Here is a 45,408-nt window from a genome sequence, read left to right as displayed (position 1 = left end):
GGCAGGCATTGGTACATGTTTTTAATTTTTTCACCTGTCTACTTGACAGGGGCGGTTCATGATGCATTCTTTTTTTCTATATAGCCATCTTATAAGAGTTAGCGCCAAAGCGTCTGATATACTCTTCATGAGAGCCTGTTCTATTTAATTTTATTATAAGTGAACTTACTAGGTTCATGACTGATTGATCGTCTGCATAAACACTATCACCCCAGATACCTTCAAAAATCTTGGTTGAAGTATAAGGTTGATAGGGATGAGACATCAACATTTTTAATAGTTTAAATTCATTTTTAGTTAGAGTGACTGAATGATCATTTAATGAAACGGTCTTAGCAGTATCATCTAATATAATATCTTTAAAACGGTAGATCTTTCTAGGTCTTAAAACACCCATCTTATAGACATCTTGAATTTTTCTTAATAAAGAAGTTAATGAGAAGGGTACTACAATGTAATCATCAGCACCGGCATCTAATAAATCTTCTAAGTAAGCTTCATTTAACATATCACTTACAACTATAGTTATAGCTTGTGAGTTACGTCTATTTTTTACTAGGAACTTATTAGTATTAATACCAGGAAATACATCTTCTAGAATAATACAATCATAATTATTGTTTGTATAAAGAGAATTAAATTCATCCAATGTCTTTGCTTGATAACAAATGAAATGATCCTGGTCGAGATAATTCTTAATGCGATTATTACGTTCACTGTTGTGATCTATGATCAATGTTTTCTGTTTTCCAAACATGTTTTTCACCTCGCTACAATTATAATCTTTTCGGTATTAAATAACAAGTTGGCTAATATTTTTTAAAAAGTGAAAATTATTGAATTAGAGTAGTTAAAAGCCTACATTTTGTGATACTATGTGGGTGCAATAAGGAGTGAATGATAAAAATTATTGCACAGTGATAAAAAAGTATTGACGCAAATATTTTTTATTGCTACAATCATACCCATAAAAAGGAGATGTAATCGTATGGAAATGAACAAACTTTTAGATGAATACGGTCGTTATACATTTAACGACGAAACTATGAAGGAACGCATTCCTAAATCTACTTATAAAGCTTTCCATGAAGCTCTAGATAAGGGAGAACCTCTTTCAAAAGAAGTTGCAACAGTAATCGCAAATGCAATGAAAATTTGGGCTGTTGAAAATGGTGCTACACATTTCACTCACTGGTTTATGCCAATGACTGGTTTAACTGCAGAAAAGCATGATGCTTTCTTAGAACCAGATGGAAATGGTGGAGCAGTTCTTGAATTTAGTGGTAAGACATTAAGAAAAGGTGAACCTGACGCCTCTTCTTTCCCATCTGGTGGTATTCGTGCTACTTTCGAAGCACGTGGTTATACTGCATGGGATTGTACTTCTCCAGCCTTTGTAAAAGACGGAAGCTTATATATTCCTACATTATTCTGTTCTTATACTGGTGAAGCACTTGATAAAAAGACTCCATTATTACGTGCTTGTGATGCTTTAAGTGCATCAGCTTCTAACTTATTAACTAAGATTGGTTTAGAAGGTGTTGATAAAGTGACTGCTTCAGTTGGTGCTGAACAGGAATATTTCTTAGTATTAGATGAATACTGGCAGAAGAGAGTTGACTTAAAGTTAACTGGTCGTACTCTTTATGGCGCTCCTGCTCCTAAGGGTCAGGAATTAGAAGATCACTACTTTGGTTCTATTAAACGTAAAGTAGGTGCCTTCATGAAGGATCTTGATAACGAATTATGGAAATATGGTATTCCTTCAAAGACTAAGCATAACGAAGTAGCTCCTGCACAGCATGAAGTTGCTTGTGTATATACAGTAGCTAATGTAACTGCTGATAACAATGCATTAGTAATGCAGTTATCTCAGGATATTGCGAAGAAACATGGTTTAAGATGTTTATTACATGAAAAACCATTTGAAGGTGTTAACGGCTCTGGTAAACATAACAACTGGTCATTAATGACTAATACAGGTATTAACTTATTTAATCCTGGACCTGACCCAATCAACAATAAGCCTTTCTTAGCTACTCTTGCATGTGCTCTCAAGGGTGTTGATGAATATGCTGAATTATTAAGATTATCTGCTGCATGTGCTGGTAATGACCATAGACTTGGTGCTAATGAAGCTCCACCTGCAATTGTTTCAGCATTCGTTGGTGATGACTTAAATAAAGTTATTAAAGCAATCATTGATGGTGAAGAATTAAATAAAACTACTGGTGAAAGATTCACTACTGGTGTATCAGTTATCCCAGATTTCTCTAAAGACTCAACAGACAGAAACAGAACATCTCCTTTTGCCTTCACAGGTAATAAATTTGAATTCCGTATGGTTGGTTCATCTCAGTCAGTTGCAGCAGTTAACACTATGTTAAATGCTATTATGGCTGAAGAATATGATCAGATGGCTGCTAAATTAGATGCAGGTGAATCATTAGATGATATCATTAGAGAATTCTTCAAGAATCATGAAAGAATCATCTTTAATGGTGATGGATATTCAGAAGAATGGAAAGAAGAAGCTGCAAGACGTGGATTACCTAACCACGCAAACTCTGTAGATGCATGCGCTTGCTTAAAGAAACCTGAAATTCGTGAAATGTTTGTAAAACATGGTGTATTCACTGAAGCTGAAATTGATTCACGTTATGACATCCAGTTAGATAACTATGCTAAGACAATCCGTGTTGAAGCTTTAACAGCATTATCAATGGCTAAGACTGAATTATATCCAGCATATGTAAAGGCATGTGGTACTTTAGCTAATGATGCAAAAGAAGTAGCTAAGGCTGGTGTAGACAATACATTCATGGTTGAAGACTTAAAGGTATTAACTTCTTTACTTTCAACTATGCGTGAACAGATGATTACATTAGAAACTGCCATCAATAAAGCTGAATCAACTGATTCTTCTACATTAGATACTGCAACTGCATGGAGGGATTTAGTTATCCCAGCTATGGATGCATTACGTGCAACTGCTGATAGCTTAGAAACTAAAGTAAGTGCTCAGCAGTATCCAATTCCAAACTATATCGATTTATTATTCGGTATTTAATAGAAACGGTCTATAATGACCGTTTTTTTTATGGGCAAATAATGGTATAATGTGATGTATGAAATAGAGGTGATATAAATGGAATTTAGAGAATACAAGGACACAGATCTTCATGCAGTTATGGATTTATTTTATGTCACTGTCCATGAAGTCAATAAGAATGATTATAGTGAAGAACAATTAGATGCTATTGCACCTAAGGCTGCTAATGAATATCATTGGGAAAAGTCTTTAGAGAAAAATCATACTATCGTGGTTGAGGAAGATGATAAGTTGATTGCATTCGGTAATATTGGCAAAACTGGATATTTGGATCGTTTATATGTTCATCCTGATTATTTAAGAAAAGGGATTGCATCTAAACTTGTAGAAGAGTTAGAAGAATATGCAAAAAAACATGGAAGTCATGTAATTAATGTGACTTCATCTATTACATCTAAACCATTCTTTGAATCTAAAGGTTATGCAGTCATTGAAGAACAAATCAATGAAAGACGTGGAGAAAGACTTCTAAGATACTTAATGGAAAAGAAAATTTAAGATACTTTTTAAAAAAGTGTAAGATAAGTAAGAAAATGTGAAAATATTTTCTCTTTTTTCTATTCTTGAAAAGAATCATGATTTTTAAAATCTTCCGTTATAATGGTGTCAGAAAAAAAGAAAAGGAGACTCATAAATGTTAGACAACAAATTAAAAGCTTTTCCAAAAGATTTCTTATGGGGTGCATCTACTTCAGCTTATCAGGTAGAAGGTGCTAATTTATCAGATGGTAAAGGACCATCATGTCAGGATGTTAAAGAATTACCAGCAGGAACTGCATCTTTAGATGTATGTGCAGATCACTATCATCGTTATAAAGAAGATATCAAGTTAATGGCTGAAATGGGATTCAAGACATACCGTTTTTCAATCGCTTGGACTAGACTTATTCCTAATGGAACTGGTGAAGTAAATCAGGCAGGTATCGATCATTACAATGATGTGATTAATACATGTTTAGAATATAATATCGAACCATTAGTGACTATGTTCCACTTTGATATGCCTGATGCATTAGATAAGAGAGGTTCTTGGTCTAATCCTGAATCAGTAGACTGGTTCGTTAACTTCGCAAAGGTTATGTTTGAAAACTTCGGTGATAGAGTTAAATATTGGTTAACTATCAACGAACAGAACATGCTTACTTTAGTTGGTCCAATTATTGGTACATTAAGAATTCCTGAAGGTACTACAAATGTATTAAAAGAAGTATATCAGCAGAACCACCATATGTTAGTTGCTCAGGCTAAAGCTATGGTTTTATGTCATGAAATGCTTCCTAATGCTAAGATTGGTCCAGCTCCAAATATTTCTTATGTATATCCAGCAACTTGTAAGCCAGAAGATAATTTAGCAGCTCAGGAATACAATGCAATCAGAAACTGGTTATATTTAGATATGGCAGTTTATGGAAAATACAATAACTTAGTATGGACTTACTTAGAAGAAAATGATGCAACACCTACATTTGCTGAAGGAGATGAAGAAGCTATGAAGAATGCACATCCAGACTTCATTGGTTTCAACTACTATTCAACTGCAACTGTACAGAAAGCAGCAGCTGATGATGAATTAGATCCAGGTGCAGACCAGCAGTCAGCTCGTGGTGAAGCAGGTTACTATAAGGGATATGCAAATCCAAACCTTAAGAAGACTGAATTCGGTTGGGAAATTGATCCTGATGGTTTCTTAGCAACTATGAGAGAAATGTATTCTCGTTATCATTTACCAATGATCGTTACTGAAAATGGTTTAGGTGCATACGATACATTAGAAGATGGTCGTGTTCATGATAACTACAGAATTGCATACTTAAGAGCACATATCGAACAGTTACATAAGGCTGTTACTGAAAACATCGAAATGATGGGTTACTGCCCTTGGTCAGCAATCGACTTAGTATCAACTCATGAAGGTATCAGAAAGAGATATGGTTTCATCTATGTAGATACTACAGATGAAGAAGTAGGAACTCTTGACCGTTATAAGAAAGATTCATTCTACTGGTATAAGAAAGTCATCGCTACTAATGGTGAAGACTTATCAGACGACTTCGACGTTGAATAATAAATGAACATCCGGTCTTTTCCGGATGTTTTTTTTAGTGTATGATAGGTTAGAAAGGAGGGAAATATGAACGCTATTATTTTATCGCTAATAAGCTGGTTTATTTTCCTAATTAATCCTCCTATAGGTCTAGGAAGTCTTGCTGTATTAATAGAAACAGGTCTTTATGGCTTGATGGAATATCGTATTAAAAAGGCTGATGATTCAGAAAAAGACACACTCTATAATGCTTATTTTATACTATCTGTAATGTTAGTTGTTGTAACTTCAGTTATTATGCTTTTCCTCTATCAATTAGATGGAGACAGTACTGTGACTCTTATTAATAAAAGAGGGGAATTGCTGAATACAGTACTTTATATGATTGGTTTAATGGTTAATGTCTTATCTATTAAGACTGTTTATGATGAAAGAAATAAATGGTTACATCGTTATGGTGGAAGAGAACTTTATGATTACTTTGATCCTGAAGGGCTGACATTTACTATGCCGCGTTCCTTCTATATATGTATGGGTGCTTCTATTGTGAGTGGTTTATTGTGTCCTTACTTAGGGACTATTGGTTTCTGGACATTACTCTATATTCCAATCATCATGTTCTCACGTATGAATCTCAAGATATATAAGAATATGTATATTAAGTTATCTCATAATAGAGGAACAGAGAATGAATATGAAAGATTAAAGCATGTTGTGCCAGGAGGAATCTATACACATTATTGTTTATGGTTTACTTATATGATTGCTTTTATGGTGATAGGCATTAAGTTCTTATGTTATTCACAGAATATTTTTGTCTTATCTTTCTTACCAACATTAAAAGATCTTTATGCATTTTATCCATTTATTGTATCAATCATTGGTGATTTTATCTGTGCATTTATACTTATCTATAACTTAAAACAAAGAAATTAGGACTAGGGTTGCCCCTAGTCCTTTTAAGCGTTCATCTCTTCTGAAAGTTCTTCCCATTCTATCATGAGTTCTTCTAATTTGTTGTTTAAGTCTTCTAGTTCAGCAGTGATTTCATTATACTTCTGATAATCATTCATCACTTCATCACTATGGAGTTCTTCTTCCTTCACACTGATCTTCTCTTCAAAGTCAGAAATATCATTTTCTATCTTCTTTAATCTATTCTTCTTTTTCTTGTCAATGTTATTTTGAACTTTTACCGCTGTTTCTTTCACAACTTCTTCTACTTTACGATGTTCAAGATAATAAGCATAGTTACCACCAAATATTTCATCACCATGAGGATTCATCTCTACAATCTTAGTAGCCAATTTATTAATAAAATAACGGTCATGAGAAATAAAGAGAATAGTACCAGGGAAATCTAATAATGCATCTTCTAGCACTTCTTTAGATTGAATATCTAAATGGTTTGTTGGTTCATCTAGAATTAAGAAGTTTGCTTTGTTAAGTAATAACTTAATTAAGACGATACGTCCTTTTTCACCACCAGATAAAACATCAATTGTTTTAAATACATCTTCACCTTTAAATAAGAATGCAGCACAGATATTTCTGATTTCTGTATTATTCATATCAGGATAAGCATCATGTATTTCATCAAAGATTGTTTTTTCAGGAGATAAAGAAGTCTGTTCCTGATCATAATAACCAATCATCACCTTAGAACCTAAACGAATACGTCCATGTACAGGTAAATAATCTTTAAGAATCAAATGGAACATAGTTGTCTTACCTACACCATTAGGACCAAGTAAAGCAACTCTTTCACCTTTCTTGACTTCAAAAGACACAGAATCGAACAATGGCTTATCAAAAGCCATCGCTACATCATCTACTTTTAAAACATCATAACCACTCTCTATTTCAGGCTCAAATGCAAAACGGATACTAGAAGGAAGACTTTCAGGTCTTTCTACCTTCTCCATACGTTCAAGTGCTTTCTCTTTAGATTCAGCACGTTTTACCTGTTTTTCACGGTTATAAGATTTTAAACGATCAATAGACTCCTGCATACGTTTAATATCTTTTTGGTTATTTAAATAGTGTTTTAATTCTACATCACGATCATGCTTCTTGATTTCAGCATATTTAGAATAATTACATTTATAGATTTTACTCTTACCATTCTCTATTTCCATAATAGAAGTAGACACTTGATCAATAAAATAACGGTCATGAGATACTACAATTACAGCTTTATTATACTGTTTTAAATAGTTTTCTAACCATTCAATAGAATTTACATCAAGATGGTTGGTCGGTTCATCTAGTAATAATAAATCGGGAGAACGTAATAACAACTGACCTAACGCAATTCTTGTCTTCTGTCCACCAGATAAAATACCAATAGGTTTATACCACATATCCTCATCAAAACCTAAACCATTGAGAACACCTTTTACCTGTGACTCCATGGCATAACCGCCTTCATCCTGGAATTTAGATAATAAAGAATCATACTGATTCATGATTGTATCTAAATCATTTGTGACAGCCATTTCCTGTTCCAATTCACGTATACGTTTCTCTATTTTCTTTAAATCTTCAAAAGGTTCTTCCAATGTTTCATAAATACTCTTATTAAGATCAAACTTATGTTCCTGATTCAATGTACCAATACGAATATTCTTCGCAATAGTCATTATACCATCATCATAAGCTTCTTCATTTAAAAGAATTCTAAGCAATGTACTCTTACCAGCACCATTAACACCAATAATGGCAAGTTTATCATGCTCTTCTATATGGAATGTTATATTTTTTAGGACTTCTTTTCCTGAATAAGATTTAGATAGTCCTGAACAAGATAATATCATTTTTTCATCACCCAATGTATTGTACCAATTTAACGAAATAAATACAAATTATCTTTGTTTTTTATATTGCACAGATAATGGTATATGTGTATAATTGTATACAATAAGAAACAAGGGGGAGAAGATTATATGAATCTAGCGTATAAAATCTTGAATGCACATCTTAAAAAAGGAGAATTAGTCCCAGGAACATCCATTTGTATCGGAATTGATCAGACTTTAACACAGGATTCTACAGGTACAATGGCTTATCTTCAGTTAGAAGCAATGAATGTAGGTCATGTTGCAGTAGAAAAAGCAGTCGCTTATATTGACCATAACATGCTTCAGACTGGTTTTGAAAACATGGATGACCATGAATTTATTAAATCTGTTGCAAGAAAACATGGTATCACATTCTCTAAACCAGGTAATGGTGTCTGTCATCAGTTACAACTTGAAAATTTCTCACATCCAGGTAAGACGCTTATTGGTTCAGATTCTCATACACCAACATGTGGTGCAATGGGTATGATTGCGATTGGTGCAGGAGGACTTGATGTCGCTGTTGCCATGGCAACAGGTAAGTATTATGTTCAGTGTCCATCAGTATTACAGGTTAAACTAACAGGACGTAAAGCACCTTGGGTATCTGCAAAAGACGTTATCTTAAAAATCTTACAGGAATTATCTGTAAAAGGTGGGGTTAATAAGATTGTTGAATATACAGGTGAAGGTTTAAGTGATCTTTCATTAACTGACCGTGCGACTATCTGTAACATGGGTGCAGAACTAGGTGCCACTACTTCAGTATTCCCAACAGATGAAAATACTTTAGCTTACTTAAAACAGCAGGGTAGAGAAGATGAATATGTTGAGATGAAAGCAGATGATGACGCAACATATGATGAAACTATTGAAATCGATATGTCTACATTAGTTCCTATGGTTGCTCAGCCTCATTCACCAGATAATGTAGTAGATGTAAAAGATTTAGAAGGTATGAAGATCAATCAGGTAGTCATTGGTTCTTGTACAAACTCATCTTTACCAGATATGATGCGTGCTGCAAAGATCTTAAAAGGTCGTAATGTGGCTGAAGATGTTTCTTTAGTTATCGCTCCAGGTTCTTCTTCTATTCTTTCTATGCTTGCACAAAATGGTGCTCTTGCAGATATGATTCATGCAGGTGCAAGAATCCTTGAATGTGGTTGTGGCCCTTGTATCGGTATGGGACAGGCTCCATTATCAAAAGGTGTTTCTTTAAGAACAATCAACCGTAACTTTAAAGGACGTTCTGGTACAAATGATGCAAGTGTATATCTAGTATCTCCAGAAGTTGCTGCATTATCTGCAGTCAAAGGTTATTTATCACAGGAATTTGAAGATGATATGGTATTAGAAGAAGTGCCAGATACACCATTTGTGAAGAATCCTAACTTCTTTATTAGTGAATATATCCCTGATAATGAAATCTATATGGGACCTAATATCAAACCAGTTCCTAGAGGAGATAAGTTAACAGATACAGTAAGTGGTAAAGTTGTATTAAAAGTAGGAGACAATATTTCTACAGACCATATTGTACCTTCTGATTCTAAATTACTTCCATTCCGTTCTAATGTCCCTCATTTAGCTAAGTTCTCATTCTCTAAGGTAGATCCTGAATTTTATAATAGAGCCGTTAAAAACAATGGTGGTTTCATTGTAGGTGGAGATAACTATGGACAAGGTTCATCAAGAGAACATGCTGCATTAGTACCTAACTACTTAAAGATCAAAGCTATCTTCGCAATTTCATTTGCGAGAATTCATCGTTCTAACTTAATCAACAATGGTATTCTTCCACTTGTTATTGATGCGAAAGATTACGATTTCTTTAATGATCAGGATGATTATGAATTAAGTGATTTATTAGCATCTGTAGAAGAAGGTAAAGACATTGTAGTGACTAATAAGAATACAAATGAAACTATTACAGCACATCTATCATTATCAGCACGTGAAAAAGTCATGATTCAGTATGGTGGATTATTAAACGCAATTAAAGAACTAGGAGGAGATTTCTAATGAAAGCAGTACTTATTCCAGGTGATGGTATTGGACCAGAGATTTCAGCAAGTGTTGAATCTATCACAAAAGCAATGAACCTAGATATTGAATGGGTTAAATATAGAGCAGGTGCAGAATATGCAAAAGAAACAGGTGAAGTATGGGAACCTGATCTTGTAGATGCCATTGAAGAATACAAATGGGCATTAAAAGGTCCTACAGCAACTCCAATTGGAACAGGTTTTAGAAGTGTGAATGTCGCATTAAGACAGAAATTCTCTACTTATGCCAATGTACGTCCTTTACGTAACTTCAAGGGTATTGATTCTAAATATGAAAATATTGACTTAGTCATAATTAGAGAAAATACTGAAGATTTATATAAAGGTATTGAATATATGCTCACTGATGATATTGCGAATGGTGTTAAGTTGATTACTAGAGAAGCTTCTACACGTATTTGTCGTTATGCATTTGAATATGCACGCACAAATAACAGAAAAAAAGTGACAGCCATCCATAAAGCCAATATAATGAAGTATACAGATGGTCTTTTCCTTGATTGTTATAGAGAAGTGGCAAAAGACTATCCAGAAATAGAAACACAGGAAGTTATTATTGATAATATGTGTATGCAGCTTGTACAGCGTCCAGAAACATTTGATGTCCTTGTTGCACCAAACTTATATGGGGATATTGTTTCTGACTTATGTGCAGGTCTTGTAGGTGGTCTTGGTATTGCCCCATCAGGTAATATTGGTGATGATTACTGTATTTATGAAGCTGTTCATGGCAGTGCACCTGATATTGCAGGTAAAGGTATTGCGAACCCAAGTTCTTTAATTCTTGCATTCGCAATGATGCTTGAAGCATTAAATAAACAGAAAGAAGCACAATCTTTAAGAGAAGCCTTAGCAGCAGTCATAGAAGAAGGTAAGTTTACAACACCTGATATTGGTGGACAGGCAACTACAAAAGAGTTTACAGACGCAATTATCGATAAATTATAAGAGGAGGGACAAAGAAATGCCATCTCATAGCATTTTTGAATCAACTTCCCATGGATCATTGGGCTCTAAAATATTTATCTTATTACGTGATCGTATTCTTAATGAAAGTTATCAATGCGGTGATAAACTAAATGAATTAACACTTGCAAAAGAGTTAAAGATTTCTCGTACACCTATTAGAGAAGCATTAAAACAGCTAGAATTAGAAGGTTTAGTAGAAAGTATTCCTAACAAAGGTGTTTATGTGAAAGGTTTTTCACCTCGTGATATTGATGATATGTTTGAAATACGTCTTTCTTTAGAGGGATTAGCTGTTTCATTCGCAATTGATCGTATGGATGAAGTACATCTTGCTAAAATTAAAGAAGTATTTGAATTACTGGAATTCTATACTGCAAAGGGTGACTTTGATAAAGTGAATGATTTTAATATTCTATTCCATGAATCTATTTATCAGGCAACACAGTCTACCTATTTTGAACAGATTCTAAAGGATATTCATTACTATGTTTCTGTAACATCAAGACATTCTATTGCACGTCCTGAACGTTTAGAATCATCACTTGCAGAACATCATGCTATTCTAGAAGCCATCATTGATGGAGACAAAGATGAAGCAACAGAACGTATTCAAAGACATATCCGTAAAACACAGATGCTTGTAAGAAAATATTATGCAACAAGAAAGTAGGGTCAACCTACTTTTTTTGTTGTAGAATGATATCAGGAGGTATATATGCTAACACCTAAACATTTAATTAAAAAAGAAAAAAATGATTATCGCTTGATTGCGATATCAGATATACATGGTCATTTAGACCGCTTTAAAGAATTATTAAGAAAAGTGAATTATGATCCTGTAGAGGATTATTTAGTTATTATTGGAGACTTTGTAGAAAAAGGAGACCAGGTATTAGAAACAATACACTTTATTATGAATCTTTCACGCTTCCCAAAATGTTATGTTTTGATGGGAAATTGTGAATGGGCGATGAATGCATTACTTACTATTCCAGAAATTGCAGGAGAAATTCCTAAGTATTTAAAGAGAAATAGTAAGAACGGTATTATTAGAGATATTTATAATCATGAATATTTTAGTGATGGACATGAAACACCTTTAGGTATGCAGAAGATTATGGCTGAAAAGCTTAAACAAGAATTAAAGTTCATGTCCCATTTACCTACTACACTATTATTTAATGACTATTTATTTGTCCATGCAGGTGTAGAACCAAGAGATAATTATAAGGAGTGTGGTTTATCATCTTACCTTGAACTCCAACATTTTTATGAATTAGGACATTCATTAAAGTATACAGTTGTAGTAGGACATCTTCCTACATCTAACTATTTCCCTCGTTCTATTCATAATGACATTATTATAGATGAAGAAAAGAAGATCATCTGTATTGATGGAGGAACAGGAGTGAAGCCTATCTCACAATTAAATGCGCTTATTATTCATAGTTATAAGGGGGAAGTGACATATCAAACAGAATGTGTACAGCCATTTCCTATAGGTGTATTAAATAAAGACCTTTATGGCAATGGTGAAGTAGACCACAAGATAGCTTTTCCAGATTATGAAGTAAAGATGATGAAGAAAGGAAAAGAGTTTAGTCAATGTTATAGAGTGAGTGATCATGTAATGATCTCTATTAAGAATGAATTCTTATATGAAAGAAATCATCATCTCTATTGTTTAGATGATTATACAGATCATTGGTTTATAGGTGAAAAAGGCACTGAAGTGAAGATTGCAGGAGTATATGGACATTATGTCTATGTTATCTGTGGTGCACAGGTGGGGTGGGTCAATGAAGAAGACATCGATTATTAAGATAGTATGTGTACTAGTTTTACTTCTAGGTGTTCATCAATGTACTTCGTATAAGGAACTTGCACCTCATATTTTCTTAGTTAAAGAGAATACATCTTTTCTTAATCAAACACTCACAATGGGACAACCTTTAGTTGTAGAAGGACAAAGAGGTTCTCAATATTATGGTTATATATATGTGAATGGTGAGAAGAAAGAAGGCTATATATCAAGTCGTAATGTGATTGCATATGTATTTGATGAATCTTTTGAAAAAGAAATCACATCATTTCCTGATAGTTATAAACAATCTTTACGATTCTTACATGCACTTTATCCAGAATGGTGCTATATACCTCTTAATACTTCTTTAGATTTTAGTCAAACTGCATCCATCTTCCAAAGTAAATCATTAATAGATACAAATGATTTTTCAATGATTGCCTCTCCTGATATTATAGAAGGACAGACATGGTGTCGTGTCTCTATGAATGCAGCCCGTTATTTCTTAGATCCACGTAATGGTTTGGATGCTTATCATGCGCTGATGTTTGAGAAACTCACTTATAATCCTTCTGAAACATTGCAGGAAGGAAAAAGAATGCTGGCAGAAACTGAAATGTCAGGTATAGAACCACAGTCTAAAAAAGACTGGGCCGAACTCTACCGTTACAGTGCAGAAGTAAATAACGTCTCTATGTCATTACTCATTACCCGTGCGATTCAGGAACAGACAGGTGGAGGACTAGGACTTCGTGGAGGACATGCAAGAAACAATCCGCAAGGACCTCTCTTCTATAATATATATAATATTGGAGCAAACAGTAGTGATCAGGATGGGATAGACTTTGCGGCATCAAGAAACTGGGATACAAGAGAAAAAGCTATTCTCTATGGTTCTAAGTATTTAGCTGATAATTATATCACTAAAGGACAGGATTCTCTTTATCTGCAGAAATTTGATGTCCACAACAATAATCCTGGTCATCATTATTATATGTCTAACATCAGAGCACCTTATAGTGAAGCAAAGAATATGTTGAAAGGGTATATCTCTAATCATATGGATCATGTGAAACGTATACTAGAAATACCACTTTATACTAATATGCCTGTCTATAATGCTTATCCTATTTCTACTGATATAAATTATTCAGGAACTATTATGAAGAACCCTTATTGTGAATATCAAATAGAGAATACATATAAGAACCTTACAGAAAATGTAGATTATATCTCTATCAATCACAAAACCTATACACATATTGTAGGTTTGAATAATTACTATGGTTCATGTGATATTCCAAAATAATATTTTCATAATTTGTCGGTTTTTTATATATTTGTCTTAAAATTTATATAATATGATTCAGGAGGAATAAACAATGACATTTAGTAAAGATTTTTATTGGGGTGGCGCTGTTGCTGCCAATCAATGTGAAGGGGCATGGAATGTAGATGGAAGAGGTATGGCCCGTACTGATGTAACTACAGGAGGAACAGTCAATACTCCTAGAATGGTTACATTTATTGATAAGGATGGTCAGAAACAGAAATTACCTAACCATGGCTTTAAATTACCAGAAGGGGCTCATTTTGCAGTCTTTGATGATGAACTTTATCCTAACCATGATGGGATTGATTTCTATCATCACTATAAGGAAGATATCGCATTACTTAAAGAAATGGGATTTAAGATGTTCAGACTTTCTATTTCATGGTCTAGAATCTACCCTACAGGAGAAGAAACAGAACCAAATCAGGCTGGTTTAGACTTCTATAGAAATGTATTCACAGAACTAAGAAATGCTGGTATTGAACCACTCGTTTCTATCTGGCACTTTGATACACCACTTGCATTAGAAGAAAAGTATGGTGACTGGCAGGATAGAAAGTATATTGAATTATATGAAAAGTATGTAACTACAATCTTTAAAGAATATAAAGGCTTAGTTAAATACTGGCTTACATTTAATGAAATCAATAATACAATTAACTTCTTACCAGATGATGCAAGTGATGAAGCTTTCCAGGAAGCATATCAGCATCTTCATTATCAGTTTGTAGCGAGTGCAAGAGCTGTACAGATTGGTCATGCAATTGATCCTGACTATCAGATTGGCTGCATGATCTGTGGTATTACTTATTATCCACTCACTTCTGATCCAGAAGATATTCTCTTTAATCGTTATAAATGGGAAAAGGGTATCTTCTATTGTGGAGATGTACAGTGTAAAGGTAAATATCCAACATATGCGAAACGCTTATGGAAGGAACATAATGTAGAATTAGATATCACTGAACAGGATCTAGTAGAATTAAAGAATGGTACTGTTGATCTTTATACATTCTCATATTATATGTCTCAGTCTATTACAACTCATAAGAATGAAGATACAGTAAGTGGTAATATGTCATTTGGTGTACGTAACCCTTACTTAACATATTCTGATTGGGGATGGGCATTAGATCCTCAGGGATTAAGATACTATCTTGAGGTTGTTTATGACCGTTATGAATTACCATTAATGGTTGTAGAAAATGGTTTGGGTGCCTTTGATACAGTAGAAGAAGATGGCTCTATTCATGATGATTATAGAATTGACTACTACCGTGCACATATTAAAGAAATGGATAAAGCGATTGAAGAAGGTATTGATTTAATCGGCTATACAACTTGGGGCTGTATTGACCTTGTTTCTGCAGGTACTGGAGAAATGAGAAAACGTTATGGCTTTATTTATGTAGATAAACATGATGATGGTACTGGTACAATGAAGAGAAGTAAGAAAGACTCTTTCTACTGGTATAAGAAAGTTATTGAATCTAATGGTGAAAATCTAGACTAATACAAAAGACCAGCGCGAGCTGGTCTTTTTTACATGTCTTCTAAAATCTGTTTTACAAGCTTAACAAGTCTTTCCTCTGCACTATTTGCTGCTTCCATGACTTCTATATGATTTAATTCATTATTTGATAGTCCTGCTGCTTTATTAGTTACAAGTGAAATACCTAAAATATTCATATCAGAATGTCTTGCAACAATAGCTTCAGGCACTGTAGACATACCTACCATGTCTGCACCAAGTGTCTTGAATGCTCTGATTTCTGCAGGTGTTTCAAACTGTGGTCCTTTAAAGAAACAATAAACGCCTTCTTTTACATCTACATTTACTTTCTTTGCAGATTCAAAGGCAAGAGAACGTAATGCTGATGTATAAACATCAGTCATATCCTTGAAACGTGGTCCAAAATCATCTAGGTTAGGTCCTCTTAAAGGTGATGGCATCATAAATGATAAATGATCAGAAATAATCACAATCTGTCCTGGATTTAAATCATCTCTTACACCACCACAGGCATTAGTCACAATTAAGTTCTTAATACCTAAAGCACTAAATACACGAATAGGCATTGTGACTTTCTGCATATCATAGCCTTCATAGAAATGGAAACGTCCTTTCATATAGGCAACAGTCTTACCACCAATTTCACCAATAATTAATTTACCAGCATGTCCTGGTACAGTAGAAACAGGGAAATAAGGGATATCCTTATAATCAATTTCTACAGGTTCATTAATCACATCAGCAAGTGGTCCTAAACCTGAACCTAATACAATGGCAACATCAATAGGATTTTTATAACGTGACTGAATATAATCACGCGCAGCATAAATTTCATCAATATACATAAATATACCTCCATAGCTATTATAACCTATATTATTCGCAAATAGCTCTTAAAAATGATAAAATAACCCTGATAAGGAAGGTGATACCATGCATTTAGAAGATTACCGTTTATTTGATACAAAAGTATTTAGAGATGTTGTTCATGATTATATACGTGTTGAATATATGCCTATCTGGAAACTGATTAATACAAAAGAATTTCAGCGTTTAAGACGTATTAAACAGTTAGGAGGTACATCCATGGTATTTCCTAGTGCAGAACATTCACGTTTTGTCCATTCTTTAGGTGTTTATGAAATAACTCGACAAATGACAGAGTTAGATCAAGTCAAAAATCACTTAACAGACTATGAACGTTTAACTGTATTATGTGCCGCTTTATTACATGATTTAGGACATGGTCCTTTCTCTCATTCATTTGAAGGAATCTTTCATTATAATCATGAAGAGATGACCACAGCGCTTATTAGAGGACATACAGAGGTACATGAAGTCCTCTCACAGGTTGATCCTCATTTGCCTGAAGATGTGGCACGTATTATAGAAAAGAAAGCTGATAAACCAATGTTGGTGCAGATGATCTCTAGTCAGGTAGATGCTGATCGTATGGATTATCTCTTACGTGATTCTTATAACTGTGGTGTCACTTATGGACAGTTTGATTTATCAAGAATATTACGTACTATGCGTATTGTAGATAATCGTATTGTCTTTAAATCTTCTGGTGTACAGGCAATAGAAGATTATATTCTAGCTCGTTATTATATGTATTGGCAGGTGTATTATCATCCCGTATCTAGAAGTTATGAACAAGTACTAGGGAGTGTTATGAAACGTGTAAAGGATTTATATAAACAAAACTATACCTTTAAATCTTCGTTTCCACTTCTTATTCCTTTCTTAGAAGATAACTTCACACCTGAACAATTTGTGAGACTTGATGAAACATCATTACTCTATTACATAAGATGCTTTATGGATGAAGACGATACAATTCTTAAAGATTTATCGACTCGTTTATTAGAAAGAGAATTATTTAAATATCGTACACTTAAGGGTGATGAAGATTATGAAAATACACGAAAGATATGTATTGAAGAAGGACTAGATCCTCGCTATTATGTCACAAGTGATGCGATTATGAATCAAGTGCCTTATAAACGTATGGAGGTCAGACATGCGAATGAAGTAGAAATACTTAAACAAGATGGAACAATTAGTTCATTACCAGAAGAATCAGAAATTGTACAGGCTATATTATTAGGTAAAGCCAAACAGGATCAGAAGATCTTCTCTACTAGACAAGTGATTAGACGTTCTTCTTTTAGATACCAGTCTTTTAATAAATACAAGGATGCACAGGGTACACATTATATCCTCGAACAGGCTTCTAAAGAATGGAATCAGGAAGGATTATTCTTAGAATTCTATCAAGAAGATCATGTTATTGGATGTGCACATATTATTGATGATTGTGTCAAAGACATTGTATTACTTCCTGATGACCGTAGAGAGTTCTATGAGAAAGAAGTATTAGGCGCCATAGAGGATTTCTTCAAGAAACAACATGTGCATGTAGTGAAGATCATTCCTTATTCACAATCTCTTGATTTTTATCTAGAAAATGGGTATTGTACAGAAGGTTACTATATAATTAAGGAGGTAGGATGATGAAAAAAAGAATTTCTTATGAATGTTTATTAGTCAATGGCCCCGTCAAAGAAAAAGTAAAATATAAAGAGATAGGAGACCATTATGAAGTAAAAGGTGTTCATCATATCTCTTTTGAAGTAGAAGGAAAACCAATGCGTATCCAATATGATGATACACATGTACATCTTGTGAATGATCAATCTGTATTACATTTTAATAAGGATATGCGTGTACCGAATAAATATACATTACCCTATGGTGTTGTAGAACTTCATACAAAAGTGATTTCTTTAGAATATAGAGAAGGTACAATGAAATTTATCTATGAACTCTATGACCAGGAACATCTTGTAACAAAAGCTTATATGATGGTGCATTACTCTGATATAGATGAAGAAGGGATGCCTTCATGAAATATATAAAACGTTTTACAGCATTGTTCTTTGAATATCTATATCGTTTTATCCAGTTCTTATTGAGCCCAATTGTAATCTATATTGCGCTCATCTGTATTCAGGCTATTTATCTTGTATACTTTGCATCAATACTCACAGATTTTAATGGTGTGGTTCGTTTCTTGTTTATCTCACTTTCCGCATTTATGATCTTTTATTTGATTAGTAAAGATGAGAATACAAACTATAAGATGACATGGATCTTCTTTATAATGTTATTGCCTAACGCAGGAGGATTACTTTATCTCTTGTTAGGTAACAAGAGACCATCACGCTGGTTAAAAAGAAAGATTCAGCCAGAAGTACAATACTTTAATGAAACAAGACATCAGGATCCAGTTATTAGAAATCAGATTATTAATAAGAAGATTATTTCTTTAGATTATCTCAATAGACAATCATTTCCTATATATAATCATACAGAATGTAAGTACTATTCATTAAGTGATTATAACTATCAGGATATGATTAAAGATCTTTTACACGCAAAACACTTTATCTTTATGGAATACTTTATTGTTTCTAAAGGACTGATGTTTGATACTATTATTGGAATATTAAAACAGAAGGTTAAAGAAGGTGTTGATGTACGCTTTATCTTTGATGATTTTGGTTCCTTTACAACTGTACCTCTTCACTTTGCGAAGAAATTAGAAGAGTCAGGCATTAAAACAGTGATGTTTAACCGTTTTATTCCTGTCTTCTCTTTAAGCCAGAATCATAGAGACCATCGTAAAATCTGTGTGATTGATGGTTATATTGGTTATTCTGGAGGTTTTAACTTGGCTGATGAGTATATCAACTGTAAGATGCGTTTTGGACATTGGAAGGATACAGGGATTCGTTTAGAAGGGGAAGCGGTATGGTCTTTGACATCTATGTTTCTTTCTACATTCTATGCTTATCATAAGGAATATCATGGAGAAGATATAGAACAATTTAAACCCCATACCTACCATCCTGAACCATTTAAGAATACAGGTTATGTATTACCTTATGGAGATGATCCACTCGATGATGAAGGGGTAGGAGAATCTGTTTATTTAAATATGATTACACATGCTTCTAGAAGTATTGATATTATGACACCTTATTTTATTATTGATGATGTTATGTTGAAGGCATTGTGTCTTGCTTCTAAGAATGGTGTTAAGATCAGATTATATGTCCCTCATGTACCAGATAAGAAGATTGTCTTTAGAGTGACACGTTCTTATTATTATGATCTCATTCGTGCTGGTATTGAGGTGTATGAATATTTACCAGGCTTCTTACATGCGAAAGTCATGTTAGTAGATGGTAAAGCAGCCACAGTAGGAACCATCAACTTTGATTATCGTTCTTTATACTTACACTTTGAATGTAATGTCTTATTATATGAAGCAGAATGTTTATCTGCAATCAAGAGAGATTTTAGAGAAATGAATGAGATTTGTGCACCTGTAAAAATAGATGACAGCCGTCATTTTAAAGGACTCGTAGAAGGATTATTGAGATTATTCTCTCCACTTCTATAAAATTCTTGACAGTCCAACATTTTGTGATACATTATTTAGAGTATGAAATAAAAAAGGAGGAATACAAGATGGCTGAAAATAAGCTTGAAAACTCACTAAAAATCGCCATTGGTCAGTCTGTTAATAAGTGCTTTGAAGCAGTAGATATCACCCCTGAAAATATCATGATTGAGATTCCTAAGGATTCTACTCATGGTGATTATTCTACTAACATTGCAATGCAGCTGACAAGAACACTCCATAAGAATCCTCGTGAAATTGCGACAGCCATTGTTGATTCACTTGATCAGGAAGCAGCACATGTAGAAAAAGTAGAAATTGCTGGTCCTGGTTTTATTAACTTCTTTATGAAAAATGATGCGCTTACTTCAGTAATTACTGAAGTACTTTCAGAAAAGGATAATTATGGACAGACTCACTTCGGTGAAGGAAAGAAATATAACGTAGAATTCGTTTCTGCCAACCCTACAGGAGACTTACACTTAGGTCATGCAAAGGGTGCTGCAGTAGGTGATTCTATCTGTCGTATCATGACTAAAGCAGGTTATGATGTAACTAGAGAATATTATATTAATGATGCAGGTAAACAGATCACTAACCTTGCATTATCTCTATACAGCCGTTATCTTGCATTATTTGATATCGAACGACCAATTCCAGAAGATGGATATATGGGACAGGATGTCATTGATATTGCGAAGAGTATCAAGGAAAAAGAAGGAGATGCTTTAACTCAGTTAACTGAAGAAGAAGCCATTGCTTATTTCCGCAAGGTTGGTACTGAACATGAATTACAGAAGATTAAAGATATCTTAAAGGAATTCCGTGTATCATTTGATGTATGGTTCTCTGAAACTTCTTTATATGAAGGTAATAAGATTGAACCTGCAATCAATAAGTTAAAAGAAAAAGGCTATACATATGAACAGGATGGAGCCTTATGGTTTAGAACAACTGACTTCGGTGATGATAAGGATCGTGTTCTTATTAAAACTGATGGAAGCTATACATACTTCACACCAGATATTGCATATCACTTAAGTAAGTTGAATAGAGGTTATGATTACTTAGTTGATTTACTTGGTGCTGACCACCATGGTTATATCAACCGTATGACAGCAGCTATCCAGGCTTTAGGTTATAATGCGGATCAGTTGAATATCGATATCTTACAGATGGTAAGAATGGTTGAAAACGGTGAAGTAGTTAAGATGAGTAAACGTACTGGTAACGCTGTTACTATTCGTGACTTAATTGATGATATTGGTGTAGATGCAACTCGTTATTTCTTTGTAGCGAAAGCAGCAAACACACCATTTGATTTTGACTTAGGACTTGCAAAATCACAGTCAAATGAAAACCCTGTATACTATGCACAGTATGCACATGCAAGAATGTGTTCAATCATGAGATCAGCAGCAGAAAAGAACATTGAACCTGCAGATCACTTTGAATTGATTAATAACCCAAAAGAAATTGAATTATTAAAACACATTAATGAATTCAAAAACACAATCAATGATGCAGCTCGTACAAGAGCCCCTCATAAGATTGCAAATTATATTCAGAAATTAGCACAGTTATTCCATTCATTCTATGGTGACTGTCACGTAATTGATGAAGAAAACAAAGAATTATCTTCTCAACGTTTAGCACTTGTAGAAGCAACACGCATTACACTTGCTAACGCATTAAACTTAATTGGTGTCCATGCACCAGAAAAGATGTAGGAGGCTACTATGGATTACAGACAAGAGTCAATGGTAAATATCGCATTCGAAATTCTTACTAAATCAGCAGGAGCAATGAGTTTCTATGATATTTGGAAAGAAGTTGCTGAAAAGAAAGAATTTGATGAAGAACAGAAAGATGATAACGAATCATTATTCTATACAAATATGATCTTAGATGGTCGTATGATCACTGTTGGTGAAAACAAATGGGATCTTAGAACAAGACATAGATTCGAAGAAGTGCATATCGATATGAATGATATCTACAATGAAGATGAATCAGAAGAAAGCAATGAAGAAGAAGACGAAGGCTTAGTTGAAGATAACTACGGTGAAGAAGAATAAGGAGAAATCCTTATTCTTTTTTCTATAAATTAATATAGTTTTTGCATGATTATGCTTTATTTTTGTGTTTTATTCTAAACAATAAAAAAAGTTTTGATGAAAGGGTTTACCTTTACATAAATCCTTGTGAAATAGTTGATTTTAGTTAAGTGCTGGATTATAATACAAATAGAAATTATTTAAGGAGGAATGTCATATTATGGCAGTAAAAGTTGCAATTAATGGATTTGGCCGTATCGGTCGTTTAGCATTCAGACAGATGTTTGATGCAGAAGGTTATGAAGTAGTAGCTATCAACGATTTAACTTCACCTAAAATGTTAGCTTACTTATTAAAGTATGATTCTTCACAGGGTAAATATGCTCATGCTGATACAGTAGAAGCAGGAGAAGATTACATTACAGTTAACGGTAAGAAGATCACTATCTATAAAGAACCAGATGCTTCTAAATTACCTTGGGGTGAATTAGACGTAGACGTAGTACTTGAATGTACTGGTTTCTACACTTCAAAAGCAAAAGCTGAAGCTCATGTAGCTGCAGGTGCTAAGAAGGTTGTTATTTCAGCTCCAGCTGGAAGCGATCTTAAGACTATCGTATTCAACGTAAACAACGAAACATTAACAACAGAAGATAAGGTTATCTCTGCAGCTTCTTGTACTACAAACTGCTTAGCTCCAATGGCTAATGCATTAAACAAGTTAGCAGAAATCCAGGGTGGTATCATGTTAACAGTTCATGGTTACACTGGTGACCAGATGCTTCTTGATGGACCACAGAGAAAAGGTAACTTAAGAAGATCTAGAGCTGCTGCAGTAAACATCGTACCAACATCTACTGGTGCTGCAAAAGCTATTGGTTTAGTTATCCCAGAATTAAATGGTAAATTAATCGGTTCTGCAGTACGTGTTCCAGTTCCAACTGGATCAACTACAGTTTTAACAGCTGTTGTTAAGGGTACTGTTACTGTTGATGAAGTTAACGCTGCTATGAAGGCTGCTGCAACTGATTCATTCGGTTACAATGAAGACGAAATCGTATCTTCTGACATCGTTGGAATGACTTACGGTTCATTATTTGACGCAACTCAGACTATGGTTAACGCTTTACCTGATGGAAATAGTGAAGTTCAGGTTGTATCTTGGTACGACAATGAAAACTCATTCACTTCTAACATGGTTAAGACAATCAAGTATTTCTCAGAATTAGCTTAATCAGATCTGAATTAAATAATGGAAGATCCCTATTATAGGGATCTTTTCTTTTTGGTCAAGTTTCTACTCAAAACAGTCATGTTATGATAAAATAATGAAACGAGGTGACTTGAACATGGAAATAAATAAAAGAAAGAAAAACTTATTAATCAAATATATAGTCATAGGTGTATTATGTTTAGCTCTTGGATTTGGGAGCAGTTATTTAGTCTTTCATAATAGTGATGCAAGTGCTGAAGATAAGACAAATAAGACAGTAGTAGATGAAGTAGTAGAACTTCTTAATAATAATTGGCTGGATACAACTGATTCTAAAACATCTATTCAAGATCGTATGATTGAAGGATTGGTAGATGGTTTAGGTGATTCACATTCTTCTTATATGTCTACACAGGAGAATAAAGAATTTAATAGTGATATTAATGGTAATTACAGTGGTATTGGTGTTTATTTCTCACCTGTACATAGCGGTGCTTTATTAACTGGTATTATTGAAGGAAGCAGTGCAGAAAAAGCGGGTCTTAAAGCAGGAGATATTATTACTGATGCTGATAATAAATCACTTTCTGGTATGACTAGTACTGAAATGCAGGAATATATTAAAGGAAATGAAGGGACAGAAGTCTCTTTAAAAGTAAAAAGATTTCAACAAACTTTAAATGTAAAAGCAGTACGTAAGAATTTCAGTTCCGATGTGACTTATTATGTAGGTACTACAAATAATAAAACATATGGTTATGTGAATATTTCTACTTTTGGTGATACAACTGCTCAGCATGTAGAAAAAGCTTTAAAAGAATTTAAGAAACAGAATGTCTCAGATATTATTCTAGATTTAAGAGGTAATGGTGGAGGTTATATTACTGCTGCAAGAGATCTTCTTTCTTTATTTAATGAGAAGGGAGAGACACTATTTACTGTTAAGAATAAGAAGGGTCAGACTGAAACATATAAGGATAATAGTAAGACACATTATGCATTTTCTAATGGTTATATTTTAATGAATAGTGGTACTGCAAGTGCATCTGAATTATGTGCAGGTACATTTAAAGAAATACAGGGATATAAACTTATTGGGCAGCAGTCTTATGGGAAAGGGACTATCCAGGCACAGACGAACTTATCTGATGGTTCTGTATTGAAATACACTTATGCAAAGTGGTATACACCTAAGGGTGTGAATATTAATAAGAAGGGATGGACTCCAGATGTCACTGTAGAGGATCAATCTCTCTTATCAGCTTATTTCACTTATTATAGTGATAAGTTTTATGTGGATAATGTGAATAACTCTATTATTGTGATGGAAAGATTATTAGATGTGTTAGGTTATAATCCAGGTCGTACAGATGGTTATTTCTCACAAGGAGTGAGTGATGCATTAAAACGTTTTGAACAGGATCATGGATTAACTGTAGATGGCGTATTAGAATATAGTGATCAGGAATGCATGGTTTCTGTACTTGCAGAAAGATTAAGTCATAAGGAATATGATAATAGTTTACAGAAGGTACTTACTTTAATATAGAAAGAGGGGATTTTATGTCTTACAAGCTTGTATCAAAATTTAAACCAATGGGTGACCAGCCCGAGGCTATTAAAGAATTAGTAGAAGGTATTCATCAAGGTAAAAAGACACAGGTATTATTAGGTGGTACAGGAACTGGTAAGACATTTACCTTTGCGAATGTCATTGCACAGGTGAATAAACCTACTCTTGTACTATCACATAATAAAACTCTTGCAGGACAGTTATATAGTGAATTAAAGGAATTCTTCCCAGAAAATCGTGTAGAATACTTTATTTCAAACTTCGATTTCTACCAGCCAGAAGCCTATATACCCAAGAGTGATACATATATTGATAAAGAATCACAGACAAATGAAGAAATAGAGATGTTAAGAGCTGCTGCGATGAACTCTTTATTAGAAAGAAAAGATACAATTGTCGTAGCCTCTGTGGCAGCTATTTATGGGTTAGGTAATCCACAGAGTTATCAGGAAATGATCTTCTCCTTACGTGTAGGACAAGAAATAGATCGACGTGAATTACTTACATTCTTAGTCGATAGACAATATACAAGAAATGATATGGATCAGGTCAAAGGTACTTTTAGAGTACGTGGTGATGTAATTGAAATAGTACCAGGTCATACTGAATCTTATATTATACGTATTGAATTATTTGGTGATGAAGTAGATCGTATTACAGAAGTAGATCCTCTGACTGGTCATGTTCAAGCATCTTATAATACTTATACAATTTATCCGGCTGAAGAATATATTACAAGTCGTGAAAAGATGCTTTATGCCTGTGATACGATAGAAGAAGAATTAAAAGATCGTCTACAATATTATCAAGATGCCGCAAAACCTCTTGAATATGAAAGAATAGATAACCGTACAAGACATGATATTGAAATGTTGAGAGAAGTGGGTATCTGTCCAGGTATTGAAAACTATTCACGTCATATTGATGGTAGAAAACCAGGAGAAAGACCTTATTGTTTAATAGATTATTTCCCTGATGATTTCTTACTTATTGTCGATGAATCTCATGTTATGCTTCCACAGATCAGAGGTATGTTTAACGGAGATAGAAGCCGTAAAGAAACATTGGTAGAATATGGCTTTCGTTTACCAAGTGCTTTAGATAACAGACCACTTCGTTTTGAAGAGTTTGAAAAGCTTATTCCCCAGGCAATATTTGTATCTGCCACACCGGGTGATTATGAATTAGAAGGTGTCCATGGTGAATATGTTGAACAGATTATTCGTCCAACAGGATTATTAGATCCTATTATTGAAGTGCGTCCTATTGAAGATCAGATTGATGATATTATTAGTGAAATACAGTTACGTATAGAAAGAAATGAACGTGTACTTATTACGACTCTTACAAAGAGAATGGCTGAAGATTTAACTGATTATCTTAAGGAATTTGGTTTAAAGGTCGCTTATCTTCATTCAGAAACAAAGACATTAGAACGTACTGAAATATTAAGAGATTTACGTTTAGGTAAATATGATGTCTTAATAGGTATCAACTTATTAAGAGAAGGTTTAGACCTTCCAGAAGTCTCTCTTGTATGTATTTTAGATGCAGATAAGGAAGGGTTCTTAAGAAGTGAACGTTCATTGATTCAGACAATTGGTCGTGCTGCAAGAAATGCGGATGGTCATGTAATCATGTATGCAGACCGTATTACTGATTCAATGCAGCGTGCCATTGATGAAACAAGTCGTCGTAGAGAAATACAGGAAGCTTATAATAAAGCCCATGGTATTACACCTACGACTATCAAGAAAGAAATTAGAGAAGCAATCCATGGACAGGAAGTCATTGATGAAGCACAGAAGCTTGTCAAGAAAGGCCGTAAGGCACCTAAGAAGGATAAGAAGGTTCTTCTTGAGGAATTAGAAAAACAGATGAAGGAAGCAGCTAAGGTGCTTGACTTTGAACGAGCTATGGAATTACGCGATATGATAGAGGAGATTAAAGATGGAAAGTAAGTTTAACCTCACACCTCTCGCATTAGATGTCTTTGAGGCAATTAAACAGGCAGGAGGACATGTCTATTTAGTAGGAGGGTGTGTACGAGATTTTCTATTAAAAAGAAGATCTAAAGATATCGATGTAGAAGTACATCACCTCTCTTTTGAGGCTTTAAAGGAAGTATTATCTCCCTTTGGGACAGTGCAGGTGATGGGTGCATCCTTTGCGGTTGTACATCTTTCTACATTAGAAGGTTATGAATTTGCCTTACCTAGAATAGAAGAGAAGACAGGAATGAAGCATCAGGATTTTAATATTATTGTGGATCCTGATCTTCCTTTAGAAAAAGCCTGTGCTAGAAGAGATTTCACTATTAATAGTATGTTATATGATGTAGAAACAGAGAAAGTGATTGATTTCTATTCAGGACAGGAAGATTTAAAGAATGGTATTTTACGTGCTACAAATAAAGATCATTTTTCAGAAGATCCATTACGTGTATTAAGAGGTGCTTCTTTTATGTCACGCTATGGCTTTAAGATGGATGGAGACACAAAGAATCTCTGTCAATCTATTGTAGAAGAAGGTGGATTAGAGACTTTAAGTATCGAACGTATTTATACAGAATATTGTAAGATATTGATGGGATTATATCCTTCACAGGGATTTAATTTCTTAAGAGATATTCATGGTTTACCATTCTACTTAGAAGATTTAGTCACAACACATCAAAGAACTGACTATCATCCAGAAGGTAGTGTATGGAATCATACAATGTTGGTGACTGACTTAGCAGCTTTATGTAAGCATCATACAAGTGAACCGTTATGGTTTATGTGGAGTGCTTTATTACATGATATAGGTAAACCACTAGTGACAACACCAGAAGGACATGCTTATGGTCATGCAGAAGAAGGTGCAGCTCTCTTTAATGAGAAGGTTGATTTAATTCTTTCTCATAAACAGAAGAAATATATTTATACTATGATTCAATATCATATGGTATTACCTACATTTTCTCGTAATCATGCAAGAAAAATCAAATTCTTGCGCTTCTTAAAAGCGATTGATCAGAAGGCTCCTCTAAAAGACCTTCTTTATCTTGCAAGATGTGATAAGTTAGGTAGAGGTATGGTCACAAGTGCTTCTATTAATGAGTTAAATGAATATATAGAGGAAATGATCTCTATTTGTGGGGATCATGCTCCTGCAGCTATTGTGACAGGTAAAGATTTAATTAATGAAGGTTTTGAGAATCATCAGGATTATTCTAAAATCCTTTCTCTTGCCTATGATTACCAATTACAAGGTTTAAATAAAGAAGTGATTATAAGGAGGTTGAAGAATGAAACAGGATGTCATTGCGGTTAGAGGTGCACGTGTCAATAACCTCAAGAATGTGAATATAGATATTCCTAAGAATCAATTAGTCATTATGACTGGTTTATCAGGAAGTGGTAAAACATCTCTTGCGTTTGATACAATCTATGCAGAAGGTCAGAGACGTTATGTAGAATCATTAAACTCATATGCAAGACAGTTCTTAGGTGGAATGGAAAAACCTGATGTAGATTCAATAGAAGGGTTATCACCCGCTATTGCGATTGATCAGAAAACAACATCTAATAATCCTCGTTCTACTGTTGGTACAGTGACTGAGATTTATGATTATCTACGTTTATTATATGCACGTGTAGGACATGCTTATTGTCCTCATCATGGTATTAAGATAGAAGCCCAGACATTAAAACAGATGGGTGATATTGTGGATACATATGATGATGGAGATAAACTTCAGATACTTGCACGTATGGCAATGAACCAAAAGGGAACACATAAAGATCTCTTTGATAAATTAAGAAAAGAAGGGTATGTCAGAGTTAAGGTAGATGGAAGCATGTATACTCTTGATGAAGACATTACTCTAGAAAAAAATAAAAAACATACTATCGATGTTATTGTTGATCGTATCAAGAAAAAAGAAGGATATCGTACACGTCTCATAGAATCTTTAGAAACAGCTTTAAAACTTACAGATGGTGAAGCTATTGTAGAGAATTTGACTCAGGGTACAGAAAAGCTTTTCTCTTCTAACTATGCCTGTCCTATTTGTGGTTTCTCTGTTCCTAAACTAGAACCACGTCTATTCTCATTTAATAATCCCTTAGGTGCCTGTCCTGATTGTAAAGGTTTAGGTATTAAGGAAGAAGTTGATTTAGATTTATTAGTACCAGATTGGAACTTAAGTATTAATGAAGGTGGTATTCGTTATTTTAAGACAGCAGTTGGTACTGATCGTATTGAATGGCAAAGATTCTTAAAACTATGTGAATATTATCATATTGACTTAGATAAACCTTTAAAGGACTTTGATGAAGAAGAAAGAGATATTATCTTTACTGGTTCACATGATCCTATTACTTATACAATTGTTTCTTCTTCTGGCAATGTTTCTCGTACAACAAACTATATTGAAGGTGTTGTTACACTTATACAAAGACGTTATGAAGAAACATCTTCTAAATGGTCTAAAGAATGGTATGCCTCATTTATGGCTGAACATACCTGTCCTACATGCCACGGTGCAAGACTGAATGAAATGGTCTTAAGTGTACAGGTGGGTGGTTTAAATATCATTGAATTTACGAATCTTTCTATTGAGAAAGCTTTAGAGTTTGTAGAAAACTTAAAGTTATCAGAAATGGAAGAAAAGATTGCGCATTTGATCTTAAAAGAAATTCATGATCGTTTGACATTCTTAAATGAAGTAGGACTTGGATATTTAACACTTTCTAGACGCGCTGGAGGATTATCCGGTGGTGAAGCACAGCGTATTCGTCTAGCTACTCAGATTGGTTCACGCTTAACAGGTGTTTTATATGTATTAGATGAACCGTCTATTGGTCTTCATCAAAGAGACAATGAGAAACTTATTCATACACTACAGGAAATGCGTGATTTAGGAAATAGTGTTCTTGTCGTAGAACATGATGAAGATACAATGCGTGAATCTGATTATATTATTGATATTGGACCTGGTGCTGGTATTCATGGTGGACAGGTAGTTGCCTATGGCACACCTGAAGAAGTCGCTGCCAATGAAAACTCTATTACAGGTGATTATTTATCTGGTAGAAAGAAGATTGAGGTTCCTAAAACAAGACATAAAGGCAATGGTCTTTATTTAGAAGTACGTGGGGCTAAGGAACATAACTTAAAGAATATTAATGTGAAGTTTCCATTAGGTAAGTTTATTGCGGTTACAGGTGTGTCTGGTTCAGGTAAATCTACTTTAGTGAATGATATTCTATGTAAAGCATTACGTGCAAAGATTTACCGTTCACGTGAATTGCCAGGTAAACATAAAGAAATACGTGGTATAGAGAATATTGATAAGGTAATTGAAGTATCACAGGAACCAATTGGTCGTACACCACGTTCTAATCCAGTCACTTATACAGGTGTGTTTGATGATATTCGTGATTTATTTGCGAAGACTCCAGAAGCTAAAATACGTGGATATGATAAAGGACGTTTCTCATTTAATGTGAAGGGTGGACGTTGTGAAGCATGTCAGGGAGATGGTGTTAAACGTATCTCTATGAACTTCTTGCCAGATGTTTATGTACCTTGTGAAGAATGTCATGGACATCGTTATAATGAGGAGACATTACAGGTCACTTATAAGGATAAGAACATCTATGATGTATTAGAAATGACTGTAGAAGAATCACTTACTTTCTTTGAAAATCTTCCTCGTATTCATACTAAACTACAAGCATTATATGATGTAGGACTTGGCTATATTAAACTAGGACAAAGTGCGACAACACTTTCTGGTGGTGAAGCCCAAAGAGTAAAACTTGCATCAGAATTACAAAAGCGTTCAACTGGAAAAACATTATATATTCTTGATGAACCTACAACAGGATTACACAGTGATGATGTGAATAGACTCATTGGCGTATTACAGAAGATTGTGGATAATGGTGATACAGTATTAGTGATTGAACACAATCTAGATGTCATTAAGGTTGCAGATCACATCATCGATTTAGGATTGGAAGGCGGCGACAATGGTGGTACAATAGTCGTAGAAGGCACCCCTGAAAAGGTCGCAAAGTGTGAAAAGAGCCATACAGGACGCTTTCTTAAGAACCTATTGTAAGGAGGTATTTTATGGGAAAGTCCGTAAAACTAAAAGACTTGATGAATAATCCAGCCTATAAACGTGTATCTGGAGATGAAGAATCTTTAGAAAGAGAAGTATTTGTCGCAGAAATAAATCGTCCTGGTTTTGAACTTGCCGGCTTCTTTAAACATAGTGATTTTAGAAGAATTATTCTATTAGGTGATAAAGAAAATATATTTATTAAGGAAATGACTAAGGAAAGTCAATTGGCTTGTTTTTCTAAGCTAGTGAATGATGAAACACCTTGTATCATTATCGCAAAGGGTTATGAAGCACCAGAAATACTTAGAAATATTGCCTGTAAGAGAAACTTCCCAATCTTTGAAACAGAGATGGCAACAGGAAGAGTTTCTATTAACTTAATGGGTAAATTAGATGAATTATTAGCACCTGAAACACAGATTCATGGTGTATTCTTAAATATTTATGGTAAAGGTGTTATTATCAAAGGGGATAGTGGTATTGGTAAATCCGAAATCGCACTTGAACTTATTAAGAGAGGACATCAGTTGATTGCGGATGATGCAGTAGAACTCTACCATATTGGGCAGTCTATTATTGGGAAAGCACCAACAGTTTTAAAGAATCTATTAGAAATCCGTGGTATTGGTGTTATTGATGCTTCTAAGATGTTTGGAGCTGCGAGTGTTCTTCCAAAAGAAAAGGTAGACCTTATTATTCAGTTAGAAAGATGGTTACCATCTCGTGAATATAGACGTATTGGAGTAGAAGAAGATGATGTTACAGAAGATATTCTTTCAGTTCCTATTCCTAAGATCGTTGTACCAGTAACTGGTGGACGTTCTATGTCAGTTATTATTGAAGCGGCTGTCATGAATATGCAGCTTAAGGATTCTGGATTTGATTCAAGTAAAGAATTTGTGAATAGAATCCTTGAAAACATTAAAAGTAAGCAGGTGTAAGTTATGCAATTCTTTCCAGAATATAATATATTTCTTAAAATCGGTGGTCTGCAGATTCATATGTATGCAGTATGTATCATTATTGGTGCATTTATTGCCTATATGCTAGGTCAGTATAATTTTAAGAAATTAGGCTATAGTTCTGAAATTTTATCAGATTACTTCTTTGGAGTACTCATGACAGGGATCATTGGTGCCCGCATCTGGTATGTTATCTTCATGTGGAAAGAACTCTATATGTCTCATCCTGAAGAAATTATTGCGATATGGCATGGTGGGCTTGCGATACAAGGTGGAATCATAGCCGCACTCATTTATAGCTATTACTTCTTTAAAAAGAAGGATATTCCTTTCTTGGTGGCAGGAGATGCGATTATGCCAGGTGTACTCATTGCGCAGGCATGTGGTCGCTGGGGAAACTTCTTTAACCATGAAGCATTTGGTTCAGCTGTTTCTTTAAACTTCCTCAAACTATTACATCTTCCTCAATTTATTATTAATAATATGTATATTGAGGGGGCATACCATCACCCTACATTTCTTTATGAATCAGTGGGGAATTTGATTGTCTTTCTTGTGATTATTCTTGTAGTCAAGAAGAAAGCACAATGCACAGGTGAACAGTTCTTCTCTTACTTTATCGGTTATGGTATTGTGAGATTCTTTGTGGAAGGATTACGTACAGACTCACTTATGTTAGGTCCTATCCGTATGGCCCAACTCACATCTATAGTATTTATTGTTGTGGGTGTTGCTGGTATATATTACTTAAGAAACTATCAAAAGCGAAAGAATTAATCTTTCGCTTTTTCTTCATATTAAGTTAATGTATCATATATATGATAGTTAAGAGGTGTAAAAGATGGATAAAAGAATCGAAAATCATATCATCCAGCAATATTATGACAATCAGAGTCTTTATCGTTCATTAAAACATGATATTACAGATATTATTGAAAATATCATTACAAAGAATAATATAAAGATTTCTAATTTTGCGATACGTATTAAAACAGAAGATGCATTAAGACGTAAGATCTGTTTAAAACATAAGTACAAGGATGTTAATGATATTACAGATATCGTTGCTTGTCGTATTATTACATTGTTTGAATCAGATATTGATGTCATATATAAACTAATTAAACAGAATTTTGATATTGTGGAATACAATGATAAGAGAAAGAAGAACTATGATGACCGTATTGATTTCGGTTATAACTCTCTTCATTTATTAGTGAAATATAATGAAGCAAGACTGAATATGATTGAATACTCAGATTATCGTCATATTGTCTTTGAAATACAGATTAGAACTATTCTCCAGCATTCTTGGGCTGAAGTAGAACATGGTCTAGGTTATAAGTCACAATATGAAATTCCTAAGGATATTCGTAGAAGACTCACAAGACTGAGTGCGACTCTAGAAATTCTAGATGAAGAATTTGTGAATATAAGAGATGATATAGAAGAATACAATAGGGGTATTGATCATATAGAGAAGGTGTTAAAGACAGACTTGAACTATAACTCTCTCATGACTTATTATCATGATTCTCCTATTATGAGTGAATTAACACAGATCATCTGCAAACAGTTTAATATCTCAGTTAAGGAAGAACCGTATATTATATCTGAATTGAGAGTTGTAAAAAGATTTCATAATCTAGGCTATATGTATGTTCATGAACTCGATGAATTTATTATAGAAAATAGAGATAACATCGTAAACTTTGCGCAGTCAAAGCTCCGTTTCCTAGAAAAGAATAAGTATTTCAACCCTTATGATATCTTTGTCTGGGTATCACTGATCATGTTGTTGAATCAGGGTGTGGATGATCCTGAAAATATCATCAGTAATGAAATGTTCAGCATTCCAAATAAGAATGAAATAGACAAAGGAATTAATTAATAAATATCATATTTTTACACATTTATGATTGATTCATGTATAATTATATTAACGCTTTTAAATTAAAAGAAAGAAGGTAAATAATATGGGCTTTTTAGAAGGTAAGACTGTCATTGTGACTGGTGGTGGACGTGCAGTACTTGAAGATGGTACATGTGGTTCAATTGGTTATGGTATCGTAACAGCATTTGCGAAAGAAGGGGCAAATATTGTCATCACTGGACGTAACCTAAAGAAACTAGAAGATGCAAAAGAAGAAATTGAAAGACTTTATAATGTAGAAGTTCTTCCAGTACAGGCTGATGTGAATGCAGGTGCTGATAATGAAGCAGTAGTAAAAGCAGTTGTTGAAAAGGCAATTGAAAAGTTTGGTCATATTGATGCATTAGTCAATAATGCACAGGCAAGTGCATCTGGTGTATCTCTTGCAGAACATACTACAGAACAGTTTGATTTAGCTATGTATTCAGGATTATATGCAGCATTCTATTATATGAAAGCATGTTATCCATACTTAAAAGAAACAAAAGGTTCAGTTATCAACTTCGCATCTGGTGCTGGATTATTCGGAAACAAAGGTCAGTGCTCTTATGCAGCTGCAAAAGAAGGTATCCGTGGTTTAACACGTGTTGCTGCAACTGAATGGGCTGCAGATGGTATCAACGTAAACGTTGTATGCCCACTTGCTTGGACTGCACAGCTTGAAAAGTTTGAAAAAGCTTATCCAGAAGCTTTCAAGGCCAATGTTCATACACCACCTATGGGACATTTTGGTGACAATGAAAAAGAAATCGGACGTGTTGTTGTACAATTAACTTCTCCAGACTTCAAATATATGACTGGTGAAACAATCACTCTTGAAGGTGGATTAGGAATGAGACCATAAGGAAACGCAATGCGTTTCCTTTTTTCAAAGGAGCAAATACAATGATTTATTATTTTAGTGGAACAGGAAATAGTCACTATGTGGCAGAAGTACTTTCAAAGTCCTTACAGGATACAATGCAATCTATTGAATCAGCCCAAGGTATTAAACAGGATGAAATGATTGGTATAGTCACACCTGTTTATTTCTTTGGGGTACCTGATATTGTGAAGGATTTCTTAGAAAGATTGTCTGTCTCTTCCAAATCATATTTGTATTTTGTAGTCACTTATGGTGGTAAACCAGGTAATATTGGGAAAGAGGCCAACAAGATCATGCAGAAAAAGGGGACAGGTTTTTATGCCATGTATGGTGTAAAAATGGTGGATACATATATTCCTATGTATGATGCATCTAAAAATGAAAAGATAGAATCTCAAATAGATCCTCAAATAGAAGAAATCATTACACAGATCAAGGAAAGAAGAATAGGGGACTACTTGAAAGGAACAGTTCCAGTTTTTATTAATAAGGCCTGTTCGTTTCAATATAAACAGGTAAGAAAAACATATAACCTCACTATTGACGAATCTTGTATTCATTGTGGCTTATGTGCCAAAGAATGTCCTGAACAGGCGATAGAAATCAAAGATCATGTGACATTCAAGAAAGAACAGTGTATGATGTGTTTAAGATGTTTACATCATTGTCCTGTGAATGCAATTAGATTTAAAAATAAGGACAAAGGACAATACAGGGGGTTACTATGATCAAAGAAGATATTTTAATCAAGAATACAACAAGAGAACAGAGAGAACAAATTGTGAATGATGCATTAGGTATAGTAGATGGTTTATGTGATGGCTGTTCACAGGGAATCATTTCTATGTATGATGCATATATTGATGGTTTAAAGGAATTAGATGAAATCAACAGAGAATTCAATGCCCACTACGAAGTAGATGATAAACGTGGTGGCAACAGAGGCGGCTGTTCAATGATATAAGAAGTAAGAGTGATCTTACTTCTTTTTATGTATGAAAAAAGAACTTCTTTCGAAGTTCTTATCCCCATACCTCTTCCGCAATTTCTTTGACTAATTTTAATTTAGCCCACTGCTGTTCTTCAGTGAGTTTATTACCGATTGCACAAGAAGCGAATCCACATTGTGGACTTAAATAGAGTCTATCTAGTGGAATAAACTTAGCAGCCTCATGAATTCTCTTAATCACTGTTTCTTTATCTTCTAATTCAGGTGTCTTAGTTGTAATCAACCCTAATACAACCTTTTTATCTTCTGATACTTTTGCGAGAGGTGCAAATCCTCCAGATCTTTCATCATCATATTCTAGATATAAAGCATCCACATTTTCTTTCGCAAATACATAATCAGCTACAGAATTATAAGGACCTTTCGCAAAGAATGTAGAATGGTAATTACCACGACAGATATGTGATGTAATCACCATATCTTCTGGTTTATTCTCTAATGCAAGGTTATTGACTGCAAGTAATTCAGCCTTTACTTCTTCTAAATCAATTCCTAAAGATTCATATCTCTGTTTTGCAGTATCTCCTACAATCGCACCCCAAGTACAGTCATCTAACTGTAGATTGCGACATCCTGCATCATAGAACTGTTTAATCACATCCTGATAAGCGACACCAATATCATGAATGAGTTCTTCATTTGTGGCATAAAACTTTCTTGTAGTTTCAAAGTTAGCAGGTACAATCATCTGCTGGAATGTCTGTGCAGGGGCTGGAATAGTATACTTAGCCACTGTATTTTCATCTTCAAACTGTTTTAAAAACTTAAAGTATTCCACAAAAGGATGTGCTTTTGCCTTAATTTTACCTACAAGATAAGTATCATCCAATACTGCAAGTTCACCATTAAATCTTACACCATTACCAGTATTCTTATGTTCAACACCTTCAAATCCCCACATGAAATCTAAATGCCAGAATGTTCTTCTGAATTCTCCATCAGTAATTACATGGTATCCTAATTCTTTTTGTTTCTTAACTACTTTTACAACTTCTTCATCTACAATGTGATCATAATCTTCCTGAGATAACTGTCCGTTATCCAATGCTTCCTTAGCATCCTTAAGAGCCTGTGGTCTTAAAAAGCTTCCTACAAAATCATATCTAAAAGGTACATTTCCCATTTCTTATTCCTCCTTGGTTAGTGATTGTATTATAACAACCACCTTCACCATTGAGAAATACATATAATATACAGTTATATATAGTTTAAAACTATATTAATCTTTATACTCTACAATCAGCTTATCTTTATTATTCTTAATACTCTTATATAAGTCAGAAGGAATCTTCCATATTCCATTATAAGGTTCTTCTATATAAGTCTTTCCATTTCTTTCATAGACATAATATGTCTTTGTATCCATTTTCATCTTGATATAATCAACACCATTTGGGTTATCATTTACTGATTCTTTTGAATAAGATGACTTTTCTTCTATATCTTTAATTAAAGAAGATACTTTATTTTGATCACATTCATAGACAGTAGTCATCGCACCACCATGTACATGTCCAAATTCCACCTTAGATGCATCTGGCAGATCTAAGTTCTTTTTATTAGAAGTGAAACAATACACACCCAACAACACCAACATAATAACTAATATGCTCATCTTTTTCATGATATCCACCATCCATCATTATGTCTCTGTAGACATCCTCTTTCTTCTGTTATTTCAAATTTAATACTCATAAGGTGCTTATTTTGATCCTAGGAAGAAATGAATCTGAGGTCTTGTATATTCATCAAACTTATCTTCTGTCTCTGTATCAAATGAACAAGACAAACTGATAGGTGCATCCTGATCATAGAAACGAATACTCTTATAAAATGTCCCATTTAGAAATTCATCTTTAAATTGTTGTGGAATAGCCTGATAAGATAATATCTCTGGATTAGATACGGATACATTTAGATTCTCAAAAGACTTTTGTAATGTCGCAAAATCTGTTTCTGCCTGCATTAAATTCTCTTCTAAACTCTTATTAATATCCACACTTTCTACATATGAGATATTGGTGATAGTACCACTATTATTCACTTGAACATGAACATAACAATCAGTAGCAACTGAATCTCTTAAATATCCCATAACAGTATAGCTTGATCTACTTCGTGATTCATTTGGATTATCTGCATGTACTCTTACACATACAGGTTCTAATGCCTTTTTTACTATTTCTACTTGTTGTGCGGAAGCTGCGATTCTTTGATCCATTGCCTGCTTTCCCTCTATATATTGAGGTATATAAGTACCGACTACAATAAGCATTGGGACAACCGCAAAGGCAATGAGTTGTTTTTTAATATCAGGAATAGAGACTCTATAAGCATGTGCCATATTCTCAGCATTATTTCCCGCTTCAGATAACATGTCTATAGATGTAGAGACTGTACTAACTGCACCAGCCACCTGCATAGCACTTCCTATATTCTTTGCAGTATCATTATCACTTTCTTTAAGAAATCGACCAACAGCTTGTGACGCCAAAGCAGCAGATACCTCTTTAGAATAATCTGTTTCTGACTGTTTCACATTTAATCTATGTATAAGAGATTTCCATTTATTACCGTTCATTCCAAACTTAGGTACAAGTGCACAGAAACAGAATATAACAACATATATAATGACGAATCCTATTGCAGTAAACATCCCTGTAGGCTGAAAACCTTTGTTTTGGAATACTAAATCATCTAACATCTCTAATGGTACTATTAATGCACATTGTACAAATGAAAAGATGAGTGCAACCACTGCAATCTTTGGATATATACAATATCTTTGAATCATTTTTTTCTCTTTATCGTTGATCATGAATATCACCTCTATATCAAGTATACCTTATTTTTAATTAAAAAAAGAGCGATTGATTCGCTCTTACTATATCCATTCCTCAGCCAAAAGGAAATCACGAATATTTTGATGTTTAATAACATACACAAGTTTAATTGTATCATGGTTCATCCTTGACCTGTTAGAGGGCAACGCATTTAATCCGAACAGCTCATTTAAAATAATATTATTCCTTTACAATTCTACAAACTTGAATTTTCAAATTAGTCTTTGCAAATAACCTTTGAACCTTCACCATCAATTACAATTCCCTGGCGGTTGTTAATTGGGCATAGATTCAAATCCGAAAACTCAGTCATTATTTTCTCGGTAACTTTCTTAAATGGTGCTGTAAGATAATGCGGAAGAACATAGAAATCAATCAAATCAAGCCCTGCATCATCTTCTTGTGAGTAGTCCTCCGGCTTTTCATCCATTTGCTCGATATATTGGATGCTTGGAGCGCATATAATCGCACCTGCCGATTCACCAATCATCAGTTTTCCCTTTGCCAATTCTTTCTTCAACAGCTCATCCGTTCCCGTTTTACGGAGCTGGTCTATAAGGAAAAAAGAATTTCCGCCGGTAAAATATATTACATCCGCATCTTCAAAAACAGACTGTATCGTTGAATAAGCCTCCGTTGAAATATCAATTTCCGTTACGATTGCTCCCAACTTTTTGAATAATTTTCGAGCTGAGCCGACATAACCGGTGTAGCCTTCACGCAGTGAAGCTGTTGGAATAAATGCGACTTTCTTATTTTCAATTTCTTCCTTTATCAGACTTCCTACACTTGAAAAGTGCGAACATAAAAATAGTTTCATCAATATTCTCCTTTATAAATTCCGATTTGTGTATTTCTTATAATATATCATACCCACCCTCTGTTACAATAATTATACTGTTTTTCATCTTTTTTCATCTTTTCTACACCATAGCAATATGCTTCCTTCTATCTCATATATACCAATAATTGTAGAAAATCTCATGCTACATCCTCGGAATGACAAATGCCAGATAGTTCTGCTCATGTACGCTGGCACATAATCATGGATTGGATATCACTTATGTTGTTGTATGGCTTATTTCATCAAGCAGTAGTAGTTTCTTCTCTCTTGTTGATAATTGCATCAATTGCACTCACAAATAGATTGTTTATGTGTTTAAAGATAGCAGGTTCCAGTAGTTTTTTCTTTGCGATAGTGCAGAAGCCGAAGGCATTTTACCATGCCCTTCAAAAAAAGTGAGACAATTTGCCTATTGAGGAGTGATTTGAAAAGCTCGTGGTGTATTGAATGAAGCTTTCGACAAAGAGTGAAATCGAAAACAGGGTCATTACAGTAGTACTTCAGACTATCAAGAGCTGTATCGATAGAACGTTCAAGAATAGTTCTAACCTTCTTGGGTGAGTAGTAGATATTATGCTTGCTTTGTTTCATAATAGTTTATCTCTTACAAAAACACATCTACTAAAAAAGGCTAGAAATGAATAAATATTCATTTCTGGCTACATGAGTTTCATCATCTGCCAACAGTTTGGCATCCAGTCTCTTAACTTAATATTATTGGGAGAGCAATATGAACTTCCTTCGCCTGTAGGCTTCGCAAGTTTCTACAGAACAATCACTAGAATTAATACATTTTGTTCTATCAATAATTCGAAATAGGGTTGTCACTCTGTGGTTAATTTGTTTTTATTATATCCATTCCTCAGCCAAAAGGAAATCAAGAATATTTTGATGCTTAATACCGTTTCGGCTCATATCAAATTCATCAAGGGAAACGACATATTTAGGGAAATTATCTCGGATAGTATCATATGCACCAAATTCACGTTTAATTGTATCTTCTGATGCTAAGAGATATGTCACCTGAACATATATTTTTTCACCATGTTTATCGCAAACAAAATCAATTTCTTTTTCTCCTGTTTTACCAACAGTCACTTTATAGCCTCGACGTAATAATTCTAGATAGACAATATTTTCTAGAATGAGATTAATATCTCTCATATTGCCTCCATAAACGGCTTCACGGATGCCGTGATCTGCAATATAATACTTTTCATTTGTGGAAAGTATTTGTTTACCCTGTAAATCAACTCGTTTCACTTGGTAGAACAGATAAGCATCACAACAATATTTGATATAATTTAGGATTGTTTCTGGTGCAACGGTACGTTGTTCACTTTTGAGAAACTTTGCAAGAGAATTTGCGGAGAAGGGTGTGCCTACATTCGCAATCACATATGCAATAATGCGTTCTAATAAGTCCACATCACGTATTTTATTGCGTTTCACGATATCTTTAAGTTGGACAGAGTTAAATAAGTCGTGAAGATATTGTTTAGATGGGTCATCCGCATAACGAATATTCGCAAGATAGGGCATACCTCCAGTAATGAGATACTTTTGAAAACATTGTTGGATTGAAACATCAGGGTTGATTGGATGATATAATTCTATGAATTCTCCAAAAGAAAATGGATAGATGACAAACTTTACATATCTTCCACCTAAATAAGTTGCAAGTTCACCTGATAATAGTTTTGCATTTGATCCGGTAATATAGATGTCACAATCCAATGAAACACGAAAAGAATTAATACACTTCTCCCAATCTTTCACTTCTTGAATTTCATCAAAAAAAAGATAAACCTTACCACCAATTTCCTTGGCACGGCTAGTAATCTCATCATGAAGTGACTGTGCGGTCTGCAGATGTGAAAAGCTTAAATCCTCAAAATTGATGGAGATAAACTGTGTTGGATTAACACCTGATTCTATAAGTTCCTCTTTAATTAATTCTAGCATAACGGATTTCCCACAACGACGAATTCCAGTCATTATCTTAATAAGATCCGACCCAATGAACGGACGGATACGTTTCATATATAGCTCACGTTTAATCATTTATCGCAACCCCTTTCCTCGTAACTGCTCATATTATATCACATATAACTGAAATCTCATGCTTAAATATAAATTTTATCAGTTATAACTGATAAAATAGAGTAAAAGATAAAAAATATAAGTTATAACTGAAAAATGATGACTCGTATCGAGTCATCACCTTTTCTTATTTTTCATCTACAACCTGGAAAATATAGAACTTTAAGTAATAACTGTTCTCATCACCATTCCATAAAATAGGATGATCTGCAGCCTGTGTTCTAAATTCTACCTGTCTTAATCTCTTATGTACTAATTTTGCAGCCTGTCCAATAGTCTTAGTAAATGTATCATAATCCATAAAATGAGAACATGAACATGTAGCCAGATATCCACCATCTTTTACTAGTTTCATACCTCTCATATTAATCTCACGATAGCCTTTAATCGCATTCTTAATAGATGCACGAGACTTTGTGAAAGCAGGGGGATCTAATATAACCATATCAAATAACTCTCCCTGAGCCTCTAATTCTGGTAAGAAATCAAATACATCATGACACTCAAACTTAACAGTATCTTCTAAACCATTAAACTTAGAATTCTCATTTGCAAGATCTACCGCAAACTGAGATGCATCCACACCTAAAACACTTTGAGCCCCTGCAATACCAGCATTGAGTGCAAAAGTACCAATATAAGTAAAACAATCCAATACCTTTGCATCTTTACATAATTTCTGTATTGCTAGTCTATTATATTTCTGATCAAGGAAGAAACCAGTCTTCTGTCCTTCTGCGACATCTATATGATACTTAACACCATTCTCTACAATATCAATATGAGGATCAAAAGGTTCACCAATAAACCCTTTAACTCTTTCCATGCCTTCCTTAGTACGTTCCTTGGCATCACTACGTTCATATACACCTCTAATAGTAATGCCATCTTGTAGTAGAATATCTTTCATAAGTTCTACAATCTCTTCCTTAAATGCATCAATACCTAATGCAAGAGACTGTACAACTAATACATCTTCAAACTTATCAATTACTAAACCTGGTAAGAAATCAGCATCTCCAAACACAATACGACAACTAGAAGTATCCACTGTCTTCTTACGATAATCCCAGGCATTCTGTAATCTCATACGTAAGAAATCAGAATCAATCTCCTGATTAATATTTCTAGTCATTAAACGAATTCTAATCTTAGAATTCTGGTTAATATAACCTCTTCCTAACGGATACTCATTATGGGCATATACATCCACAATATCCCCATTCTTGAAATGTCCATGTATCTCTTTTATTTCATTGTCATAAATCCATAAACCGCCTGCATTAATAGTACGGCCTTCACCTTTTTTTAATAGTACTTTAGTTTTCATAATTAACCTCTCTTGGTAATTATTATACATTTGATCAGACAGTTGTGCTACAATATTAACAATTCAAGGAGGAAAAACTAATATGAGTTTTAAGGATTCTAAAGTAGTTATTGTTGGTTTAGGTAATGTAGGTGCTACAACTGCCTACTCAATTATTAATCAGGGACTTTGTGAAGAGATTGTATTAATAGATATTAATAAAGAAAAAGCATATGGTGAAGCATTAGATATGCAGCAGTCAGTTTACTTCATGAATAGAAATATTAAAGTAAAAGCAGGTGATTATTCTGATTGTAAGGATGCAGATGTAGTCATTATTATAGCATCAGCACCAATGCCTAAAGATTCTCATGATCGTTTACAGATGTTAGCACCAAGTATTAAGATTATTAAGTCTATTGTAAGTTCTACAATGGCTTCAGGATTCAATGGTATCTTTATTGTTGTATCTAACCCAGTAGATATTATGAGTTATATTACTTGGAAGGAATCAGGTTTACCAAAGAACCAGGTAATTGGTAGTGGTACAACTCTTGATAGTGCAAGATTATCTTGTCGTTTAGCTGATATGTATCATTTAGATGCAAAGAGTGTATCAGCATATGTATGTGGTGAACATGGAGATTCAGAAATGGTAACATGGTCTAGTGCAACTATTGGTGGTAAGAGTGTAGAAGATGTATTAAAGGATAATGCAGAACGTACTAAGGATGCCACTAAGGAAACATTAAGACATGCTGTTATTGAAGATGGATGGCAGATCTTTAACCGTAAAGGGAATACATGTTATGGTATTGCGGCAGCAACTACAGCTATCGTAAAATCTATTCTCTTTAATGAAAATAGAATTTATCCAGTATCTGTTCATTTAGATGGTCAGTATGGTATGAATGATATCTTCTTAAGTGTTCCTACTATTATTGATAAGACAGGAGCTAAAGAAATAGTAGAAATAAATATGAAAGAAGATGAGCAGAAAGCACTAGAGGAATCATATAAAGTTCTGAAAGATTTCTGTCAACAGTTAGACTAAGAGAGGGTTAACCTCTCTTTTTGTGTTAGAATGGATCCATGGAGGATTTGTTATGATTAAGATTGCATTTTTTGATATTGATGGAACTTTAAGTAATATGGAAACACGCAGTGTTTCTGATATTACTATAGAAACATTACAGAGATTACAGGCTAATAATATAAAGGTATGTATTGCGACAGGAAGACATCCTTTAAGTGTACCTACTTTTGAAGGAGTGACTTTTGATGCCATACTTTCTTTTAATGGGTCTTATTGTTTTGATAAGGAAGGACATGTTTTATATAGTCATCCTATCCCACATAAAGACGTATTAAGAATTATAGATAACGCATCTTCTATTAATAGATATGTCTCTCTTGCGAGTAAAGATGATAGTAAAGCCAATGGCACAGATCAAGATTTAGATGATTATTATGCATTCTCTAAACAGAAAGTGAATGTATCAGAAGACTTTGATACATTTGTGAATGAAGATATCTATCAGATCATGTGTGGTGGATATGAGAATGAATATGATGCATTAATGAAGAATGTAGAAGGAGCCCAGATTACAGCGTGGTGGAATAGGGCGGTAGATATTATTCCAGCAGGTGGTGGAAAGGGTAATGGTATACATAAGGTATTAGAGTATTATCATTTCAGTCCTAATGAAGCCATTGCGTTTGGTGATGGAACAAATGATATAGAGATGTTAGAAGCAGTAGGAACAGGAGTTGCAATGGGGAATGCGACTGATAATGTGAAGGCTATTGCGGATGATATATGTTTATCTGTAGCAGAAGATGGTGTGTATCACTACTGTTTAGATCATAATTTAATATAAAAGTCATAAATGTAGTAAAAAATCAAAAAAAGTTGTATACTAAGGTATAACATGAATTGTAAAGGAGAATGAAATATGCCATATTTAGCATTACGTACAAACAAGACATTGACTCTTTCTCAGGAAGTTGAATTAAAAACTACTGTAGGAAAGTTAATTACAATGTTTCCTGGTGAATCAGTAGATACATTCATGATTCATATTGAAGATAATCAGCTCATTTATTTTAAAGGCCAGGAAGCAAATTGTATGATGATCACATTATACTTAAAAGGTCATTATACAGATGAACAGAAACAACAGTTTGTCTCTGAACTTACTAAAGCTTTAGTAAAAATTACAAAGATTCCTGCTTCAAATCAGTATGTTACTATCTCTGAATTTGAAAAATGGGGTCACGGTGGTATCTACGAATAAGATTTTGCCTAGCAAAATCTTATTTTTTTGGCTTAAAACAGCTAAACATAATAAAAAAACACAAAAAAATCCCGAATTGCAAGCAGAAACTGGAAATAAGAAGATAAATTAGTTTTTGTAGAAAATA

38 protein-coding genes are annotated in these 45,408 nt (G+C 34.1%); 29 read left to right on the top strand and 9 right to left on the bottom strand.

Features of this window, described 5'->3' with window-relative positions; translation table 11 throughout:
* Positions 1–76: 76 nt before the first annotated feature.
* Positions 77–757 (bottom strand): response regulator transcription factor, encoded by a 681-nt coding sequence (locus DW269_RS00775; RefSeq protein ID WP_117458125.1) that lies wholly within the window; start codon positions 755–757, stop codon positions 77–79.
* Between the two features lie 231 nt (positions 758–988).
* On the opposite strand from DW269_RS00775, the gene DW269_RS00770 reads away from it, so the two are divergent.
* From DW269_RS00770 to DW269_RS00755, 4 genes are all read left to right on the top strand, one after another.
* Positions 989–3,070, top strand: coding sequence for a glutamine synthetase III (locus DW269_RS00770; protein WP_117458124.1), 2,082 nt, complete (start codon positions 989–991; stop codon positions 3,068–3,070).
* A 78-nt stretch (positions 3,071–3,148) separates the two neighbouring features.
* Positions 3,149–3,610: a GNAT family N-acetyltransferase gene (locus DW269_RS00765; protein ID WP_117458123.1), complete on the top strand. Its 462-nt coding sequence runs from the start codon at positions 3,149–3,151 to the stop codon at positions 3,608–3,610.
* Between the two features lie 136 nt (positions 3,611–3,746).
* The gene (locus DW269_RS00760) at positions 3,747–5,177 is read left to right on the top strand and encodes a glycoside hydrolase family 1 protein (RefSeq protein ID WP_022425958.1); all 1,431 of its coding nucleotides are present in this window, start codon (positions 3,747–3,749) and stop codon (positions 5,175–5,177) included.
* A gap of 66 nt (positions 5,178–5,243) precedes the next feature.
* On the top strand, positions 5,244–6,092 hold the full coding sequence (locus tag DW269_RS00755; protein ID WP_117458122.1) for a hypothetical protein: 849 nt from the start codon (positions 5,244–5,246) through the stop codon (positions 6,090–6,092).
* Positions 6,093–6,115: 23 nt separating this feature from the next.
* Here the strand turns inward: DW269_RS00755 and abc-f are convergent, their stop codons facing one another.
* Positions 6,116–7,972: a ribosomal protection-like ABC-F family protein gene (abc-f, locus tag DW269_RS00750; RefSeq protein WP_117458121.1), complete on the bottom strand. Its 1,857-nt coding sequence runs from the start codon at positions 7,970–7,972 to the stop codon at positions 6,116–6,118.
* Positions 7,973–8,101: 129 nt separating this feature from the next.
* On the opposite strand from abc-f, the gene DW269_RS00745 reads away from it, so the two are divergent.
* From DW269_RS00745 to DW269_RS00720, 6 genes are all read left to right on the top strand, one after another.
* The gene (locus DW269_RS00745) at positions 8,102–10,021 is read left to right on the top strand and encodes an aconitate hydratase (RefSeq protein WP_117458120.1); all 1,920 of its coding nucleotides are present in this window, start codon (positions 8,102–8,104) and stop codon (positions 10,019–10,021) included.
* A complete protein-coding gene (locus DW269_RS00740) occupies positions 10,021–11,013 on the top strand; it encodes an isocitrate/isopropylmalate dehydrogenase family protein (protein WP_117458119.1) in 993 nt (330 codons plus the stop codon). The genes DW269_RS00745 and DW269_RS00740 overlap by 1 nt, the downstream gene beginning before the upstream one ends.
* A 16-nt stretch (positions 11,014–11,029) precedes the next feature.
* Complete coding sequence (locus DW269_RS00735) at positions 11,030–11,704, top strand: GntR family transcriptional regulator (RefSeq protein WP_117458118.1); 675 nt, start codon at positions 11,030–11,032, stop codon at positions 11,702–11,704.
* A gap of 45 nt (positions 11,705–11,749) precedes the next feature.
* A complete protein-coding gene (locus DW269_RS00730) occupies positions 11,750–12,856 on the top strand; it encodes a metallophosphoesterase (protein WP_117458117.1) in 1,107 nt (368 codons plus the stop codon).
* Positions 12,834–14,147 (top strand): hypothetical protein, encoded by a 1,314-nt coding sequence (locus tag DW269_RS00725; RefSeq protein ID WP_117458116.1) that lies wholly within the window; start codon positions 12,834–12,836, stop codon positions 14,145–14,147. The genes DW269_RS00730 and DW269_RS00725 overlap by 23 nt, the downstream gene beginning before the upstream one ends.
* Before the next feature lie 73 nt (positions 14,148–14,220).
* Positions 14,221–15,684 (top strand): family 1 glycosylhydrolase, encoded by a 1,464-nt coding sequence (locus DW269_RS00720; protein WP_117458115.1) that lies wholly within the window; start codon positions 14,221–14,223, stop codon positions 15,682–15,684.
* Positions 15,685–15,713: 29 nt separating this feature from the next.
* On the opposite strand, the gene DW269_RS00715 is transcribed toward DW269_RS00720, so the two are convergent.
* Positions 15,714–16,529, bottom strand: a complete 816-nt coding sequence (locus DW269_RS00715; protein ID WP_117458114.1) for a purine-nucleoside phosphorylase — start codon at positions 16,527–16,529, stop codon at positions 15,714–15,716.
* 88 nt (positions 16,530–16,617) lie between these two features.
* Here DW269_RS00715 and DW269_RS00710 point away from each other — a divergent pair, with 88 nt between their 5' ends.
* The 16 genes from DW269_RS00710 (at position 16,618) to DW269_RS00635 (ending at position 35,840) form a co-directional block, all read left to right on the top strand.
* Positions 16,618–18,201: an HD domain-containing protein gene (locus DW269_RS00710; RefSeq protein ID WP_117458113.1), complete on the top strand. Its 1,584-nt coding sequence runs from the start codon at positions 16,618–16,620 to the stop codon at positions 18,199–18,201.
* Positions 18,201–18,596: a DUF1934 domain-containing protein gene (locus DW269_RS00705; protein ID WP_117458112.1), complete on the top strand. Its 396-nt coding sequence runs from the start codon at positions 18,201–18,203 to the stop codon at positions 18,594–18,596. Before DW269_RS00710 ends, DW269_RS00705 begins: the two co-directional genes overlap by 1 nt.
* Positions 18,593–20,155 (top strand): cardiolipin synthase, encoded by a 1,563-nt coding sequence (cls, locus tag DW269_RS00700; protein WP_117458111.1) that lies wholly within the window; start codon positions 18,593–18,595, stop codon positions 20,153–20,155. The genes DW269_RS00705 and cls overlap by 4 nt, the downstream gene beginning before the upstream one ends.
* A 68-nt stretch (positions 20,156–20,223) precedes the next feature.
* Positions 20,224–21,885, top strand: coding sequence for an arginine--tRNA ligase (gene argS, locus DW269_RS00695; protein ID WP_117458110.1), 1,662 nt, complete (start codon positions 20,224–20,226; stop codon positions 21,883–21,885).
* 9 nt (positions 21,886–21,894) lie between these two features.
* Complete coding sequence (gene rpoE / locus DW269_RS00690; protein ID WP_117458109.1) at positions 21,895–22,233, top strand: DNA-directed RNA polymerase subunit delta; 339 nt, start codon at positions 21,895–21,897, stop codon at positions 22,231–22,233.
* A gap of 199 nt (positions 22,234–22,432) precedes the next feature.
* Positions 22,433–23,446 carry a type I glyceraldehyde-3-phosphate dehydrogenase gene (gene gap / locus DW269_RS00685; RefSeq protein WP_022425943.1) on the top strand — a complete coding sequence of 338 codons (1,014 nt, stop codon included), beginning with the start codon at positions 22,433–22,435 and terminating at the stop codon, positions 23,444–23,446.
* A 115-nt stretch (positions 23,447–23,561) separates the two neighbouring features.
* Positions 23,562–24,974 (top strand): S41 family peptidase, encoded by a 1,413-nt coding sequence (locus DW269_RS00680; RefSeq protein ID WP_158546274.1) that lies wholly within the window; start codon positions 23,562–23,564, stop codon positions 24,972–24,974.
* A gap of 14 nt (positions 24,975–24,988) precedes the next feature.
* Positions 24,989–26,959, top strand: a complete 1,971-nt coding sequence (uvrB, locus tag DW269_RS00675) for an excinuclease ABC subunit UvrB (protein WP_117458107.1) — start codon at positions 24,989–24,991, stop codon at positions 26,957–26,959.
* The gene (locus tag DW269_RS00670; protein WP_117458106.1) at positions 26,949–28,313 is read left to right on the top strand and encodes a CCA tRNA nucleotidyltransferase; all 1,365 of its coding nucleotides are present in this window, start codon (positions 26,949–26,951) and stop codon (positions 28,311–28,313) included. The genes uvrB and DW269_RS00670 overlap by 11 nt, the downstream gene beginning before the upstream one ends.
* A complete protein-coding gene (gene uvrA / locus DW269_RS00665; RefSeq protein ID WP_117458105.1) occupies positions 28,288–31,110 on the top strand; it encodes an excinuclease ABC subunit UvrA in 2,823 nt (940 codons plus the stop codon). The genes DW269_RS00670 and uvrA overlap by 26 nt, the downstream gene beginning before the upstream one ends.
* Positions 31,111–31,121: 11 nt before the next feature.
* Positions 31,122–32,057: an HPr(Ser) kinase/phosphatase gene (hprK, locus tag DW269_RS00660; RefSeq protein WP_117458104.1), complete on the top strand. Its 936-nt coding sequence runs from the start codon at positions 31,122–31,124 to the stop codon at positions 32,055–32,057.
* Between the two features lie 3 nt (positions 32,058–32,060).
* On the top strand, positions 32,061–32,855 hold the full coding sequence (lgt, locus tag DW269_RS00655; protein ID WP_117458103.1) for a prolipoprotein diacylglyceryl transferase: 795 nt from the start codon (positions 32,061–32,063) through the stop codon (positions 32,853–32,855).
* Between the two features lie 64 nt (positions 32,856–32,919).
* Positions 32,920–33,969 (top strand): GTP pyrophosphokinase family protein, encoded by a 1,050-nt coding sequence (locus DW269_RS00650; protein WP_117458102.1) that lies wholly within the window; start codon positions 32,920–32,922, stop codon positions 33,967–33,969.
* A gap of 85 nt (positions 33,970–34,054) precedes the next feature.
* Complete coding sequence (locus DW269_RS00645; RefSeq protein ID WP_022425935.1) at positions 34,055–34,855, top strand: SDR family NAD(P)-dependent oxidoreductase; 801 nt, start codon at positions 34,055–34,057, stop codon at positions 34,853–34,855.
* A 41-nt stretch (positions 34,856–34,896) separates the two neighbouring features.
* Positions 34,897–35,604 carry an EFR1 family ferrodoxin gene (locus tag DW269_RS00640; RefSeq protein ID WP_117458101.1) on the top strand — a complete coding sequence of 236 codons (708 nt, stop codon included), beginning with the start codon at positions 34,897–34,899 and terminating at the stop codon, positions 35,602–35,604.
* Entirely contained in the window at positions 35,601–35,840 is a 240-nt protein-coding gene (locus DW269_RS00635; RefSeq protein ID WP_117458100.1) for a purine biosynthesis protein PurH, read from the top strand. The genes DW269_RS00640 and DW269_RS00635 overlap by 4 nt, the downstream gene beginning before the upstream one ends.
* Before the next feature lie 58 nt (positions 35,841–35,898).
* Here the strand turns inward: DW269_RS00635 and DW269_RS00630 are convergent, their stop codons facing one another.
* The 6 genes from DW269_RS00630 to DW269_RS00605 form a co-directional block, all read right to left on the bottom strand.
* Positions 35,899–37,008, bottom strand: a complete 1,110-nt coding sequence (locus DW269_RS00630; RefSeq protein WP_117458099.1) for a 5-methyltetrahydropteroyltriglutamate--homocysteine S-methyltransferase — start codon at positions 37,006–37,008, stop codon at positions 35,899–35,901.
* 96 nt (positions 37,009–37,104) lie between these two features.
* Entirely contained in the window at positions 37,105–37,509 is a 405-nt protein-coding gene (locus tag DW269_RS00625; RefSeq protein ID WP_158546273.1) for a DUF5301 domain-containing protein, read from the bottom strand.
* Positions 37,510–37,587: 78 nt separating this feature from the next.
* Positions 37,588–38,703 (bottom strand): hypothetical protein, encoded by a 1,116-nt coding sequence (locus tag DW269_RS00620; RefSeq protein WP_117458097.1) that lies wholly within the window; start codon positions 38,701–38,703, stop codon positions 37,588–37,590.
* Between the two features lie 242 nt (positions 38,704–38,945).
* Complete coding sequence (locus DW269_RS00615; RefSeq protein ID WP_015563755.1) at positions 38,946–39,548, bottom strand: Type 1 glutamine amidotransferase-like domain-containing protein; 603 nt, start codon at positions 39,546–39,548, stop codon at positions 38,946–38,948.
* Between the two features lie 873 nt (positions 39,549–40,421).
* Positions 40,422–41,636 carry an ATP-binding protein gene (locus DW269_RS00610; protein WP_117458096.1) on the bottom strand — a complete coding sequence of 405 codons (1,215 nt, stop codon included), beginning with the start codon at positions 41,634–41,636 and terminating at the stop codon, positions 40,422–40,424.
* 166 nt (positions 41,637–41,802) lie between these two features.
* Complete coding sequence (locus DW269_RS00605; RefSeq protein WP_117458095.1) at positions 41,803–43,005, bottom strand: class I SAM-dependent rRNA methyltransferase; 1,203 nt, start codon at positions 43,003–43,005, stop codon at positions 41,803–41,805.
* A gap of 82 nt (positions 43,006–43,087) precedes the next feature.
* Here DW269_RS00605 and DW269_RS00600 point away from each other — a divergent pair, with 82 nt between their 5' ends.
* The 3 genes from DW269_RS00600 (at position 43,088) to DW269_RS00590 (ending at position 45,281) form a co-directional block, all read left to right on the top strand.
* Complete coding sequence (locus tag DW269_RS00600) at positions 43,088–44,038, top strand: L-lactate dehydrogenase (RefSeq protein ID WP_117458094.1); 951 nt, start codon at positions 43,088–43,090, stop codon at positions 44,036–44,038.
* Positions 44,039–44,090: 52 nt separating this feature from the next.
* Positions 44,091–44,864: an HAD family hydrolase gene (locus tag DW269_RS00595; protein WP_117458093.1), complete on the top strand. Its 774-nt coding sequence runs from the start codon at positions 44,091–44,093 to the stop codon at positions 44,862–44,864.
* A 75-nt stretch (positions 44,865–44,939) separates the two neighbouring features.
* Positions 44,940–45,281: a tautomerase family protein gene (locus DW269_RS00590; protein WP_117458092.1), complete on the top strand. Its 342-nt coding sequence runs from the start codon at positions 44,940–44,942 to the stop codon at positions 45,279–45,281.
* Positions 45,282–45,408 lie beyond the last annotated feature (127 nt).

The sequence above is a fragment of the Catenibacterium sp. AM22-6LB genome (assembly GCF_003435615.1).
Classification (GTDB): domain Bacteria; phylum Bacillota_I; class Bacilli_A; order Erysipelotrichales; family Coprobacillaceae; genus Catenibacterium; species Catenibacterium mitsuoka_A.
Note: the sequence above shows the minus strand (reverse complement) of the source record. Positions and strands in the feature narration are given on the sequence as shown.

Bases quoted from the DNA above. Each gene is read 5' to 3' on its own strand.
- DW269_RS00775 (WP_117458125.1), bottom strand. From the start codon at position 757: ATGTTTGGAAAACAGAAAACATTGATCATAGATCACAACAGTGAACGT.
- DW269_RS00770 (WP_117458124.1), top strand. From the start codon at position 989: ATGGAAATGAACAAACTTTTAGATGAATACGGTCGTTATACATTTAAC.
- DW269_RS00765 (WP_117458123.1), top strand. From the start codon at position 3,149: ATGGAATTTAGAGAATACAAGGACACAGATCTTCATGCAGTTATGGAT.
- DW269_RS00760 (WP_022425958.1), top strand. From the start codon at position 3,747: ATGTTAGACAACAAATTAAAAGCTTTTCCAAAAGATTTCTTATGGGGT.
- DW269_RS00755 (WP_117458122.1), top strand. From the start codon at position 5,244: ATGAACGCTATTATTTTATCGCTAATAAGCTGGTTTATTTTCCTAATT.
- abc-f (WP_117458121.1), bottom strand. From the start codon at position 7,972: ATGATATTATCTTGTTCAGGACTATCTAAATCTTATTCAGGAAAAGAA.
- DW269_RS00745 (WP_117458120.1), top strand. From the start codon at position 8,102: ATGAATCTAGCGTATAAAATCTTGAATGCACATCTTAAAAAAGGAGAA.
- DW269_RS00740 (WP_117458119.1), top strand. From the start codon at position 10,021: ATGAAAGCAGTACTTATTCCAGGTGATGGTATTGGACCAGAGATTTCA.
- DW269_RS00735 (WP_117458118.1), top strand. From the start codon at position 11,030: ATGCCATCTCATAGCATTTTTGAATCAACTTCCCATGGATCATTGGGC.
- DW269_RS00730 (WP_117458117.1), top strand. From the start codon at position 11,750: ATGCTAACACCTAAACATTTAATTAAAAAAGAAAAAAATGATTATCGC.
- DW269_RS00725 (WP_117458116.1), top strand. From the start codon at position 12,834: ATGAAGAAGACATCGATTATTAAGATAGTATGTGTACTAGTTTTACTT.
- DW269_RS00720 (WP_117458115.1), top strand. From the start codon at position 14,221: ATGACATTTAGTAAAGATTTTTATTGGGGTGGCGCTGTTGCTGCCAAT.
- DW269_RS00715 (WP_117458114.1), bottom strand. From the start codon at position 16,529: ATGTATATTGATGAAATTTATGCTGCGCGTGATTATATTCAGTCACGT.
- DW269_RS00710 (WP_117458113.1), top strand. From the start codon at position 16,618: ATGCATTTAGAAGATTACCGTTTATTTGATACAAAAGTATTTAGAGAT.
- DW269_RS00705 (WP_117458112.1), top strand. From the start codon at position 18,201: ATGAAAAAAAGAATTTCTTATGAATGTTTATTAGTCAATGGCCCCGTC.
- cls (WP_117458111.1), top strand. From the start codon at position 18,593: ATGAAATATATAAAACGTTTTACAGCATTGTTCTTTGAATATCTATAT.
- argS (WP_117458110.1), top strand. From the start codon at position 20,224: ATGGCTGAAAATAAGCTTGAAAACTCACTAAAAATCGCCATTGGTCAG.
- rpoE (WP_117458109.1), top strand. From the start codon at position 21,895: ATGGATTACAGACAAGAGTCAATGGTAAATATCGCATTCGAAATTCTT.
- gap (WP_022425943.1), top strand. From the start codon at position 22,433: ATGGCAGTAAAAGTTGCAATTAATGGATTTGGCCGTATCGGTCGTTTA.
- DW269_RS00680 (WP_158546274.1), top strand. From the start codon at position 23,562: ATGGAAATAAATAAAAGAAAGAAAAACTTATTAATCAAATATATAGTC.
- uvrB (WP_117458107.1), top strand. From the start codon at position 24,989: ATGTCTTACAAGCTTGTATCAAAATTTAAACCAATGGGTGACCAGCCC.
- DW269_RS00670 (WP_117458106.1), top strand. From the start codon at position 26,949: ATGGAAAGTAAGTTTAACCTCACACCTCTCGCATTAGATGTCTTTGAG.
- uvrA (WP_117458105.1), top strand. From the start codon at position 28,288: ATGAAACAGGATGTCATTGCGGTTAGAGGTGCACGTGTCAATAACCTC.
- hprK (WP_117458104.1), top strand. From the start codon at position 31,122: ATGGGAAAGTCCGTAAAACTAAAAGACTTGATGAATAATCCAGCCTAT.
- lgt (WP_117458103.1), top strand. From the start codon at position 32,061: ATGCAATTCTTTCCAGAATATAATATATTTCTTAAAATCGGTGGTCTG.
- DW269_RS00650 (WP_117458102.1), top strand. From the start codon at position 32,920: ATGGATAAAAGAATCGAAAATCATATCATCCAGCAATATTATGACAAT.
- DW269_RS00645 (WP_022425935.1), top strand. From the start codon at position 34,055: ATGGGCTTTTTAGAAGGTAAGACTGTCATTGTGACTGGTGGTGGACGT.
- DW269_RS00640 (WP_117458101.1), top strand. From the start codon at position 34,897: ATGATTTATTATTTTAGTGGAACAGGAAATAGTCACTATGTGGCAGAA.
- DW269_RS00635 (WP_117458100.1), top strand. From the start codon at position 35,601: ATGATCAAAGAAGATATTTTAATCAAGAATACAACAAGAGAACAGAGA.
- DW269_RS00630 (WP_117458099.1), bottom strand. From the start codon at position 37,008: ATGGGAAATGTACCTTTTAGATATGATTTTGTAGGAAGCTTTTTAAGA.
- DW269_RS00625 (WP_158546273.1), bottom strand. From the start codon at position 37,509: ATGAAAAAGATGAGCATATTAGTTATTATGTTGGTGTTGTTGGGTGTG.
- DW269_RS00620 (WP_117458097.1), bottom strand. From the start codon at position 38,703: ATGATCAACGATAAAGAGAAAAAAATGATTCAAAGATATTGTATATAT.
- DW269_RS00615 (WP_015563755.1), bottom strand. From the start codon at position 39,548: ATGAAACTATTTTTATGTTCGCACTTTTCAAGTGTAGGAAGTCTGATA.
- DW269_RS00610 (WP_117458096.1), bottom strand. From the start codon at position 41,636: ATGATTAAACGTGAGCTATATATGAAACGTATCCGTCCGTTCATTGGG.
- DW269_RS00605 (WP_117458095.1), bottom strand. From the start codon at position 43,005: ATGAAAACTAAAGTACTATTAAAAAAAGGTGAAGGCCGTACTATTAAT.
- DW269_RS00600 (WP_117458094.1), top strand. From the start codon at position 43,088: ATGAGTTTTAAGGATTCTAAAGTAGTTATTGTTGGTTTAGGTAATGTA.
- DW269_RS00595 (WP_117458093.1), top strand. From the start codon at position 44,091: ATGATTAAGATTGCATTTTTTGATATTGATGGAACTTTAAGTAATATG.
- DW269_RS00590 (WP_117458092.1), top strand. From the start codon at position 44,940: ATGCCATATTTAGCATTACGTACAAACAAGACATTGACTCTTTCTCAG.